Source organism: Vibrio zhugei (genome assembly GCF_003716875.1).
GTDB lineage: Bacteria > Pseudomonadota > Gammaproteobacteria > Enterobacterales > Vibrionaceae > Vibrio > Vibrio zhugei.
The window spans coordinates 2,018,503-2,076,173 of record NZ_CP033078.1 but is presented as its reverse complement, the minus strand read 5'-3'; the positions used below and the strand labels follow the sequence as shown (position 1 = coordinate 2,076,173).

Below are 57,671 nucleotides of genomic sequence, written 5' to 3'. Positions count from 1 at the left end.
TCATACAATTGGTCTTGTTTTTGGGTCAGTTGTTTTTTGATCTCGAGTTTTTTCACCACTAATCCGTCGAGTTTATCGATTTTTTTCTGAAAAAGAGCGAATTGTGAGTGATGGTAAGCGTGTTGAGCTGCAGAGAGTTCACGCTCATAGGAATACTGCATTTGAGATTCAATCCCTTTTAGGGCAATACGTCGCATGGCATTTGAGTTTGACATTGCCAGTCTATCGGTCTGATTTTGCAATAAATTCATATGTGCATACAGATTACTCGCCACAATAATACTAGGAAGAGATTGATGACGGATAGACTCAATGGTTTTCTCAAACGTTTTTAACTTTGCGTAGGTAGTGAGCGCTAAAATCAGCATTGAGCAGATGAACATCAGTATGCCAACATTGATGATACTGGCTAAGGAATAGTGTTTGGACGGTGTGTTGAGATTAATTTTTGAGATCAACCTGTTAATCATGATGCTCTCCATTTGACAACACAATTCGCAGATCACGTTTAACGGATAACGTGGGTTTACCATTTAAGTGGCTGATCACAATATCCGAAATAAGGGGGGTGACTTGCTGACTAAACCCGATTTCTAACGCGCTGAGGAGCGGACGGTATCCATCCCCACCGTGATATAAAAAGGTGGTGGTGGCGAGCGTATATTCTTTATTTTTTTCAATAGGATGATTATTGATCGTTAAATCTTCGATACGCGCGCCCGGCGGTTTCGACTGATCCACATGAAAGTGCATGCCTGATACTTGAGGAAAACTTCCAGACGACGGGGAAATCACACTCACCCCCACTTCTAAACTGTCTTTGATTTGCTGTCCTGTCACTTTTAGGACTTTAATTTTATCGCGAAACGGTAGGGCGGCCATAACATCGCCATTGGTTAAGGTATGTCCAGCGGGAAAATAGGCGTTACTACGGATCGCACCACTATTAATGATGGCGATGTCGGCATTGCTTTCGATACGCATGGCATCAGCCACTAGATTACCAAAAGCGTTTTCAGTGGTTCTCAACACCGAATAATGAAGATCGATTGGGGTAGTGAGTACCGTGATTTTGTGATCAAATAAGGTTGAAAAACGCTGAGTATAGATATTCGTATACTGCTTGATTCTAGGCTCTTCCGGTAAGCTCGATAGCGGAATAAATTGCGTGGTAAAGTCCGTTATTGTGTGCGTACCTGTTGGCCAACTGAGCGTAATCACGGCCGCACTCCCATGTTTTTTTAGATAAATCTCATGGTTGTTTTTCGCATAAACCTGCGCTGTGGATGGCGCATCGAGATACGGATTGGAGCGCAACGCTAAATTGATAATGGATTGCTCTAAAAGGGCTTGAGTGTATTGCACACCGTGGGATGCCATGAGAATAACAAAGTCCGCGCCTTGTTGGCGAAGCTTTTTCGCTTGCATCGCAATGTGTGCCATCGAGTCATCGATGTGTAAGCGGGACAGCTTATAACCCATGATACTGTGATAATCCATCACCGATAGCAGCCCAATGTTCATGCCTTGCTTGTTGATGATTAACTGTGCGTCGATGTCATCGATGTGATTTCCCGTTAAGGTATCGGTGGCATTACTTAAAATCATAGGGAAAGCGGCTTCATGGGCCCGCAAAGAGAGTTCATCAATCGAGTAGATCAATTCTCTGCCTGAAATGGCCATCGCATCAGGCTGCAAGTTGTTGAGAATGTCTATGATATGAGCCCCTCGGTCGAGAGAAGACATTAAACTCGGAGCTAAACTCGCCCCACCGAATAGAAAGAGTGTGGAGTGATGCTGACGTTGCTGTTTGAGTAACGTACCAAGCTGAGCATAACTGCCCGATGAGGCCTGTAGATGAGGAAGGTAACCAGTATACACAATGCTTAAGTGTTGCAAGCCTGCATTGACAGGGAGGCTAAAAAGCAAACACATGATACTAAAGAACTTAGGCAAACCAAGCATGGTGAATTTCCTTCCGATAGCGTAGAGACATTGTCGTATTCAGACAGGATGCACAGGCTGAGAACTAGGGACATGGGGCCATTTCTGCGACTCTATCCGCTAACTTACTATACGTTTTTGCTTACATGCCTGCCATTATAGCTAACTGTGGGAGGATGCACTAACCCTTAAAAGAGGTAAATTATGACTGGGTTGAGCAGGTAATGGCGTCGTGAATTTCCCCACATTTTGCGAGTGAATTACACGAGTTTTTTCTATTTTTACTTTATTATCGTTTAACCAAGCAGTAACGGTTGCCGTTTGTGATGCGTTACGGCGACTGCCAAAAAATGACGCCGCGATGTCATCGTGATGATTGAGCGTCACCAACCTCAACATCACCGTGCGAGCCTTTGTTCCTGACCAAATGGTAGCAGCGTTGATCGTTATCAATAAAACGGTTCATTCTCGGAAACTTTCGATGTGCATAAGACATCAAATTGTTAGCATGAGCCCATCTAGGGCCTTGGTAAGGAAGCAGGTATGACCACATGCGTTAATCCAATCTTGCTCAATATTGCGTTAAATTTAAGTTCGAATCGTTCTCATGATGAGCAATATCAGTATCTTATTGATGGCGTCGCCGAGGTATTTCCTTGTGATGCCAGTTGCTTGTTTATTTTTGATGAAGCGGGGTTTCTTACGCCTGTGGCGCTGAAAGGCTTATCCACTTCGGTGTTAGGGCGGCGCTATTTTCCGAAAAATCATCCACGGCTTGAGGCCATCATGGCGAGTCGCAAACCGGTCCGCTTTGCCGCCGATTGTCCCTTACCCGATCCGTTTGATGGCGCGCTGTTAAATACAGAGCATTGCATTGATGTGCATGATTGTATGGGCGTGAGTTTGTATGTGGAAGAGCAACTAGTCGGCGCATTAACCATCGATGCGTTAGCGGTGGGCGCGTTTGATAAGATTGATCCCATGGAGATTGAAACCTTCGCGGCGCTCACCGCCGCCATGCTACGCAATATTTCTCAATTAAAAGCGCTCAAAGCGCAAAATCAGCAACAACAAAGCGTGACTCAAACACTGATCCAGCAAGCCCGTTCTCAGCATGGTGACATGGTCGGCGTCAGCCCCGAAATGCAGCAACTGCGTAATAATATTGCCACGGTTGCTCAGTCTGATTTTTCGGTATTAATCACTGGCGAAACCGGCACCGGCAAAGAATTGGTCACTCACGCCGTGCATGCGCAATCTCACCGCTGTGATAAGCCGATGATTTATGTCAACTGTGCCGCGCTACCAGAGGGCCTTGCCGAAAGTGAATTATTTGGGCATGTTAAAGGCGCATTTACCGGGGCGAACAGCTCACGAGCGGGCAAATTTGAACTGGCCGATGGCGGCACGATTTTTCTTGATGAAGTTGGCGAACTGCCACTCATGTTACAAGCCAAATTGCTGCGTGTGATCCAGCAAGGCGAGCTGCAACGGGTGGGAAGCGATCAGCATTTACTTGTCAATGTGCGCATTATTGCGGCCACCAACCGTCAGTTAGAACATGAAGTGGCAGCAGGGCGATTTCGCGTGGATCTGTTCCATCGCTTAAACGTGTTCCCCATTCAAGTGCCGCCGCTACGCGAACGTAAGGGCGACATTCCCGTATTAACCGGCTATTTATTAGAAAAAGTACGCCAGCAATTTAATGCGCCCAATCTACATGTGCATCCTAAGGTATTACATCAAATTGAATGTTTACCTTGGTATGGGAATGTTCGCGAGCTTGAGCATACCTTAACCCGAGCCGCGTTACGCGCCATTCGCCAGGGGGAACATACCATTATGTTAAGTCATTTTGATGCATCGCTTGTGACCGATGATGTGAAAAAGACATCACGTTATTTGCCAGACGAAAGCCAAGCGCTGCGTGAGCTGGTGGAGAGCTATCAACGCGAGTTAATAGAACATGCGCTCACTAAAACCGGCGGCGTTTGGGCCAAAGCGGCGCTATTTTTGCAAATGGATCGGGGCAATTTGTACCGCATGGGGAAAAAGCTGGGGCTCACTAAGTAATACCACCCTACCACTGATGTCTTAATCACATCGGTCGTGATGTGATTAAGACATCCAACTCACAGTGGGTTTTCAATAAAATCCTTATTATTCAGTTGTTTAATTATTGGCATGCATTCTGCTTTGAGTGATTAACATCATACGATGAACACAATCACTGGAGAAGCCAATATGTTCTGTATTCAATGTGAACAAACGATTCAAACCCCAAAAGTTAAAGGGTGCTCTTTTGCACAAGGTATGTGTGGTAAAACAGCTGAAGTGTCTGATTTACAAGATGTATTGGTGTATACGCTCCAAGGCGTATCATTTTGGGCACACCAAGCCCGTCGTTTTGAGATCGTGGATGAGCCAATCGACCAATGGGCGCCCAAAGCCTTTTTTGCCACATTAACCAATGTGAACTTTGACCCAGAGCGTATCCTTGAACTGGCCTCGCAAGCCGCGGCCTATAAACAGCGGTTAAAAAATCAGGTAATGAGCGCCGCAACCCTGACTAACACCCCGTTAGACTCGCTGCCTGATGTCGCGCATTTTGAGTTACCGCACAGCGCGGCAGAGATCCTCGCCTTGGCGCCGCAAGTGGCGGTTAATCGCGGTAAAGAATCTGTGCATGAAGATGTAATCGGCCTGCGTTTACTTTGCCTGTATGGCTTAAAAGGTGCGGCGGCGTATATGGAGCATGCACGCGTGCTAGGGCAGACCAATCGCGACATTTATACGCAATATCATGAGATTATGGCCTGGCTTGGCACCAATCCAGATGACCTCAATGCGCTATTGGACTGCGCCATGCAAATCGGGTTGATGAACTATACCGTGATGGCCATGCTCGATTGCGGCGAAACCGCCACCTTTGGTGATCCTGAGCCGACCTCGGTGAATGTGAAGCCGGTTAAAGGCCAGTGTATTTTGGTCTCTGGGCATGATTTGCATGATCTCGAGAAAATTTTGCAACAAACGCAGGGCACTGGCATTAACGTGTATACCAATGGGGAAATGCTCCCGGCGCACGGCTACCCAGAGCTTAAACGCTACTCACACCTTGTGGGTAACTATGGCAGCGCGTGGCAAAACCAACAACAAGAGTTTGCCAACTTTCCGGGCGCGATTGTGATGACCTCAAATTGCTTGCTCAATCCCAATGTTGGCCAATATGCGGATCGCTTGTTTACGCGCAGCATTGTGGGGTGGCCGGGCGTGCAACATATCGAAGGCGATGATTTTAGTGCGGTGATTGCCTGTGCCCAGCAACAAGCCGGTTTTCCATACGATGAAATAGAACAGCATATTACGGTCGGCTTTGGGCGCAATGCGCTAATGAATGCGGCGCCGGCGGTGATCGAACAAGTGAAACAAGGCAATATCCGCCACTTTTTCCTCGTCGGTGGGTGTGATGGCGATAAATCTGAGCGCAGTTACTACACCGATTTTACCGCGCAAGCGCCAGAGGATACGCTGATTCTCACCTTGGCGTGTGGCAAATATCGGTTTAATAAAAATAATTTTGGGGAGATTAATGGCATTCCGCGTCTTTTGGATGTGGGGCAGTGCAATGATGCCTATTCGGCCATTCAACTTGCGCTCGCGTTAGCCAAAGAGTTTGATTGTGATATTAACGACCTGCCGCTGACCTTGGTGCTGTCTTGGTTCGAACAAAAAGCCATCGTGATTTTGTTAACGCTGTTTGCCTTAGGCGTGAAAGGCATTTACACCGGCCCGACTGCGCCCGCCTTTTTAACCCCCAACTTGCTTGCCATTCTGCAAGAAAAATTTGCTATGCGCAGCATTGGTAATGTGCACGACGATCTCAACACCATTCTGGCAGCCTAAGCCCATGCTAAGCGGTGCCTTCTTCTGGAGGGCACCGCCGCCGAGAGATTGTATGAAAGCTTAACAAGGAGAGCGTATGTTTTTTGAATGGCACGGCCAGCAACCACAGACGCTGCGCTGCATTGATAAATACTTTGAAACCGATGATAGCGTGAGCATTAGATTGGCCGATTGCCGCGAGCCCCGCCAATTTCAATTTAAACCCGGCCAGTTTGTGAACGTGGGCGTGCCTATTGACGGTCACATGGTATATCGCGCTTATTCCATCAGTTCGCCATCCCATGAGACTTACCTACAACTGACGATCAAACGCGTGCGTGGCGGAACAGTCTCGAATTATCTGCTCGATACTCTGCAAGTTGACGATACAGTGCAGGTGCTGCCGCCGACCGGAAACTTCAACTGCATTGACAACCCACCACAGTCTCATCAAGGGCAAGCACAGGTGTTGTTGCTCAGTGCTGGCTGCGGGATCACCCCGGTCTTTGCCATGGCGCAGCACTGGTTAAACCAAACCACGCCCGATGAGTGGCCTGCCGATATTGTGTTTGTGCACAGTGCACGCAGCCCAGAAGCGACCATTTATTATGATCAGTTAGAAACGCTGGATGCGGTTTACGATCATTTTCATCTGCAATTGGTCCTGAAAAATCGCGATGGCACCGCGCATACCCAAGGGCGTTTGAGCGAGTCTTTACTAAAGAGATTAGTGCCCGATGTACGCCAACGCACGGTGTATTTGTGCGGGCCCAGCCAATATATGCAAGATACCGTTACCTACTTGCACGCGCTGGGCTGCGATATGGCTAACGTCTATCAAGAAAGTTTTACCCCGACCCGTCACAGTCACGCTAAGGCAGAGCGCGCCTTACCAAACGTGCAGGTTGCGGTGCCTAAGTATGCGCAAACCATCCATGCGCAACCCGGCCAACTGCTCGCTGATGTACTCGAAGAGGCCGGCTTACCATTAGTCACCGCGTGCCGCAGTGGGATTTGCGGCTCTTGTAAATGCCGCGTGACGCGCGGTGAAGTAGTCACAACAAGCCAAGATACCTTAACGGATGAAGAGATTGCCAAGGGCTATGTATTGGCATGCTCGGCAAGCATTAACACGGATGTAGACGTGGAGATCGGGTAGGGGGCAGACAACAAGCGACGGCTTAAGATTAACCTAAGCCGCCACGGTATCTCTGCTTACCGTTGGAGGCTGAGTTATTGAATATTATCTAAGCGAAACAGCTGGTTATCACGATTGGCGACGCAGCGACTTTGCATTAAATTGGCGCCATTTTGAGCCGAATTATCGGCAACGGTCAAGCATTTATCACTGTGTAAATTAATGATGCGCCATAATCCGGTGCCTGCGCTTTTAAAACGAAATAATTGCCCAGTACCGCCCCAGTAATCCCAAAGCATCGCATTCGCGCCATCGTTATTGCTCATCCCCTCAATATCAATGGCGCTTGCTGGGCTGACAACCGGCGAAATGCGGTGCCACATACCGCTAACTGGCGATATGGTAAAGTGTTGGCAGTTATTATCTAGCCATGCCCATTGCGAGAGATTCGTGCCATTTGCCGTGTCGCAGTTGTTGACATCTACTGCCATATTACTGTGAGCAGGCGTGAGGCGATAAGTACCCGAAATCACACTGTTGTTTCCATAGCTGGGTTGCCGACCGATAGCGTTGCACCCGTTCACATGAATACTGGAATCCGTGGTACGCACTAGCTGGCAGTTAGGACGATTGATGCTGTTGGTGACCGTGCCTGCTAACACATGTGTGTTGGTCGCATCTTCTAAAAAAATGCCTTGTTCGGTGGCTTGATCAATATCGACATAGTCAATCGTTGTGCCATGACTGCGTGACACGCTAAAGAAGCCTCGCCCAGATTGGCGAGAATAGACGCTTTTCACATGGATATTGGGGCCATTATCATTGGCGACACGGAACGTTGCATAGCCACCATCAATGTTATTGCGCTCGCCCCACACGTTGCCAATTTCGGCATTGCGCGAGTCATTAAGAATCAATCCACATCCACCGTTATTGGTCACGGTCACATCGCCGATGTTGATGCCATCAATGCCATAGGTTTCAATGCCATGTCCTGTCGCCCCGGTAATATTGATGTTGCCTGAAATCGTTAAATTGTGGGCATTGCGTGTTGAGGAGTCGACTCGGATCCCAAGGCCCACTGGATTTTGCCCATTTAAAGCCATGGTGATGTTTTCCAAGGTGACATTCGAACACCCCCGAAACCACACGCCATAACGAGGGGCGCCTTCGACATGTAAATTACGAACGGTAATATTATCGCGGCGATCACAATAGACGGGCACGACAAGATCGCCGCCATTCGCCGTGACAGTATGACCATGAAAATCAAGCGTTTGCCCCGGTTGTGGCCGCATGCCGTAGACGTTACCCCCATCACTGCCACTCACGCCGGAGTTGCGAATGTGGATAGTGCCACTTGTTAACGTGTTGGCGGCGGCATTCACCGCATCAAACATACGTGCGCCGCGGTAAACAACGCGACCATCCACCGCAGCCTGCCACGTATTGCCACTTTTCGTAATTTCCGCATCCGCCCATGTTGCTTGAGCGTATAAACTCAAACAGGCAAGCAGTGCCAATTGTCGTAAGAATTGGGTTATTTTTTCCATATATTGCATTCCTTATGCGTTGGTGTGAAGCGTTATGCATACTAAATCATAATGAATTTTTATAACCTCTGAGCGTGGATGATTATTTTTTGAAGCAAGCGTTTAATTTTAGAATGGTTACCTGTGTATGCGGGGCCGCAATCAGCGCAGCGCCTACCTAAAATTTCTAGTTACACAAGACGTGGCGAAGGTTATTTTGGGGAGTGATGTGGGGAAGGCAAGTTGAATATTGTCCTAATCAGGCAGATCGTATGCCTGCTGATTCAGAGCATCGTATTTACACATTTTGATTATGCTTTTCATGATTCATTGTAATAAACCAATACTGGCATCTATTTGAGTATGGGGGATTGATAATGGGAGAGCGGTTTGAACTGAGAATAATTTAGCTTAAACCGAAACGGACAGTCACCGATTAAAAACGGATAATGGTCAGGGCAAGTCCAAGTTTGACAAGTTATAACGAACTTTGTTGCTTTCCTCACTGTTTGCCTTATAAGCAGTGGGTATCATAATTTTATCCGTGATATTAGAAAGGAGCGTCGCGTGAATTGTAGTTGTTGTCATCAGTCTTTGAACGTCGGGATGATACATAAGATTGATTCCCATACAGGCCAAAAATTTAAGTCTTGCCCTCATTGTTCCGATGCCAATGGAAAGGAGCACGTTTTTCACCCATATCCATCGTCCTTTGGCAAAACTTCTGCTAGAGTATCCGCTCGAAACCCTGAAGGATATCAGAGTTACTGTATAGCTTGTCGCCGCCTGGATAAAGGAGTGCAATCTCAATCCTATATGCATGGGAAAGTATGCAGTAATCTCGTCGAATAGAGCTCTATGAACTTATTTCAAGATGATGCTGTTAAATGGTTGTCAACGCTCGATCCAGAGAGTGTGGATTTATTGATAACCGACCCGCCTTATGAATCGTTAGAAAAACACCGAAAAATTGGTACGACGACGCGGCTTAAGGTTAGTAAAGCGTCCAGTAATCAATGGTTTGAGATTTTCCCTAACGATAGATTTGAAGCGTTACTTGGTGAAATTTATCGAGTGCTTAAAAAACACGCCCATTTTTACCTGTTCTGTGATCAAGAAACGATGTTTGTCATTAAGCCGATAGCGGAGACAATCGGCTTCAAATTCTGGAAACCTATTGTATGGGACAAAGTGAGCATTGGTATGGGCTACCATTACCGTGCTCGACATGAATATATCTTATTTTTTGAAAAGGGTAAGAGGAAGCTCAATGATTTGAGCATACCTGACATACTGAGTCATAAACGGGTCTATAGAGGATATCCAACTGAAAAACCTGTTAGTCTCTTAGAAGTTTTGGTCGCTCAAAGTAGTAGAGAAGGCGAGCTAGTGGTTGACCCGTTTTTTGGCTCTGGTTCGACCTTGGTTGCAGCTAAGAACTTACAACGTCAGTTTAAAGGGAATGATATTTCTTCTTCTGCCCACGAGCATATTTGTCAGCGTTCGGATTTTGGAACCTAAAGGCTAATATAGTTAACGATCACCTGAAGGTCGCCGAGAAGCAATGCTAAATTTGCTATTCTGCAGGCTTTCCAAGCGAGGATAGAGGGCACCCTGGCACTTGAGGGAATTGTTCTATAAGGCTATTGACGTCATCCAACCAGCAAGAACTTGGGCCTATTTGTTCAATTAAAAACCACATGATACGGATCACGCCGTATAGGCGGGATCGTGTATTCCTATTTTGCTTGATGTCTTCGAAAGCGTCGTGAGATGTTAATTTTAAGATCCTAGAGGATTGTTGATTCCAGATCCGAGTATGGTGAGCGCATCGATTACGTAAAATGTTCATTTCCATAAGCCAGGCTTGTAATACATCGGTTTCAGTTTTATTTTCGATCCCTAATCGTGAACAGATACGCTGACGATACTGATCTTTGAGCATGCCGTAATACTTCGACATCGTTCCAAAATCCCAAGCTTCGATAACAACCCAAAAAGGCATTTCTTTCTCATTTTTTCTGTGCCAAACAATACAGTCTTCTTGGCTTCTTTCAATGAGTTTGCTGTGCTTGTTTTGCCATTCTTCCCAAAAGCTTGGTCTGTGTCCTCGTTTCTTGAGGAACTTGCCATTGATATAATCGGAATCTTTCCATGCTAACGGTTCAGGAATATCTGCCCCCGTACCTGACTGCTTCTTTTTACCTCGGCCTAATTCATGTGCGATGACTGAACGGACAAATATCTCTATGCGTTCAAGCCCATCAAGCATTGTTAAGCGGAGTCTCTTATCAAAGACGTAAAGGTTAAACACTTGGTCAAATTCGGTGCTTGGTTGAAACTGGTTGAGTCGCTTTGGTCGTTTTAAGTATTCACACAGGATAGCTTGGTGTGACTCGTCACGTTCAATAACTCGTGCTGGATACCAAAAACCACTAAGTCGGTAATATCCCACTTGTGCGAGTTTTCTTATCGCTCTTTCACGATTGCCTATTACCATACCTCTTTCGATAAGAATATCGATGAGCTCCTCATAGTGTTTAAACGGCTTAGGCGGGGTGAGTGGCATCCTGTGTCCTTGATTTTCCTTGCTGTAAAAACGAGAACGCCCAGCCTTGATTCCAAAGTGATCTTGAAAGATAACTTCATAAACAGGGGACTGGGCACTATTGCGACGAAGTATTGTCTATCTGAGGTGCAGAGTCAATATAAAACAGGTTGTATTAATATCCCGTAAAGGTAATATTTCGGCCTAAAAATACAATATATATGTTCTATAATCTTTTAATTACTATATGTAGTGTATTTGGCAATTCTTAATTTGTGACGAAAATCGTATCCAAATAGATAAATTCCGTCTCTAAGTCACGATCTAACAAGACACCCATAATAATCACTCTAGAGCAGATGTCCCCCTTTCGCATGATGAAGATGACTACGATAAACCTTCTATCTATCAGAAAGGGCGCGTTGGTATGAACTCAAAGATTTAAAACACGATATCAGTACGCCACTCAATAAAACATCGGCAAGGCACCTTTTTCGTGATGTGTCGCTGCGACTACTTAAGATGTAAGGTATAATCAGCCTAATTTCCGACTGGTTGACTATAAATTTTAATATGACTAACAACAACTTTTCCCAAACCGCTGCCTTCATCTGGTCGGTAGCTGACCTGCTTCGCGGTGACTTCAAACAATCTCAATATGGCCGTGTGATCTTGCCGTTTACCCTGCTTCGTCGTCTGGAGTGTGTGCTGGAGCCAAGCAAAGATGCGGTGGTTACTGAACATGAACGCATCAAAGCGATGAAATTACCAGAAGAGGCGCAGGAAAAGTTTTTGCTGCGTGCAACGCAATCACCAGCGCAACCTGATGGCTTGTCATTCTTCAACACTTCGCCAATGAACCTTGGCAAGATGGGGCAAAGCAACATCAAGGCCAACCTTGCCAAGTACGTGCAGTCATTCTCCAAAGATGCGCGTGAAATCTTTGAGCATTTTAAATTTGATGAATTTGTCGGTTTGCTGGCCGATGCCAACTTGCTTTACAAAGTGGTGAAGAAGTTCGCCACCACCGACCTGAGCCCAAGCAAGATTTCTAACTATGAAATGGGGTTGGTATTTGAAGAGTTGATCCGCCGCTTTGCAGAAAGCTCCAATGAAACCGCTGGTGAACATTTTACCCCGCGTGATATCGTGCGTTTAACCACGTCTTTGGTGTTTATGGCCGACGATGAGGCGCTCAGCCAAGATGGGATTATTCGTACTATTTACGACCCAACCGCGGGGACGGGCGGTTTCTTGTCTTCAGGCATGGAGTACGTGGCGGAGATGAACCCTAAAGCGGTGATGCGCGCGTTTGGTCAAGAGTTAAACCCTGAGTCTTACGCGATTTGTAAAGCCGATATGCTGATCAAAGGGCAAGACGTTGACCGTATCAAACTCGGTAATACCTTATCCAATGATCAACTGCCTGCCGATAAATTTGATTATATGTTATCCAACCCACCGTTTGGGGTAGATTGGAAAAAAATTGAAAGTAACATCAAAGATGAGCACCAACTCAAGGGCTTTGATGGGCGCTTTGGTGCAGGCTTGCCGCGAGTCTCTGATGGCTCGCTGCTGTTTTTGATGCACCTTATCAGCAAAATGCGCGATACCCACAACGGCGATGGCAGTGTGTCTGATGGCGGTCGTATTGGTATTATCCTCAATGGCTCGCCGCTGTTCACGGGTGGGGCGGGCAGCGGTGAGAGTGAAATACGCCGCTACATTCTAGAAGCGGATCTACTTGAAGCGATTGTCGCGCTGCCGACCGATATGTTCTACAACACCGGTATTGCGACTTATGTGTGGGTACTGACTAACAAGAAAGCCCTAGAGCGCAAAGGTAAAGTACAACTGATTAACGGCGCTAATTTAAGCACGAAAATGCGCAAGTCGTTAGGCTCGAAACGTCACTATTTAACCGATGAAGAAATTCGCACCATCACGAAGAACTTTGGTGACTTTGAAGAAATCGATACCTTGACTCAAGATGGCGTGACGAACACTCAAAAACACTTCGCCAGCAAAATTTTTGATACGCACGCATTTGGCTACCGCCGCCTGACTATCGAGCGCCCGCTGCGCCTGTCTGCACAAATCACCGATGCAGCGGTGGAGTCACTGCGCTTTGCCCCTAAACCATTTAACGCCGTGATGCAGGCTATCTTTGAGCAGTTTGGCACAAAATGGACGGAATACGACTCCGGTTTACAACAATATGGCTCACTCACGGACGTAGAAAAAGAAGTGCGCATCATGATTAAAGCGGACTTCCCCGAGCTAAAAGAAAAGCAAATCAAAGATGTGCTGGACAGCAAACTGTGGCTCAATCAAAAAGCTCTGATGGATGCAGCGAAAGCCCTGCAAATTGCCGTTGGCGACAACCTTGGCGGAAAAGCGCAACAGTCTGACGACTTCAACCAGTTTGAGCTGACCCTCAAAGGTGCGTTCAAGGCGACTGGCATCAAGTTCGATGCCAAGCAGAAGAAACAATTGATTGATGCGGTAACGTGGAAGAACCAAGACGCTGAACCTGTGATCAAGAAAGTGCTGAAAGAAGACGCTCAACCGCTATACGGTGCTTTTGACTATAAAGGTAAGGTGGTTGAGTTCCAACAAGATGGCGACCTGCGTGATAACGAGAACGTACCACTTGACCCAAGCGTGACTACATCAACCCTGATTGAAAGTTACTTCAAACGCGAAGTGCAGCCTCACGTTGCCGATGCGTGGATCAACGCAGATAAGCGTGATGACAAAGACAATGAGATTGGCGTAGTGGGTTATGAAATCCCATTTAACCGCCATTTCTATGTCTACCAACCGCCGCGTGATTTGGCTGAAATTGATGCCGATTTGGACGATGTAAGTAAAGACATTATGAAGCTACTGCATGAGGTGCATTCGTAATGACAGCCTTGAGCGAAACAAAAAAATATCAGGCTTATCCAGAGTATAAGGATTCTGGAGTCGAATGGGTGGGTGACATTCCGGTTAAATGGGAAATGTGGAAACTATCTCATGCTTATCGTGAAATAGGCTCAGGAACTACCCCTCCAACTACATCAGATGAATGGTTTGGTGGTGATATTCCATGGGTGACTACTGGAGAGTTGCGAGAAACAGTAATCAACGGAACCAAGAAAAATGTATCCAAAAAAACAATTGATACATTTTCTGCTCTAAGAATTTACCCTGCGGGTTCTGTCGCTATGGCAATGTATGGAGCCACTATTGGTAGGCTTGGCATATTTGGGGTAGACGCCACCACAAATCAGGCATGTTGCGTTATGACCGCGTCAGATGTGATTGACAACAAGTATCTTTTCTATTGGTTATGGGCATTTCGACAGGACATTATCAACTTATCTTCCGGCGGTGGACAGCCAAATATTAACCAAGAAAAAGTTGCGTCTTTAAAAATTTCTGCGCCGATAATTGACGAACAAACCCAAATTGCCAATTTCCTCGATCACGAAACCGCCAAAATCGACACCTTGATCGAGAAGCAGCAGCAACTGATTAAGCTGCTGAAAGAAAAGCGCCAAGCAGTGATCAGCCATGCGGTGACCAAAGGCTTGAACCCGCAAGCCCCCATGAAAGATTCAGGTGTGGAGTGGTTGGGAGAAGTGCCGGAGCATTGGGATGTTATGTTTATTAAACACTTATCTCAGGTAAAACGAGGGGCAAGTCCTAGACCAATAGATGATCCAAAGTATTTCGATGATAATGGGGAATATGCTTGGACTCGAATTGCAGATGTTTCAAGTGCAGGAATGTATCTTACTACTACAACACAACGCCTTTCATCTTTAGGAGCTTCGTTAAGTGTGCGATTGGAAGCTAATGAGTTATTTTTAAGTATTGCAGGGACAGTAGGTAAGCCTTGTATAACAGTCTCAAAGGCGTGTATACATGATGGATTTGTATATTTTCCAACCTTGGATATCAATAATAAGTTCCTATACTATATTTTCGATGCTGGTCAAGCTTATTTAGGCTTGGGAAAGATGGGGACTCAATTAAATCTCAATACTGATACTGTCGGTGGTATAAAAATTGGTTTGCCTCCTAGGAATGAAATTGAACAAATAATTAAATATATAGAACATCAGAATGTTAAGCATGACAAGTTAATTGAACGTGCAGTTGATTCTATTCATTTAATGCAAGAACGTCGCACCGCACTGATTTCCGCAGTAGTCACAGGCAAGATTGACGTGCGTAACTGGCAAGCGCCAACATCTCAAGAGCAAGCGTTGGAACAAACTGCCTAAGCTATGCGCCGCTTCCTAAAGGTAGTGGCTTTTTCAGTTTGGTTGGCTAACAAGAATTAGAAGAATTGAATATGGACACAACACAAGAACGGGTATTTCAGGATGACATCATCTGCCAGATGGTGGCGAATGGCTGGGTGCAAGGCACGGGCGAAGGCTACAACCGCGAATCGGCGCTTTTCGAGGCGGATGTGCTGACCTTTATCAAACAGACGCAGCCGAAAGAGTGGGAGAAGTTCTGCAAAGTCTTCCCGACCGACTCAGAACGCCACTTTCTTGATGCCTTGGTTACGCAGCTTAAAAAAGCTGACGAGAACGCTACGGATCGTGCGTCACGCACCTTTGGTACTTTGGGCGTGTTGCGTCATGGTTTGAAAATCCGCAATGCCCGTTTTGAATTGTGTCAGTTTAAGCCCGAGCATCACCTCAACCCAGAAACCTTGGCGCGTTACCAGCACAACATCTGCCGGATTGTGCCAGAGCTGGTTTATAGCCCGTATGCCACGCAAGCGGAATTTGAAGTAACCGGCAAGCAAGCAAAACGCTGGCGCATTGACTTGGTGCTGTTCGTTAACGGTTTGCCTGTTGCGACTCTTGAATTGAAGTCCGAGTTCAAACAAGCAGTCGAAAATGCCATTGCGCAGTACAAACTGACCCGCTTACCGAAAGATCCTGCCACCAAAAAGCCAGAGCCGCTTTTGAGCTTTAAACGTGGTGCGTTAGTGCATTTCGCGGTCAGCCAGTATGAAGTGTACATGGCAACCAAGCTCGCGGGCACCGATACCTTCTTCCTGCCGTTTAACAAAGGCACGCATGATGGCGGTAAGGGTAATGACATTCCCGATCTTTCTATTCCAGAACAAGTAAATCGCTACGCCACCGATTACCTGTGGAATGAAGTATTAACCCCAGACAACCTGCTCAATATTATTGGGCGCTTTATCCATCTTCAAATCGAAGAAAAGGAAGACTGGGAAGGGCGTAAAACCAAGAAAGAGACTCTGATCTTCCCGCGTTACCATCAGTGGGATGTAGTCACCAAGCTGGTTAATGCCGCGATTATTGAGGGCACAGGTAATAAATATTTGATCCAGCACAGTGCGGGCTCGGGTAAGTCCAACTCGATTGCATGGACAGCCCATCAACTCTCGACCTTACATGATGAAAAGGGTAATAAGCAGTTTGATTCGGTGATTGTGGTGACGGACCGCACCGTATTGGATGATCAGCTCCAAGACACCATCTATCAGTTTGAACATGCTGATGGCGTGGTAGGGCGCATTAGCCGTAAAGAGGGGGATGGCTCGAAATCCGAGAAGTTGGCATCGGCACTGGAAACCTCGCAGCCGATCATCATCGTGACCATTCAAACCTTCCCCCATGTGTTAAAAGCGATTGAGAACTCAACATCATTGAAAACCCGCCGCTATGCGGTGATTGCCGATGAAGCGCATTCGTCACAAACAGGGGCAACCGCTCGCCAGCTTAAAGAAGTGTTGATGACCGATGAAGTGGACGATGATACGGAGCTGTCATCAGAAGACATTCTTGATGCCACCGTTGCAGCGCGTCGCGGCAGTGCCAACTTGAGCTATTACGCCTTTACCGCCACACCTAAGCCAAAGACGCTGGAGTTATTTGGTCGCAGGCCGGATCCCGAGCAGCCAGCGTCGAAACGTAATTTACCCGTGGCTTACCATATCTATTCCATGCGTCAGGCGATTGAGGAAGGCTTTATTCTTGATGTGCTGAAGAACTACACCAACTACAAGGTGATCTATCAGCTCAAGCAAAAACTGGAAGCGGAAGACAAAGAGGTCGATGCAGGCAAAGCCAAGGTGAAACTCAATAATTGGGTTCGCCTACATGACCACAATATTTCGCAGAAAGTGAAAGTGATTATAGAGCATTTTAAAAAGAACGTGATGGGCTTGTTAGGTGGTCAAGCTAAGGCCATGGTAGTGACCAGCTCGCGTAAAGAAGCGGTGCGCTACAAGCTGGCATTTGATAAGTATGTCTCTGAACATGGTTACGCGGGCATTCGCGCCATGGTCGCCTTTTCAGGTGAAGTGGAGTTTAACGCTGCTGACCCAGACAGCACGGCGTTTATGGAGCAAAAGTTCACGGAGCTCAACATGAACCCTGACCTTAAAGGGCGTGAAATGCGTAAAGCCTTTAACTCAGACGACTATCAGGTAATGCTGGTGGCCAATAAATTTCAGACGGGCTTTGACCAACCTAAACTCTGCGCCATGTATGTTGATAAAAAGCTCGCGGGTGTTGAGTGTGTGCAAACGCTTTCTCGGCTTAACCGAACTTATCCGGGTAAAGCCGAAGGCGGTACTTTCGTGCTCGATTTCTACAACGATCCGCAAGATATTCTTGATGCGTTCCAGCCTTATTATCAAGTAGCAGAGCTTGAGGATGTTACCGATCCTGACAAAATTTTCGATCTATCCGAGAAGCTGCGTGCCAGTGGTATTTTCCTATGGTCGGAGGTTGAGCAATTCGTTGAGACCTTCTTTACCAAGAACAAATCTAATGCGGCCATTAGTAATATCTGTAAGCCTGCGATTGATCGCTGGCGCAAGCGTTATACTTCTGCGGTAGAAGCATACATTCAGGCTAAGAACGTATTTGAGCGCACCAAGCAAACAGGCGATGCGGTGTTAATCGCTAATGCGGAGAACACCTTTAAAGAGTGCAAGCAGGAGAAAGACCGCCTAGAGATTTTCAAAAAGGATTTGGGCAGCTTTGTGCGCTTCTATGAGTTTATGTCGCAGATTGTGGATTACGACGATAAAGAGCTAGAGAAGTTGAGCCTGTATGCGCGTCACCTGCGCCCAATGCTGCGCGAAAAAGTCATTGAAGACGATGAGTTAGATCTGGGCAATGTGGTAATGAGTCATTACCGTTTGTCGAAGATCCGTCAACAGGACATTCAATTAAAGGAAAATACGCCTGAGTACAAGTTGCACCCAAGCAGCGATGTCGGCACAGCCAAACCAAAAGACAAGAAAGAAGAATTCCTGTCTCATATTATTGAGCGCTTGAACGAGGTGTTTGTCACCGACAACCTGACTGATAAAGACATGATCAATTATGCTTTTACGGTACGTGACAAGCTCACAGAGAACGCAACAGTTATGAGCCAAATCGCCAACAACACGCGCGAACAAGCCATGTTAGGCGACTTCCCGCGCGCCATTGATGATGCCATATTAAATAGCAATGAAGCACATCAAGATCAGATGATGCAATTGTTGTCTGACCCAAATAAAACCAAACAATTTGCGCGGGTTATCTTTGATATGTTGAGCGGTATAAAGTCATCCTAGAAAAAGTTTCAATATGAAGTTCAAGATATAAAGAGAAAAAGGGCGATAATTCATTGATTGTCGTTCCTTTTTACTTCAAATCATGACAATAAATTCAAAGGAAACCACTCATCGTGATGTAAATATGGAATGACTCACGCTTTTTTACTATTTTCTAGCGCTATTTTTAGCCTGCTCTTTTACACTACTGCCGTCATTCATTTTGCAACTAGGACTCTTTATAAGGTTGTTAGATGATTTAAAAGTAATCATTTTTAAGTTAGTTAGGTATAAAAATTATATCCTATCTGTAATCACCCCCTAAAATAGCGGCATACCATTTTAGAGTTCTTCAGCATACACTGAGTGAATCAGGGAGAACTTGCTATGAAAAAATCACGCTATACCGAAACACAGATCGTGAAAATTTTGAAAGAAGTCGAAGGTGGTCGCCTTATTAAGGAAGTCTGCCGAGAATACGGAAGATCTGATGCCACTTAATGACAACTGGAAATCTAAATATGCGGCATGGAAGCATCAGACGTCAACGTTATTGGAGAGAGCGCCGCCGCTTGCTTAATAGTTTACCCTTGGCGTATGAAGATTGGAGTTATTGATTCTATATTGTTTCGTTATGACGAGAATTATCCCGTAATTTGTTATGGAACGCATCCAATGAATGACCAAGACATTATCACTAAGGCAATTACTGAAGCTAAAAAAATGAAAAAGGCTCTGGCCAAGAAAATGGTGGATCATTTGCCACAGGAAGAGTCTGCCGTGTCAGTTTTTATGGCGGGTTCTCCGGGAGCAGGAAAAACCGAAACAGCACGTAATATGTTGAGCATTTTTAAAGCTCAAAGTGGCATGTCGCTCGTTCATATTGAAAATGATGAGCTTCGTAAAGAGTTCGCCGATTATCATGGTGATAATTCACCATTGTTCCAAAGAGCTGCTACTCTTCTGGTAGAGGCGATTCACGATCGTGCGTTACATAAGGACGTCAGCTTTATCCTAGATTCAACATTGTCTAGCTTTGAGAAAGCCAAAGATAATATCGAACGTTCTTTAAGGCGTGGGCGGTTTGTGCAAATTATTTTTGTCTATCAGGAGCCAGAACAAGCATGGCGCTTGGTTAAAGCTCGAGAGAGGGTGGAAGGGCGAAGAGTTCCAGAAGAAGTCTTCGTGACTCAGTTTATGCAATCACAACAAGTGGTTAGTGAATTAAAGCAAATATTTGGCTCTGATATCGACATTATGTTCATTGAAAAAAATATTGACGGTAAGAATGAAAGGCCTCATTTTAATGTAAGTGATATTGACGCATTGTTACGTAAAAAGTACAATCGCGAATCTCTAGAAACCATCGTCGGATTAAAACATTCATAAGGAGGAAAGGATGATCGGTACTAAACGTGAAAAGGTTAAATCCACACCTTTCTCTGATTTTATTCGTCATGCTTCATCAAGCGAGAAACGTAAACTCTTCGATAAAGTGGTAAGAAAAACGATTAAAGAACAGCAAGACATGATCGCAAAAGCAGATCAAAGCGTTTGCCGTTAAAAACCTAGCATAGAGTCTGATAAAAGCCGCATTAAGCGGCTTTTTTGTTTTATAGCATCAAGTAATTGTATTATGGTGCTCGAGATAATAAAAAAGCCACCCGAAGGTGTAATGCCGATCAGTTAAGACTAAAATGATCGGTTGAAGGATCCATCTAACGTGTCAAAATCCGAGTGTATTCATGCACTCGGATTTTTTTATGTTTTTAAGACAAGCACTTAACCAAGTACACAAATTTTCTGCTGAACAACTTTCGGGGTTATCTGACCTACTTTCCCCTGAACTCATTTCGCAATGTTTAGAAGATACCGGAATTACCACAGTTCGTAGACGAAGATTGCCTATGGAGATGATGGTATGGAGTGTCGTTGGGATGTCTTTATATCGTCACTTGTCTATGGAGAAAGTTGTGTCGAAACTGGATATCCTCCTTCCAGGTAAGAAGCCATTTGTTGCTCCAAGTGCCGTCATCCAAGCCAGACAACGGTTGGGCTCCGATGTCATGAAATCCGTTTTTACTCAAACACAGAAGATTTGGCATGATAAAACGCCTCATCCAGACTGGCATGGACTCACGCTTCATGCTGTCGACGGCGTCGTCTGGCGAACGCCAGATACGAAAGAAAACGGTGAGACATTCAGTCGGACTCGGAATCAAAAGTGCTCGTCCGAATATCCTCAAGTGCGCATGGTCTGCCACATGGAACTGACTAGTCATCTTCTAAATAGCGCTTCGTTCGATTCCACATCAACAAGTGAAGTGGACCTAACAACGGAGCTCATAGAGCAATCACCAGATAATAGCCTGACTATCTTCGATAGAGGTTTTTATGCGCTAGGGCTTTTACACCGTTGGCAGACAACAGGGACAGAAAGACATTGGCTAATTCCCATGCGTAAAGGGGCGCAATACACGACACTTCGCCAATTAGGACGTGGTCAAGAGCTGGTTGAGTTAACGCTATCCCCACAAGCGAAGAAGAAGTGGCACGATGCACCAGAAACACTCGAGGCTCGATTAATCACCAAGACGATAAAGGGGAAGGAAGTTCGGTTATTAACCTCAATGACAGATCCCTTGCGTTACCCAGGGCAAGACATAGCCGAGCTATATAGCCATCGGTGGGAAATCGAACTTGGTTATCGAGAAATGAAGCAATATATGCTGCAAAACACCCTAACCCTAAGAAGTAAAAAGCCTGAGCTAGTAGAACAAGAATTATGGGGCATGCTGCTGGCTTACAACTTACTTAGGTTCTTGATGTGCCAAATGGCTTACGATCAAAACAAGGTCATGCCTTACCAGATAGGGTTCAAACAAGCTTCGTTGTTCTTAATAGGGCAATTACAGCAACTGCCGTCAGTGGCACCGGGAAGGGTCCCGGAGGTGATGAATTACATCTTAGATATGGCTGAGAGTTTTACGCTGCCAGAAAGGAGAGAACGAAGCTATCCAAGAGCAGTAAAAAGAAGGCCCAGTCGCTATGCGACCAGGCCTTCTAAAAGATGTTAAATGCCTCTTAACTTACAAGCATTACACCCGAAGGTGGCTTTTTTAATGATTTGGTGGGCTGGCGGGAGTTGAAATGGTTTCTCACTTTTCATAAATTCAGTAACTTATAACGATGTTACCAATTTGGTGTTGCATCAAATGTTACATCAATTTCCTGCTTCAAAAGGAACTGAACCCGCGTCCATGTATTACTAAATCATTTAAAAATGCTAGCTTGTTATAGCAATTTAATCTAAAGCAAGAGCGCTGATACTGAGTATTTTACCCAGCCTCACCATCTATTAGTAGCGATTTTAACACATCGGGAGAAGACGGTAGCATTCCGACTTTTAAGCCAAATGGTTTGAATACCTTGTTGAGAATCTCTGTATTGTAGCTGCCCCGATCATTCTCTATATCTGAGAGTGTTTTTCTTGAGACATCGACAAGTCTTGCGAACACATCCTGTTTGAGTCCCAGTATATTAATGCGTAAACTTTTCAACGCTTGGCCTTGTGTTAGCTCTCCAAGCAATAAGTGTTTGATGATTTTGTTTGCCTCTGTTTTGCGTTCTGCTGCACTTACTGCTTTGGCGTTTTTTGAGGTTTTCGATCTAGTCGGAGTATTAAGTTGCGATCGTTCTTTGGTCGAATGAGTTGTATCCGTCCCAGTCTTGGGCTGATGTTGATTTCGCTTTGCTCTTAGACGAGCAACGGTATCTTGTACGGACTCTTTATTGCTTGGCTTATTCATAGTAGCCCCCATTTAGTGAGCTTTTCTGATATATGATTAAGTCCAACGGCTGGCATCTCTAAGATTTGTTCTGGTACTCCTCGTAATGCTAGTCTCTGCTTTAAATCAAGGCATTTACTTGCAGTAACCTCTAGTTCTTGTAATAACACTTCTTTTGGCACGAGATCAGATAAGGTGTCCGCTATTCCTACGAAGTCGTAAGTTCCGCCAACCTCTAGTGGGGCTTTCCATTTTGTTGTTCTTGGAATACCTTCAGGATCAGCTTTCATTGGTGCGAAGTCGTAAACGGGAGCAAGCTTTATGACTCCATCACCTTTTAAGAATGAAGTGTTTCTGCCATGGTTATCACTATTACCAAACAAGATGTTGAGTAGATCTCTCTTCACCCATTCAATGACGAAAGCTTGGGTATCAAACCTATACCCTTGGTGTTTAACCATATTGCTTTCAGTAATTTTTTCTATGAGAGTTCGGATTGTTGTTTCGTGATCAAGAGTGACCCCAGCGCCTTTGTTCAAAATGGAATACACAGATTCCATGCCAAATCTCTCTATTTGTTGCTCATTAATTTGAACGTCAAATCGAGGAAGCCACAAGGAAGGGTAGTTTAATCCTTCCTCCAAGCGCATACCGTCGGTGGAGATCGTTTCAACTCCCATTTCAGTTAGCTCGTGGTAGAAGTAGAACTCAGCTCTTAGAATATTACAGTCGATGGTGCTTCTTGAGCCTCTAGGGTACTTTACTAAGTAATGTAAGTCGTGGTTACTATTGTCATCTTGGTATGGATCAATCCATATTTTTTCGCTGCCAGATCCATGATCGAAACCACATCGGAGGATCAGCTTTGGCGCCTCACCTCCTGCCCCTGTTGCACCACCTGCGGCTGCCCCTCTTTGCTGTGCATAGTCGAGGAAATCACCTGCTCGATTTTTAACATCATCAACAGAGAAGTAGAGGTTGTCTGCTACTTCGTAGCGCTCAGGAAGAGAGTCTTTTATTCTTAAGTTACCAATAGGCGACATTGTGCCAAACTTGAGCAAAACATAGTCTTGTTCATCAGAACTAAGGTCTTCAATATCTAGGTGTTTGACCCAGTATCGTCTACTAGCGCCACTAGGCATAATATCGTCTAGAAACTTTAACCATCCAGGTTTACCCATGTCATCAAAAAAGAATGAGACAGGGTGGTTTAGTGACACCGCGTGAAAGTCATCTTTATCGTGATGTTCTAGCGCATAGTCGCTGAGGTAGTTGAGTTCAGTCACTCGGAAATTATGTTGGCTACTTTTAGGGAATGAGATGATACCAATATCTATCCATTCACCTCTGATAAAAGCTTGTACGGTTAGTTCTTCCATCGACAACACCTCTACTTATAAATGAGTAAAACTTTACTCTTAAAGTCATTTTTTTTCAAGTTATGAGTAAAAGTTTACACATTTATGTGTGGCGAGGTTCTTTATGAGTAAATGATTACGCATAGCTTGTAAGTCAAAATTGTTGATGAGCAGAATGGATTATTTTAGCTACGAAAGCTACGAAAGCTGCGATAGGGAGTGGGGAGTTAATTATTTGTTCAGTTATGCAGGTTGTTCATAATAAATGAACAGTTGCCTTAAATGAACAAAGTGAATGAGGAGATTAAGAATGGCTGCTACATACAAAAATACAGTTAATACACTTTAATGCGCGTAAAAGTGTTTGAACGTTACTTTTTAATGCGCGTAAAAGTGTTGTTTGCTGTGCAGATAGATGATGAACCTGTACATAATTCCTAGGGTCTTATTCACAAGGTGAGCAATTAGTGAAGTGAGAAAGCCCTAGCGGACTTTCAGATGCCGAAGTTTATTGCTGGCTAGCTCTTATAGGTAATGAGCTTTATTAGTAAGTAATCCACTGGCTAAGCGAACTGAACCCTTGGGGTTACAAATAAATGTGGTCCTACCGTCCGCAATGACTTTCTCTACTGCATCATGTTGATGTCCTGCCACCCAATACCTAGCTCTTGAGATCAACGCATTACTCAACCCTGCATGGTAGTAAGGAGCATAAACACTGTTGGCATTTGCTTCTACGGCGAAAGCTTCTTTGGAAGGAAGATGATGTGAAACAACAAGATCAACTTTTTCTGGGAGGTTATTAACGAACGCTTTGTACTGCTCTTCAATCATTTGATGGCTGATGTACTTTGTATCATTCATCAGTTCTGAGTACGCATCAATCAGTGCAGACGAGTATGTGTGGATAGGAAACCAAAGAGTTCCTCCATAAATGCGACATCCATCTAAATCTATTGACTCATTATCCAGAAAAAACAAATTCTTAGTTGTGTCACTATGCACCTTAAGCTTTGCTATTGGGGACGATCTACTGTCTGTGGAGCTTATTGAATCTTGTTTGTGCAGATAGCCAGAACGGTAAGATTTACTTTTACTGCTGTACCACTCGTGATTTCCTGCAACGAGGACAACGGCTCTAAAGTAAGAGCAAATAACATTTTTTACATACGCAATGCCATTGAGCGCATTGGCGGTATCACCTGCAATAATCAAGACAGCGTCATTATCGAAGTTATGCCAGAAGCTTCGATGGATGCCGTGTAAATCTAAGTGCAAATCAGATACCGCGTAAAATTTCAATTTATCCACCTAATAGGGGGTTGTAGAAGCCGAAGCCTCGGTTTCGAATAGTATATCTTGAGAAGATGCAGAATTGGCAAGCAGTTCATTTTGGAATAGCAAAAACTGCCCACTATTGCTTTTCTCCATTAGCTATGTGAATGCTATTTAACTTGAGCCATGCTTTCTTCAGGAAGATAGGTACAAGCGAAAGTACAGATGAACATCACAGGCGTGGGTGATTAAAACTAGCAAAATCACGCAATCTTAATTAATCTGATCTCATAATTGTTAGATTTTGAGATGAAAATCATGTCAGGTAAGTATTTATCACCGCCAGAGTGTCCGTTTAGGACGATTGGTGACGTTTTGTTTGAGATTGGTAATCAAGGGCTTAACCCTAATGACTATGCAGATTTCATCAATCCATTATCTGATGATTACCATTCATTTAATGAGTTTAGGCGTAGGGTAAAGTCTGGCTTGGAAGTCAAGTATTGTTGGTGGCTAACTCGTTTGTCCCGAGATAGAACTTTGATTGAGCTAACACCATTAGAAGACAAGCCATTGCCTCCTGGCTTACCTGAACAAGTGATTCAAGCACTATTAAACTCTCCTGACTATATACAGCATTGCAGATACAATAACTTGCACGAGTTTGGTCGCGTGTTATCACAGATTGATCGACATACTACGCATAGCGCTATGCTGGGTATCCTAGAGCAAATTGGTGAGCGGGCGCATTTTGAGCATTTAGCGAATAACCTTGTGGATGATGAAGCGATATCGAGTAGTCAATTGGAGGGCGCTGCTACGACGACAATCCTTGCGAAAGAAATGATTAGAAAAAAAAGGAAGCCTCGTACTGACGATGAACGAATGATTTTTGGAAATTTTGACTTAATGCAAATCGCTTGGGAGCTTAGGGATGAACCGTTCAGCATTGAGTTAATCAGAAATTTACACAGCGCTGGAACAAAAACGCTAGAGCAAGAAAAATATACCTCAGGCTTATTTAGAGCGACGGATGATGTTGCGGTTGTTGATGCTGAAGGGGAGGTTGTTCATCAACCACCTAAACACGATGACATTGAAAGGTTGCTCACTCGGGTCGTGAATTGGTTAAATGCTAATGGCAGCGGTGTTCATCCTGTTATTCAAGCCATCACACTTCACTTTGTCATCGGTTATGTTCACCCGTTTCGAGATGGTAACGGGAGAGTCGCTAGGGCTTTGTTTTACTGGTATATGTTTAAATCTGGTTATACAGGCTTCCGTTATATTGCGATATCTGCATTGCTTAAAAAAGCTCCAATTCAATATGGTATGAGCTATCTAGATACGGAGCACGATAACTTAGACCTAACGTACTTTATTAAATATCAGCTGAAAGTTATCAGTCGCGCCATTGATGAGTTTGTTTCCGTTTATGAACGAGCGGCACATCGAATGCAGGAGTTGGAAGAGCGATATTCTGGTTTAGAAGATATTGAGAGAAAGATCATCGGGTTTGTGTCTGGTGAGCCTCGTTACCGTAAAAAGCCAACGGTAACAGCGAGGGAAGTCGAAAGTTTACTAGGTATTAGCTACAACAGCGCGAAGCAAAAACTTGACGGTATGGCTACAGCAGGAATTCTAAAATCTGAGAAAATTGGTAAATCCACAGAATATTTCTTAGCGTGAAAATTGAAATTTGAACAAGGCACCGTGTTCGTTTGAATTGCCACTAAGATTTAGACACTAACTTTTAGTGTCTAAATCTTAGTGGTTTGTAACTGTCTGAAATTAACTGTTTTTCTTGTAAAGAATTAAGATTTTTACTGAAGAAACTTCTAAGAGGCTGGCGAGAGTGTAATTGTGCTACAGCTGTGTGTACGGCAGGCATTTTTATGAGCGAGGCTGATAGGAAAAACGAGGCTAAGGCTACAAGAAGTGATAACGAGCAAGCTGAATCAAAGGATAGTGAGGTTGCGCTAAATGGATTTCTTGGCTTGCTTGATCACGCTATCTCTACCAATACTGATAAGCTGGTTGAAGTAACTGAAGTCCTCAAAATAGAACTGGAAGAGAGCGTCGGTGACTACCAATTTGGCCTAGACGGGAAGTATTAAGAACAATCACCATTCGAGTCTGCACAGCATAAAGCTGTGCTAAGTAAGCGGCATGCGCCGCAGAAACGAGTGGTGGACATCATGCACAATAGCTTTCTTGCAGTGTATTCTCTAATTCTTTGCCGAGAATAATCTCAAAGTCAGTAAATACAGCAATAGGGAGGCAAGCGCTGCCTTTTTCCACGAACTGGATGAATCCTTTTGATGATAAGTCATCGAGTGTTCGTGAGAGTTCGCGGATATGATGACCGCTAATCTCTGCAAGCTCAGCTAGATTTTCAGGCTTTTCTCTACTGATCAGAAGCATTAATTCGATATTCTCATTACATAGTAGCTTTGAAGCTTCATTTAGTGACGTGAACCAAAAAGTGGGGAGATTCTTGCTATAGTTAATGTTGCCTGCGGCCAAATTAATCATATGCCTACGAATGAGATCTTCCGATGCAACCCCAATGCGAGCTTTCATGAGTATCCTTCTCAGAACGAAGTAATAGAACCCTAGTGTATACGACGCTGTTCTGAAAGAAAAAGTGGATAGTTATAATTGCTATGCGAATGGATGCCACTTTCATGATCGAGAGGTCAAGAGAAACAACGATGTCCAATTCTCATCGAACCCCTTTCGATTCAGCGACCTAAGGTCTACGAGCGATCTCTAAAAGCAAATTTCTATGGTCTAGGAGTGATCCTCTCCTGATGGATGCGACCATAACCTATTGTATTTAAGTTATTATTTCTTAAAAAGGATCTTGGTCTACGTGCGATATCAAGAAGCAATTTTCTGTGGTCTACGAGCGATCGTATCCATAAAAGCCGAGGTGCAGGAGCGAGCAGAACGAGATACGTGAGTGGTTAGAGAGAATAGAAGAACAACTATACCAAAGTACTATAAATACTCATTAACTCACTGATAATAATAGAAATTATAATATTTTACGATCACGTAACCTTTGATCGATCATAAACATCGTTGGGTAACGATTCAAAAATATATCTTAGAGGTCAAGGAAAACAACGATACCAGAGGACGCCACTTTCATGATCGAGAGGTCAAGAGAAACAACGATGTCCTATTCTCATCGACCCCCTTGCGATTCAGCGACCTAAGGTCTACGAGCGATCTCTAAAAGCAAATTTCTATGGTCTAGGAGTGATCCTCTTCTAGATAGGTATGTCTTTAAGTTATTGTATTTGATTTATTATTTCTTTAAAGGATCTTGGTCTACGTGCGATCTCAAGAAACAATTTTCTGTGGTCTATGAGCGATCCTCTCCATAAAAGCCCAGGTGCAGGAGCGAGCAGAACGAGATACGTGAGTGGTTAGATAGAATAGAAGAACAACGATGCCAAAGTACTGCACATGGTCATTAACTGACTGATAGTAATGGGAATTGTGATATGTTGCGATGACGTAACCTTTGACCGATCATAAACATCGTTGGGTAACGATTCAAAAATCTATCTTAGAGGTCAAGGAAAACAACGATACCAGTGAATGCCACTTTCATGATCGAGAGGTCAAGAGAAACAACGATGTCCTATTCTCATCGAACCCCTTTCGATTCAGCGACCTAAGGTCTACGAGCGATCTCTAAAAGCAGATTTCTATGGTCTAGGAGTGATCCTCTTCTAGATGGGTGTGTCTGTAAGCTATTGTATTTAATTTATTATTTCTTTAAAGGCTCTTGGTGTGCGTGCGATCTCAAGAAACAATTTTCTGTGGTCTACGAGCGATCGTATCCATAAAAGCCAAGGTGCAGGAGCGAGCAGAACGAGATACGTGAGTGGTTAGATAGAATAGAAGAACAACGATGCCAAAGTACTGCAAATGGTCATTAAATCACTGATAGTAATGGAAAATGTGACATTTTTCGATCACGTAACCTTTGACCGATCATAAACATCGTTGGGGAAGGTTCAAAAATCTATCTTAGAGGCCAAGGAAAACAACAATACCAGACGACGCCGCTTTCATGATCGAGAAGTCAAGTGAAACAACGATATCTGAATAGCCACCGATTTTATAGACATGCTTCGGTTAGACTCGTTTCTGCCCCAAAGTTTGTCAGAGCTTGTTTCTTAAATAATGCCGCCAGTCGCTCTTCAGCTTACTTTTCCTAATGTCATAATGATCTTTGATGAGTTGTAAATGAGACTCATAAATTCGTTCACAATGGGTGAAACAGCACATTGGTATGTTCCGCCTGGTTGCATATCGTGGGCTAATTATTAAACTAAGCTACTTAAAATGCAGCTTACACTAAACGAGCGACTACACATGCAGTCCAAAAAACAGAATCTTATTAGCAAAGCGTTGAAGCTCAGTATTATTGGGTATGGTTGCGTATTGCTTGTTTGTTCTCTACTTATCCTTTCTTACTTTCTTGAGTTGGAATGGATTTATCGTCCAGTCGCTAATGGTCCCGCGACTCATCCCTTGACCACTATAATGCTACTAGTGTTGTCACTAGCTGGTGTTTTAATAAGAACATCGACTAAGTGGGCTGGATTTTTATTAGTCTTTGCTGGTATTTGTTTGGTTACACGTCTTCAGCAAGAATTGACGGGAAATAACATTGTCGATGAAATCCTTAGCCTGAATGCTACTTTTTCCCACTTACTAAACATGTCTGCACCGATGAAAATGGGTAGTAACACCACATACATGCTTAGCTCCATCTTCATTGCATTGGTTTTCATGTTAAGGCAACGGTTTTGCTACCTCACACAAGTGATAGCGATTTGCTCCATTTTTTTACCACTACTATCGGTGATCGGATACCTCTACAACGTTGATAATTTTTATGGCCAAATGTCTCCTACAACGACTGTATTAGGAATGGTGCTGAGTATTTCAACCATATGCTTAGAGTCTAACAAAGGCATTGTACACGCATTGCTTGCTCCTACTTTTGGTGCCCGTATTGTTCGTTGGCAATTGATTATAGGTGGGGGGATATTCTTAGTTGGTGGGTACACAATCACTCATATACAAGAACAAGAAAAGGCGATTGCTCTATATGTCGTTTCAGTATGTTTTTGTTTCATTCTCATTATGTTAGTAAGTGCGGTGTCATATGAGCAGTATGACAAGCAACGGAGAGCATTAGAAGAAGAGCTTTCTGTTAGCGCTATTACGGATAAGCTAACGAATGTAAATAATAGAATGGCCTTAGATAAAGATATGAGCCTTCTTGTAAACAAACGTCCAGAACAAAAAAAGGAAATTTCAGTTTTATTGATAGATGTCGATCATTTTAAGACATTTAATGACACATATGGGCATTTAGTTGGTGATAACGTGCTTAAAACGGTTGCTCAGACCTTAAAGGCTAATATACGTAATACAGATTCTGTATATCGCTACGGTGGTGAGGAGTTTGTTGTAGTGTTATTGCAGTGCGAACTACATGAAGCTGCCCAGATAGCGGAGAAGCTTAGAAAGAAAGTATGTGAAAAAAATTTAAGTCCTATCTTGGAAGTAACTTCACACACACACATTTCGGTATCAATTGGTTGTTCTAGTTTATCTCAAGCTAATAGTGCTGATGAGGTTTTCAAACTAGCTGACAAGGCTTTGTATACAGCAAAAGAAAATGGTCGCAATCAAGTCTGTATTGGAGAAATAATCAATAAATGCCAATTTGGAACGTGATGCATCCCAGTTTTTATAATCTAGTCACGTTGAATACTATTTTGCAATTGGACACAGTTAATGCTCCAAATGCTAACTTAGCAAATCATCAACCCCGTTTTGTCCAGCCCCTTCACAGTGCACAAGCACTAGTAGGGCCGCGCAACTCAAATTTGCCCCAAACCTTGCTAGCAATGATGATTCGTTCAATCTCATCATGGAAGTTTGAACTAGATTTTGTTATCCAAGTGATGCCTCAAGGTATGGGTTTTGTTAGTTTGACTAATGAGTTAGTATGAGATAAATTGTTAAATTAAGGCTGGATGGAAGCCTGCTCACTCCAATAAGGCAAACTCTTTCGAGAACCATAACCCTAAATTATATATTTTTTTCTTATTTATTTCGGCGGGAAGAAGAAAATTAGGAGTGGATTTACTTAGCTTTTCGTCTAGGTATATAAGATCATGAATATTACTCAATCTTTCATTTCAAATGTCAAGAAATTAGCTAAAAAGATTCAAGTTGAACTAGGTGTTAAGCACACCCAAGCACTTGAATTAGCAGCACGAGAAGTTGGCTTCCCTAACTACCATTCACTATTACAGCATTCGAAAAAAGCTAACAATCATAGAGCTAATATAGTTAATGCAAATAAAGGTATGGATGGGGTTAATCAAGAGTTCGCTATGGCTCAGGGGAATAGAGGTAAACAGCTTAATCCAAATCAAAACAGCTCTCTATTGGTTATATTTGATGATGATTTGATGGTAAATGAGCTAGAGTATGAAGGCACCACTCCCAAACTTATTAGACGTAACTTTAAGGCCGAGTATCTCGATAAAGGCTTTGCAACCGATATAGGTGCAAGGATACTAAGTTTCGCTGAAGTTAAACACCGTGACTTGGATATAGGCTATGGTTCGCAATTACACCAGTGGGGATACATCTGTGTTGAGTTCTTACGAAACAGAAACAATCCTTGGACTATTGAAGACGCTAATGAAATTGCGAAAGAGCGCATAGGTTCGAAATTTGGCTCTTGCTACCGTGAATTCTTTTTCATCGATGGAGAATATGTAAATAACCATGTCTATGATGAAAGAACTACAGCATTAGACCTCGAAAACGATAGACAGTACCATCCAGCAATCGATGGCTATCATGACAACTATAGCTAAGTGTTAACTTAACTAGTCCACTTTGAGTCAGTTGTTCTTCCTAGCTGACTCATCATTGCCCCATTTCTTGTTACCACTATCCCTTTCTAAGTTGTAAGAAAGTCATTTTCAATACTTGAACTTATGAAAGGCAAGACCAGAACTCATCGCTTGTCCTTTTTCCTACACTGACAGAACTGTTAGTAACCGAATGAAATATATTGTTTTAGTTGGATTTTGGATATGTATCACTGAAATTGTCCATATGCTGGCTATGGTTGAGATAGTTGGAAAATCAACCATATGCGGATAGACACGAATGATTAATGGTATCAGTAAGATAAAGAGCCTTCGTTCGTTTGGAATCTACGAGAACCATACGAATGTTGGGTGTGATGAGTTTGTGAGGTTTAATCTTATTTATGGATGGAACGGCTCTGGAAAGTCAACGCTTTCAAGATTGTTTAGAAGTATTGAGAATAAGTCTTTGAATAGCTTGTCGTATGAAACTCCGTCTTTTGATATTGAGTACAGTACTGACGGAACGAATGTAAATACTTTGACACAAGCTAATATCGAGACCAATCCACTCAACGTTCGAACGTTTAATAATGACTTTATTCAAGAAAACATTGATTGGAGCGGTACGGTTAAGAGCATACTTCTAGTTGATAAACAGAAAATCTCAGAGCGTAAGCAACTTGACCAAAAGAAAAATGAGTTGAAGCAAAAACGAGAGGAGTCGAAGAGTGCCACCAAGACCGCCAGTGATTTAGAAGCCGAAATTAATAAGTTCCTCTCAGATACGGCGAAGAGCATCAAGATAAGCTTGAAAGTGATTGGAACAGATGACCGTAAGTATTTGAACTACAACAAAACGTCACTTGAGAAATTAATCACTTCCGACCCAACGGGGGTTAGTGACACAGACTCAGTACTTTCAGAGGAAGACATTGTTCATCATACGAAATCTGCCTCTCCTGTTGAAAAACCAAAAATTTCTTTGTCGATTTCACCTATACAAACAGACTTTTTTGAAAGTGATTTTAATGCACTGAAAGCATTAATGCAGAAGACCGCTGTAAATGAGGTAATAGATTTTTTAAAAGAAAACCCTGATGTCCAAACGTGGGTGTCTACTGGTATAAGTTTGCACGAAAAGCATGAATCAAATGAGTGTCACTTTTGTGGAAGTACGCTAACTGAGTCTAGGTTGACTTCGTTGAATAATCACTTTAGCGAGGCCTTTAAACTGTTAAAGGAAGAAATTGCGCAAGCTGACAAGTACTGCAAGTCGTTACCAGAAATCGATCTTCCAGCTGTAGATTCTTTTTTCGAAGAGTTTCAAGCTGCTTATAAAAAAGCTATAGCTCCACTCGACGAAATTAGAAGAAAAGTTTCAGACATTGTAAAGGGCTGGGAAGATTGCCTCGTCCAGAAAACAAATGACCCTTTTGATGTTTCTATGGTAGTTGTAAATGTCCCTCAGAGTCTTATTGATGAATACAACAATGCTGTTGAAAGTATCAATGCTTGTGTGAAAGAGCATAATGACAAGTCAGGTAATTTCCAAGCTGTGACAGCGACACACAAACAAGCTCTTGAGCTACATTATGCTGCGGAGAAAGTTATTGATTTCGACTATGACATGAAGAAAAAGGCGTTAAAAGCGGAGCAGGATAAAGCTAAGAAAGTAAGTGATGAAATTACAGCTATCAATACAGAGGTAGTAAGGCTTGAGGCTGAGCTGTCAAATGAATCTATTGCGGTAGACCCTTTCAATGATGAGCTTGCTAAGTTCTTGGGGCGTACAGAACTTAAGCTAGAGTTTGATGCTAAAGAGAAAGGGTACAAAATATCTCGTAATGGCACTGGTAAGCTGGCTAATAACTTGAGTGAAGGTGAGAAAACAGCAATAGCATTCGTGTATTTTGTGACAAAACTTAAAGAGCATGATAACGATATCAAAGAAACTATAGTGGTTGTTGATGACCCAGTATCTAGCTTTGATTCAAACCACTTGTTCCATTCGTATTCATTTTTGAAAAAGCACTGCGAGAACGCTAAACAGCTATTTGTAATGACACATAACTTCTCGTACTTCAAGTTAGTCAGAGATTGGGTACTCAAGAAGAATAAATTCCCCAAGGGTAAAGACCCAATAATTAAATCAAGAGCATATACAATTGAAAGTACGTGTGACGGTGTTCGAAAATCTAAAATTGTAAGTGCTGGCGGTACGTTGACGGAGTACAACTCTGAGTATCACTACTTATTCTCAAAGCTGTATTCATTCAAAGACAAAGCGAATTTGGATCTTGATGAAGTATACCTGTGCGCAAACTTATCGAGAAAACTACTCGAATCATTCTTGTGCTTCAAGCTCCCTAAGAAGAGAAGTAACTTTAGGCAGTTGGTAGATGATGGTACGCGAGGGTATTCAGATATCAAGTCAGAGGATGTTGAAAAAGTATATCGCTTTATAAACAAGTACTCGCATAACCAAGAGATAGAACTGGAAGATAATGCAGATAACTTGTTAGGTGAATCACCCGCTATTTTGAACACAATCCTAGACATGGTTAAGACAATAGATGAGCACCATTACAATGAAATGGAAGCGGTAGTAACAGCTTAAGGTTGGTTGATTGCGTTGTTCACGTCTTGATGCAACGTTATACCCTCCAGTGAATTACGAGGAATTATGGCAAGAATTTGGTTTTCTCCTGGTGACCTTGCCGATCATCTCCATGAGATAATAGGTTACAAAGCAGGTTTAGCTAGTTCAATTGAACAGATGTGCGATTTACTGTCAGGTACTGGATATGCTGATGATATATTGAGATCTGAAGGTAATGGGCTTGCTATTCGCTCTGAAGATTACGAGGATTTATATTACCAACTTTTATATAAGGTTGGTGTTACTGATACCCCAAGACAAGGATTGTTTACACAATCACAGTTCTTCATAAGAGCAATGAAAGAAAAAGGTTTAGATTACATTACTGATCTTCAAAATATTTACAGTAAACATTATAGACTGGGTGTAGAACTAGCAGTAAAAAACGGTCAAAGCTCTGTTGATCCTATGCCAATGCTAGCTGAAGCAATGGAAAGGTACGGAAAAACTGGAGCGAGTGACCTTATTGAATTGATGAAAATGTACGACGCTCATTTTCAGAATAGCCCTCATACTGCAGGGAGGTGGGAAGAATGGAAAGATATAGTCGATCTAAATGATTTATTCGAGAAACATCAACCTGTAGTTTCACATGGCACTTTCTTAGATCAACGCTTCATCAATTACCTGTCGAATAACTTGGCTAAATTGGGTGAAATCCACTGGCGAAAATTCGAAGAATTAATTAGTGAGTGTTTTAGTCAATCAGGATATAAAGTTGAACTTGGACCTGGTACCAATGATGACGGTGTTGATGTTCGTGTTTGGAATGATTCTGCTCAAATACACCCTGAATTTATCATTCAATGCAAACGGTATAAGTCGAAGATCGATAAAGTAACAATAAAAGGCTTATATGCAGACGTTTTAGAAGCGAAAGCAACAACGGGCTTACTAGTTACCACATCAGAATTTAGTCCAGGGGCTAGGACTACTATTTCAGCTCGAAGCTACCCAATTAAGGAAGTTAATGGGGAAAAGGTTTCTGAATGGATAAAAGCGCTGAGAACTCCAGGTTCAGGAGTTATCAGGATATAACATACAACTATAGCTTCAACATACTTTTTCTAATCTGACAGAAACGGATTGGAGTTATACATCTAACTCGTTTCTGTCCAAAAGTGAGTTGTGTGGTTTTTGGGAGTACCAGCATCTGCCTACTTGTGATTCGTCACTATTAAGTGCGTGTTTCTTCCAACCCTTTTCAAATCTCGAATCGCAGCTTCTTTTTTCGCAATTCGCAGAGGCCGATCTGAAGTTATAGTATTGTTGATAATATCAATAGCATCACGCTTCGTATGTGTGAACTCGATAACGCCGTAAGGTGTCTTAAACTCTCCCTTGCGTCCAGTCGTCATGATCGTAATTCGATCAAGCATTACTTGGGAAATAACACTGTATTCTGAGAGTGCCGATTCTAGAGAGATGTAGTTGTACTCTCCTCGTCGCAAGCATTTAGCAATGTATTCAATGGTATAACCGTCCTTATGACGACTGTATGAGAATACATAAACCCCGTTGCACACCCGCTCTAGTACTCCAGCTTTCACCAAACGAGGTAAACTTTGCTGGAATGCTGTAAGTGAATCATCAAAAAATAACCTCCTGAGGTCACTTTTTCGATAAACGTGTATGCCTCGCTTGTCAAACTTATACAGACGCTCCAAAGCGGTCTTAATCTTCACTTCAATACTTATAAGTAGTCATAAAAAGTAATTTTAGCATATATTTTTGTCTACTTGTGATTGAGGCTAAAGCACATCGGTAGTCGCTGATAGCCTAGTGATTCCTGACTTGTTTTTCCGAGTTAGGATCCTAACTCGGAATTTTTGGGATGAATATGGTTACTTTGAGACTAGGGGAAATAGCTGTACTAAGCGCAGCCAGATTCCGATATTCATTCTTGGTTAGGATCCTAACGTGGAATACGTAGTGATGAATGTGGTTGCTGTGAGGCTAGGGAAACCGAAGCACTAATCGTAGCCAGATTCCGATGTGTATTTTCGGTTAGGATCCTAACTCGGAATTTGTAGTGATGAATGCGGTTGCTATGAGGCTTGGGAAATAGAATCACTAATCGCGGCCAGACTCCGATGCTCATTCTCGGTTAGGATCCTAACCGAGAATTCATAGTGATGAATATGTGGTTCTTTGAGGAGAGAAATCGCAACACTAATAGCCCAGAATCTGATCTTTTTCATTTTTAGGTAGAAGTTTAACTAATTATTATTTTTCTAATTTAATAATTAAAAAAACAAACGGTTTTTATTTAATAATTAAATGTTAATGTGATTTTTAAAATAGTGATTAAAGGTCCTTTACAAAGAGAATATTACTTGATAAATATAATAGTCATTGAATTTATCTATATATATCAAGAGGGTTGTCGATATGTCTCAAGTTTTGGTTTATTCTAAACGTAATCGTGAAATGAGTTATCTATCTGCAAGAGAAGAACGTGAAACTAAGCCAAATAGATTTCAAGTCGTTTATAATGATATTTCGGATGAAGAAGCATTACGTAGAGCAAACTCTATTAATTTAGATGAAAAGAACAATGTTCCTCAAGTTCGTTTAAAAAGACAACCTATTAAGGAAGAGAAAGAATGCCGAGTGCCTGGCTTATATGGTTGTAACCGTTATAAGTCAAGAAAAAATGAGACATTCAACGTGTTCTAACGTTGTTCTTTTTTTGCACAACGTTAAAGCCTATGGACTTGTATCAGGCAAGTGATAAAAGCCTTAAAAATTCCGTCATTAAAGCAGGTGGCAAGAGAATTTGCCAAGATTGGCAATCAATGTGCCAATGCTGGCATTGAAAGTGTCAGTAGTGGCAGAAGAACTTTTTCAATAATTTAATCTTTCTTCGTCATAAACTTCCTTTTTTAAAAGGTCAACCTTATATTAGAATTATAACTTTATAATAGTTATAACAGTTATAATAGTTATATCATAAAAAATTAAATAAATAAAATTTAATTTTTTATGTTGGATTTTAATGTCAAGGTGTTTTTAAACTGAATTTGTTTTTAATTATATATAAATAACTTTAGAGTAATGATATTTGCCTATGCGTATTAATTTATTTACTCGATTTTTATTAAGGCAAAGGTGGTTTGCCAAAATTATTGACTAGTCAACTTTAGCGAGATGTAAACACCCCTGTAGTATCAACAAACATCCGTTTTCTGATACCAGACGGGAATGAAGTGTTTGCGGTCTCATAAAGTAGGGTTCGGATTTTTATGATACCCAACCGATTGATGATACCAATTGTGATGCCAAAAGGAGTGAATAGTATGGGACGGACATTCGCTTATTGTCGTGTATCGACTAGCGAGCAAACTGTGTCAAATCAGATCTTAGCTATCAGAAATGCTGGCTACGATGTTCAAGAACACCGAATTGTACATGAAACAGTTTCTGGTAGTGTGCCAGCAACAGAACGACGTGAGTTCAAAATGTTGATTGAGCATAAACTAGAGCCAGGGGACAAACTAGTTGTACTTAAGCTTGATCGACTTGGAAGAGATAACATCGATGTTCAGCATACGATCAGTATGCTGTTAGAAAAAGGTGTTACGCCAATTTCTCTGGATCTGCCGACCGCTGATCTAAGCTCGGCGGAGGGACGATTGATGCTGCAAATGTTCTCAGCATTTGCTGAATTTGAGCGAAACCGTATTCGAGAGCGGACGCTAGAGGGGCAGGCTAGGGCTAAGTCTGAAGGTAAGCGTATTGGTAGACCAGAAGCACTAACCACAACTCAAAAAGTCCAAGAATGTAGGGCAAGAGGGCTGAGCCAATCCAAAACAGCTCATGCTCTAGGCATCTCCGTCCCTACGGTCAAGCGGCATTGGAACAAGCGGTTAACTGAAAGTATTCAATGAAGAACAATGTTCTATGATACCGAGAGGCGGAGATCTACCAGTAGTAGTTATTAGCTAAGAGGTTTTAACGATATTGCAAGAACCTTGTTCTTGCTTAGAGCAAGGCTACTAAGATATCCCGCTGATATTTGATACAAGAACATTGTTCTGACTGGAAAATCGGATAACCTCTCTGTTAGTAAACGACGCTGATAGAAAGGGATGCTTGTGAGCTTATTCATCAATACTCAAAAACTAACGGTAGCAAAAGAGGATCACTTAACTGAGTTCTTCGCTGCGGCGTTAGGGTCTTCAGAAAGTTTCAGTCGAGCGTTTGTTAGGTTGATTTTTGGAGACGAAGATAACAGATTGATCTGCAAGGTCGAAACCCAAGTTATCTATCCTGGATGCCGACCAGACATGCGTCTGATATTAAGTGATGGTTCAATTGTTCTTTGTGAAAATAAACTCGATGCTGCCGAAACGATCGGTAATGTTGAGAGTGGCAACCTTTTACAATTGGAGCGATATCTGCAATTGCCTGTGGATCATGTGATTTATATTCGCTCTGAGTTACTGCCGCCTTCATACCAAGTTACGAGCCATCCTAAGTATCTATCGCCGATAGAAAGGCCTCATTATTTGTGGCGTGATATTTACCCTTTGTTATGCGAAGACTCCAATCCAATCGCCAAAGAATTACGAGATGGTTTTAAGAGCATGGGATTTGTTCCTGCTCACCCAGTGATTGGCGATCTGACACGTAATGCGCCAAGAGAACAGAGAGAGAATTTCTCTAAGTTTTGGATGCCGACAACGACTGCGGCCATTCAACAAGGTTGGAAAGTAGCAATTGGAGATGTAGTAGAACGATACTTTTACCATGAAACAGCAGAGCTAGCTCGGGAGGTGTTCGTAAGTCCAATAAACCCTACCCGATTTCTGATTCGTTACACACCGCAAATATCTCAATGTGACGCTCTATTAAGTGCACTAGATACCGTTGAAAGTGAAGCCGAAGCACTAGTAGTGGTAACGAAAAAAACGGTACCACGAGCGAGTGGAATGGTCACTGTTATAGATGTTGAAACTCCTATGAACAATGTTCTACCAGCTCAACTAAAAACAGTGGAACAGATAGAGTCTAAGCTCAAAGCGTATGTATTGCCTTATCTCACGCTAGCTTTTAAGTAACACCTGTTTTGATTTTATGTGAATAACTATCTCGACAGTGAGATGATGTTTACTTGGAACAATGTTCTTATCGCAATCTTAAAATAGTAAAGATTGGGTATTTGATTAATCAATAAAAAACTGTGGAAGAACAATGTTCCGAATGATAAGTCAGAGAACCTTTCTTTTAATAAGAGAGGCTTCAGAGAGTAGTGCTTGTGGAGTTAATAATTAATACTCAATAACTAGCCTTCTAAAAATATAATTAATTAAAAGTCCTGAAGAGTAGTTTTGCAATTAATAATAAAAAGGCCGAGATAGACTCGACCTTTTTATCCAACGCTTAACCGCCAGTTGACGCGGAAGTAACTATCTATTAGCGGATAAAATAGTGATACATTTACTTGTATTAAAACTAATTTTTCTTTAAGCCACCAGTGAGGTGGAAGAAATTACTTTTACTTTTAAAGGTTAAGTAATATTAGTTTAAATATATCTTTAAGCCACTTTCTAGATAGAAGCTCTGCTTCTTGTTACGTGATTTAATATAAAAGATTGTTTTTTCTTAATCAAGAGTTTTTTCAACTTGACTCAAAAGTTTTTTATGTATAATAAAAACTATATTTTTCAAGTGGGTGGCTCGTAATTAATATGATTATACTATGAGCTTATTTAGCACAAAGTTGTATTGACTCAAGACTTTATTCAACCCCTGATTTTATAGATCACTATAGCAGTGAGATTCTCAACTCAGAACAATGTTCTCTGAGTCGCGAGTGTTACAAACGGTATTGGTGAGCTTGCTATTGATACTGCGAGAACACTGTTCTCGCTTAAATTATCAAAACCTAAAGATTGCGTATTTGATTAACAAATAAAAAATGCTTCGAGGAGAACGATGTTCTACTCAAAGCTTGTTACTCGCGACTTTGGGTAGCTGAATCAGTCTGCTTTTTCTACAACCATGCCACTTTGCTCTGCAAAGTGAATCAATCGAGTGATATTGCTGAGGCTCCACTGGTTGGTGATGGCTATCACCTCGTCGTTAGGCAGCGTAATCAGCGCGTCCTCATCGCTGTGGAAACGGCTAATTCTACCTTGAGGGATATCATCCGCTAGGATGGCAATGCGTCGTCTTACTGGTTCGTTAAATGCGTTGAGCACATCATTCAGGCTTTGCGGCTGATGCTTCTCGATCCAGTCCGTGACTAACGCTAGCGCGAGGTGACGCTTTTTATAGGTATGGCCGTTATAGCGATACTCTGAGTAATCTTTATCGCCTTTTTGAACGCTTGTGCGCTGCTCGGCACGCTTCTCGCGGAACTTCACCTGGTACTCTTCTACCTCGGGTACAGGGATGATCTGTTCGGCATTGATCAGTACATCTTCTTTGTAGCGATAGGGCGTGAGGCGCACACAACTGATATCGATGCCTTTGTCACGCAGCCACAATACAGAAGTGGTGAGTTCTTTACCGAAATCTGCTGAGGCTAAAACGATTCGAACATCGTTACCAAAGTCATCCAAGCTGTTTTCATCAAGATCGACAAACTCCAGAATGGCTTCGCGGGCATCAATCTTTTGGCCTTCTTTCTTCAGGTACTGGGCATAGTAGTCACATGCTTTATCGAACGTTATGGTAGAGATCATTGCTGCATAGCGTAGCGCTTGCAGCTCCATATGCGCACCGATTTCATCCCGTTTAAGCTCAATGACCACTAAGTTGGCATTTTTATCGATGGCTAACAGGTCAATACGGCGACGGCTGTCTTCCCAGTCTGAAAACTCTTCTGATATCACCAAACAATCAGGTGCGATGGAATCAATACAGCCTTTCAGCGCTTCTTGTAAATCGTGCCGTTCTTGCAGCCCTTCGGCTGCAAAAGTGGTTGGTGTCAGTGCGGTGAGGTTTTTATTGGCGATATTGTATAGGCTCATGGTTATACTGCTTGTTCGACAATAGTATTCGTTAGCAATAGTTGATTTGAAGTATGTTCACTGAAACTTTGCTTTAAAAAGTCGCACATAGCCATCAACTCATTTAATTTAGCAACAATACGCGCTTGCTCATTCAAAGGGGGTAATCCAACGACTATAGGATAAACTTTTCTTCCAGAAATTACAGGTTGAGCCGTTGCACTATCATTTTCATTCAGATTAGTGGCCTTCAACAACCAAAATAAAAATTCTAAGTTCAAGTTAGAATGAGAAAACTTTGTCACAAAAGCATTATCAGTTACCCATGCTTTTTTCGGTGTCAAGTGGACTGAACCACAGTAAAATCCAACACGACCTATAACAATAGTTGGTTCTGATACATTGTTTTCGCTGTGATAACCAGTAACACCGTTCCCTCCATAAACAGGAATCGTTCCATTGGAATCCATTTTTTTTGCGGTTAAGTTTTTACCCGAGGATATCTGGATAATCGACTCCAATCTTGTGAAAACCCAGCCAGTTGGTAGAGTCAATGGCTCTTCAGATTCAGATATGGGCTTAGTTAACCTTACTTTTTTAGGACTATCGCCATCTTCCGCAATTCTTTTCAGTAACTCAGAAGCTGGTTCATCGCTTGGATCTTGCGGAACCAACTTACCCATCACGGCAAGTTGTAGAATGGTTTGCTTAAGTTGGTCGATACTCTCTTCAGTCGTGAATAAGGTATCGAAATGCTCACTGATTCGCGCCCAGTTTTGCATTAACTCGTCAGCATCGGCAGAGTTGGTGAGTGTGTCCAACAGAGTCGTTACCAGCACTTGATGCGCTTCAATGCTGGCTTCGGTTTGTTGCTCAAGCTGGTCGCAAAGCGCCATTAGCTCATCGACTTTGGCGACGATTCGGTGTTGTTCTGCGGTAGATGGCAATGCGATAACTGTGTTAATGATCTTTTCTCTTGAGATGTTTGGCTGTGCTCCGCCTGCTCCCATGCCAATCAATCTAGCTTTATAAGCCTTAAGAAGAGTTAAAAGATATGTGTTACTTAAGCCAGTAAATGGTGTACAAGCACACACTGCTTGGTTTGTAGTAGCTCGAACGGAGAGTATTGCAGTCTTGCCAATTGTTGCTCCATACATTGCTACTAGAACATCACCAACATTGTTATATCTAACAGAAGTTTCTGACAAAGCCAGTTCGGTGATAGTTTCCTCTGATTCCGAAATATAATCCGCTTTTAACTCTCCAGATTTAAACCAAGGTATCCCTCCATCATAGTACCCACTATTGCTTCTTTTAGGTGTGGAGCCTGAACCCCATTCACCATATTCATTTAAGCGGATCCACGACCATCCATTTGGCAAGTCAAAAGGCTTTTCTTCATCGCTTATATTGGGGAGTTTCTTTGGCTTTTTAAGCTTCTTTTCTTTTACCAATTGAGCCTTTTCTTGCGCAATACGCTCAAGTAATACTGAAGCAGGCTCATCATTAGGATCTTGAGGAACGAGTTTGCCGCGAACTGCCAGTTCTAAAATCAGTTCACGCAGCTTTTTAACGCCATATAGCTCTAGCTTCTTACTGTTGCCACGTCCAGAGGACGATTTGGTTTTTACTGCTGAAGTCCAGATATCAATATGCTCGGTAATCAGGTTTTCGACTGCCATTATTACTCTCCACCTTGCATTTTACCTTGAGTGGTAGAGCTAAGCGCATCACCAAGAATGCCTTTCAGTTGGTCACGTAGTGCGTTAATTTCTTGCTGTTGTTGATGATAGCTCGCCAGTAACTCTTCAGGATCATGGCTGACTACTTCGTCCTGATACGGGTTTTTAATATCAAGGTTAAAATTGCGCTCGATAATATCCTCAATCGATACTTTCCAAGCTTGCTTGGTCTCGATGCGGCTAGAGAATCCATCGGCCTCGTTGCCCCACCAATCGATCTCTTGCTGGAACTCTTCAAACTTCATTGGTTTGGTTTTGCTGTAGTTCTTCACGCCTTTTGGATAAGGGTGCTCATAGAACCACACTTCTTTGGTCGGTTGGCCTTTGGTAAAGAACAGAATGTTGGTCTTAATACCAGTGTATGGGTTGAACACGCCATTAGGTAAGCGAACAATCGTGTGCAGGTTACACTCTTCTGTCAGCATCTTTTTGATTTTGGTTTTTACACCTTCACCAAACAAGGTGCCATCAGGCAGCACCACACCTGCGCGGCCATCTTTATCCAATACTTCCACAATAAGCTGCAAGAACAGATCGGCGGTTTCACGAGTTTGCATTTCGGCAGGGAAGTTCTTTTCAATCCCGTCCTCTTCTGTGCCGCCAAACGGTGGGTTAGTCGCAATCACATTGATATTGCTGTCCCAGTTTGAAAGCGGCTTGTTAAGCGTGTTGCCGTGCTTAATCTGCACAGGGACTTCGATGCCGTGGAGCATCATATTGGTGATACACAGCAAATGTGGCAGTTGTTTCTTCTCTACACCATGGATTTGCTTTTGCAGCGTTTGGTGGTCGGCTGTGCTGGTCACGTAGTTTTCTTTGACGTGATCGAAAGAGCAAGCCAGGAATCCACCCGTGCCGCAGGCGGGATCCATAATTTGCTCACCCAGTTTAGGGTCAAGACGATTGACGATAAAGCGAGTCACAGCGCGAGGGGTATAGAACTCACCCGCATTACCTGCGCTTTGTAGGTCGCGTAGGATTTGCTCGTAGATATCACCAAACAGGTGGCGTTCTTTAGAGTCAGTAAAGTCGATCTCGTTGAGCTTGTTAATCACCTGGCGCAGCAGTGTGCCATTTTTCATGTAGTTGAAGGCATCACTAAAAGCTTCTTTCACCACAAAACCGCGTGGGTTGGTGTCTTTCGGTGCGGTTAGGTTTTTTAACGTCGGGAATAGGTCATCATTGATGAATTCCAGCAGTTCATCACCCGTAATACCTTGGTTATCTGCCGCCCAGTTGCGCCATAGGTACTTGGCTGGGATGGGTTCGCGGTAATCATCTAACTCGAACTCTAGCTCTTCTTCTTGAGCATCAAACACTTTAAGGAATAAAAGCCACGACATTTGGCCTAGACGCTGCGCGTCACCATCAACACCCGCATCTTTACGCATGATGTCTTGAATAGACTTGATAACTGAACTGATTGACATGAAGTTCTACTACTAACTGACTGAAAAAATTGGGGCAGATTATAGCATTTCTACGTCAATGTGAGTACTGAAAAGGGGAGAGGTGATGCCCAATAACGGTGGAGGTTAGTGGGCGTTTATATCTATGATAAATATATAAATCAATGTCTTACTGGTTGTTGATTCATGCTCTCTTTGCTCCGTAAGGCAAGGTACAACACCCAAGTGATTAGCGCATCAGCAGTAATGCCCAAGCCGAACATTATGGCGATTCGTTCAAGCGTAGGTACAAAGATACCGATTTGATAAAGCACAAAAGCACAACCGTAAAACAAGGTGTTTACGATAAGTGATTGATACAGCATTAAATCCGTGCGTCCAATACCATAAAAGTAACTGTCTATGACATTGTTTAAACTGAAAATCACATAGAACCCAACCATTAGCCAAACTAGACTGGTGATTGATTCTGGGTTCTCTATCCCCATTACATTGGCTATAAAGCTGTTCCAAAGCGGTGTGGTGAGTATCCAAACAGCAATAATTCCTAACGTTATCCAAAGGTAGCCATTGACTCGCTCAGATGTTAATCCATTGTTTGTCGCAGCATCTTGCTTAACCAGTTGCCCTAATGTCAAAACGGGAAGTAGTAGCCAGCCCCAAATAAATTGATTAGCAACCCAGAATGTTCCCGCTTGTTGTACTTGGTTAATAAGCTGAAGAATCATGACAATAAAGGCAGTATTTCGCACGAGTGACTCAAGCCCTGACTTCCATCCAATCTTTGCCCATTCTTTGAGCCATTGCGATTGATCTCCTTCAGAAAACTTGAAGCTCAGAGTGATCCCTGATTTCGATAAATAAATCAGGGCAAATAGTGCGAGAAGACTATTGACTACGATATTACTCAGAGCAATACCATTCACTCCTAACTGAAGGGAGTAAGGTAGTTGACTGACGAAGACGCTGTCACAAAGGACAGTCATGAGCATTTGTACTATTAGGAGACCATACAGCGCCTTTCGTTCATTTCTTAGGACTAGAACCAAAGACAAAAAAGCATAGAAGCTAGAGAGCAAAATAGCGGCAGATTCCAATCGAATGTATTGGATCGTTTGGGCCAATAATTCAGCCTGTTGCTGCATAGCATCTACAAAGTTCGGGGCTAGCCACAATACCATTAAGGTCACCACAAAGTAGCAAATTAAGGTAACCAAAAGAGATAGACTGGCTCGTTCACGAAAAGCTTCATTACTATGAATAACTCTGCCTAGAATAAATGCTAGAGGGATAAGTAATGCTTCGCTGAGGACTTCATATCCTACATTTAGCCATGCAACTTGTGCTGCAATGCTAAAAGTCCATGGGCTAGGGATGCTGCCCAAGAAATGGATTCGTGTAGTTGAGTAGATTAATGGTATTAAGCTTGTCAGAATCAGCACTAGCCACAGTTGGTAGTTGATTGTTTTTATTTGATGATGTTTCAATTTTTAAGCCTTGTTATCTTCACTAGGGACCTCGTGGAGAAAGCGACTCTCCACAGAGAAATAGCCATTACTTTTAATCAGTTGTTTATTTCTAAGCCGTTCGAACAGTGTGATGAGGTACTGATAAAGCTCAGTATATTGCGCTGTACTGATATGAGTTGCTGAGCAGTTAAATACTTGCCATGGGAAATTAATCAATGTTGTAGCGGCATGTTTGGGAAGGTAGTTGTGTTTAAACTCACGTAGCAATAAATGTTCTAGCTGAACACAATAGTGCTGGATGATAGAGCAGTGAAAGTGGTACTTGTAACTGTCGTTGTTAGCGATAAGGTTCGGCAAGGAGCAAAATAAAAAGTAAACCTGAGCGGCCAACTCTTTGGCTTGCTTTCGCTCGCTTGTATGTGTTTTGGTAACGGCGTCTAATTGTTCTGCAAGGCCAAGATCACCCTTTAAAATAGTGAAGTGAACGTTGTAGATTTGTGACTCACGATAATAAAGAGAAATGTCAGACAGCGATTGGCCTACAACGATTTCTATAAGCAAACGGTCTTGTGTTCTAAGAGTGATTTTCGACCCCAAAATATCGGTATGAGCCAATTGTTCACCGAACAATCTGAGGAGTCTTTCATGCCAACCCTGAACCGAAATCGATGACTGAATAAATAAATCGATATCAGAGCGCTTTGTTAACTGATTAGCCCCCAAGCTTCCGTAAAGTAGAGCTGTAGGTACGCTTGTATCTGTGCTCAATACTTTATTCAGCTTACTGACCCAAGTGTGTTGAGATAATGGGAAGGCCGTCCAGAAGGCATCAAAGTTATCGGAGAAGTCAAAACAGTAAGACTGCCAAATTTGTCTTTGCCAGTGAGTTTCTAGTTCCGTCGGTATGGTTTTATCTTTCAAAAATCTAATAGTTTCATCAACAGCTTGCAGTTTTTTGTAGGATGATGGGTAAGGGATTTCTGAGTATTTCTCGTCATCAATTGCATTGATGCTCTGCACAATATCTCTAGTGCAACAGACTAATATGCCTGTTTTCCTATCTAATTGATTGGTAAGAAGGCTAGCCGTTTGACCGTATCCTATAAATTCAACAATCGCGTTTTCCTGTTGTTTAACCGCAGCAAGGAAATGCTCACAAGCGAGTTGCTCACCTTGCTCGGTTCCATCGCCAAAGCGAATTCGATACTCATCTAATGATAAATAAATGAAATCAGGCAAACGTCCTTGTATTTGTTTGCTTAAGGTTGTTTTGCCTGAATTTAGGTTACCAAAAATATAGATATGCATTGTGACGTGAGGTCGTTAACCAAGCTAAAGAAACTCTAGCTTGGTTTAAATGGTGATTAGGCTGATTGATAAATCTCAGCTTCCAATTCAGAAATCGCTTCTAAGTATTGCTCTTTTCCGCCAAAGCACTTTTTGACGATTTCAGCAGGGCGTCCCATCTCGTCAAAAGGCTTAACTTTGAGTACATGAATATTCTCAATCTCTTGAACGCCTTCGTCTGCGTACTTGTCCAGTAAGTTGCTCAACACCTGCTGAGCCGTTTCACCGTACTTAGTGAAGTAGTTGCGTTTTTTGACGTTGTCAGCGCGTTCTTTTCTGGTGAGTGCTGGTTGGTCATACACGACATGACAAATCATGTCGAATGGGTCGAGATCTTTGCCGACTTCCAGCTCTAATGCTTCCCAGATGATGCCTTCTTCTGCCAGTTCATCGATGATTGCTTGCTTTTTATCGGCATCTTGCCAGCGCTTAACAAAGTCATCCATCGACGTGAACTGTTTTGCCATCGTCTTGCGGGTATAGTCTTTGAACGATTCGGTTACGAGTTTTCCGTCGGCATCGTAGTATTGAACACGTTCGGCAATGGCCTTAACCGTTACATCGTTGACATGGAACTTTCTAACTCGGTTTTCATCCTGCCAATCATCATCGGCATCACTACCGTCAGAAGGAGATGAACCTGAGTCGTATGGAGTTTCTGGTTCTTGGATGCTTTCAGGGTCGATATCTTCCCCTTCAAATGGATCATCTTGTTCAAGTTCATCCTCACCATCGATAATCTCATCGAGTCCATTATCGGTATCGAAGTCTTCTGGTTTTGTCTCTTTAACTCGCTCAGGGACACCATCAAAGCGCTCATCAGCGAACAGTTCAGTCGCTTTTTTAAAGTCGAGGATAGTAAACCATAGCTTTCCGTAACGATCATCAATACGAGTACCACGACCGATGATCTGCTTAAACTTAGTCATCGACTGAATGCCTTGGTCAAGAACAACCAGTTTGCAAGTTTTTGCATCGACACCTGTTGTCATGAGTTCTGAGGTGGTCGCGATAACAGGGTAATCCTTTTTGGGGTTGATGAAGTTATCAAGCTGAGCTTTACCGATTTCATCATCACCAGTAATTTTCATTACGTATTTTTCATTTTTAGCAACTTGCTCAGGGTTGCAGTTGATTAGTGCTCGGCGCATACGTTCCGCATGGTCAATGTCATTACAGAACACAATGGTTTTAGCCATCGGATCGGTGCGCTTTAGGTAGCTGGTGATGGTCTGTGCAACAAGTTCTGTGCGCTCATCAATGACCATAGTTCTGTCGAAGTCTTTCTGGTTATAGATCCTGTCTTCGATAACTTCACCATGTTTATCGACTTGCCCTTTGGTTGGTCGCCAACCTTGTAAATCTACATCGATATCCACACGCACAACTTTGTATGGGGCTAAGAAACCGTCTTCAATTCCTTGTTTTAGAGAGTAGGTATAAATGGCATCGCCAAAGTACTCGGTGTTAGACACGATATCGGTTTCTTTTGGTGTCGCGGTTAGCCCTATTTGAGTCGCAGAACCGAAATACTCAAGAATCTCGCGCCATGCGCTGTCCTCAGCGGCACTGCCACGATGGCACTCGTCAACGACAATAAGGTCAAAGAAATCAGGATCGACCTGTTTGTATGCTTTTTGGTGCTCTTCTGGGCCAGTTAGAGCTTGATACAAAGCTAGATGGATTTCGTAAGCGGGATCGACTGTTCGACCAGTGACTTTGGTCATAGCGGTGCCAAACGGCTGGAAGTCGTTGGTCTTAGTTTGATCGACCAGAATGTTTCTGTCCGCTAGAAATAGGATGCGTTTTTTGGCTCGGGACTTCCATAGTCGCCAAATAATCTGGAAAGCAGTGTAAGTTTTGCCCGTACCTGTTGCCATAACCAAGAGTACACGGTTTTGTCCTGCTGCGACCGCTTCCACGGTTTTGTTTATCGCTTGTAGCTGATAGTAGCGCGGAGACTTTCCGCTACCGTCATCATGGTAATCTTGAGTAATGACTGGAAGGTGCTCGGCTTTGTATCCTTTCCAAACGCAGTACTTGTCCCATAGTTGCTGAGGTGTCGGAAAATCTTCAAGTCGAATTTCAGTTTCGAGTTGAGCTGGGTTGGTTTTGTCGTGGAAGATAAAACCGTCGCCATTTGAGGCAAAGACAAAAGGGACTTCAAGTAGGCTGGCGTAATCTAGACCTTGTTGCATACCTTTGCCGATTTCATGCTTATTCGCTTTTGCTTCGACAACGGCTAGAGGCATGCTCGGTTTATGGTAAAGGACGATGTCCGCAGACTTAACCTTTTTCCTCGCCGCTGCCTGACCACGAACAATGACCTTACCGTCACGCAGTTTAACTTCTTGACGGATTTGAGACATATCATCCCATCCTGCATCTTTGATAGCAGGAAGAATGAATTTCGTGATGATGTCGGTTTCAGATAGCTTTGATTTATTGATTGTCGATTCCATGCGATTAGCCAGCTCAGTACAAATGCATTTCATGACTATACCAAAGGATGCATAAAAGCAGAAAAGATACTGACTTATCAGTGAAGTGGGTAACGGTATGCATGAAATACCAGATGCTATTCGTGGAAATAGTTATCCCGTTATGCAATAGCATAACGGGAAGTCAGTTAAGCAACGATATCTAGAGACTCGGTACTTAATCTAGTGTAGCTACGCGCCCTTTGAGTCAGAGAGATTTTCGCTTTATTTGTTGTTCCGCTAAATCTACCGATTTCAAAACCCAGAGACTTCATGAGTTGCCCAAAATACAGCATCTTTTTATTTGTCGTGCTGTTTTCGTTGAGTGATAGTGGGATGTGAGTATCTTTGTGCAGTGTCCAATTGACTAATTCCCGATTTTCGATCATCAGATTAACAAACCCCAAAATCTGCTCCCTATGGATCATGATAGAAGGTGATTGAGAATTAAGCTGGTGTCCGTTGAACAGACCCTCATTGATTAAATTCGCCAAGCGGCGATATGTTGAGTACTTGCTGTTATCTTCGTTTGGCGCTGGAACAGAAAATAGCTTGTCGAAGAGCTTTCTGTTCTTAGAAAACAGGAAATGAAATTCGACATCTTCTTTTGTGACTTCAGTCAAATGATAGTAGCTTTTAATTGTATGCTTCGAGATGGCTGCGTTGTCACTGGCTGTGCGCTTATCAGCCATCATAAGCCGCTTCACGTCATGCTGGGTTAAATCGACAGATTGCATAATGGCGTTGACCAACGCCTCTCTGTAAGCTTTTAAATATTGCTTGTTCGTTTTAGACCCACAGCTCTGTGAGTACACTGAGGATGGTAGCGGATCAACATGAAAGCCGAGTTCCTTCAATGTTAGCCATAGATGTAGCCCCAGAGGTGCGGTGAACTGTGATTTCACGTTACCGAATGCAATCTCTAGGTGGTCTGTTGGCGCTGAGTGAATATTCGCATTGTAGACTCTTGCCCTTGTCGGGCGGCAGAAGAAGTCTTGATGGGCATCTACGGTGAAACAAATCTCCTTTGCTTTACGGAATCGACGTGCGAAGTTAACTAGTTCAAATGGATTTAGTGTTTTGTCACAGAATACGACAACTCTATTGGCAAAGTTTTTGACGATTGAGAAGCCTGACCCTAGACAGGGAGAAGCGATAATCGCTTTGTATTTGGAGATTTCTTCATTCGGGTTAGCCAGAAAAGCACGTTGTGCGTCCATTCCTTTATTCTCCCCGTGAATGACTAGCACACCGTCGTTTAGAGCCGCAGTCTCACTATCTAAACCTTGTTTGTCCTCATAACCAAGTTGTTTAACTACTCCTCGAAGTGTCACTAGCGAGTCAAAGAGAAACACCTTGTCCTCCAACAATTTAGACTTGAGTTCATCCTGACTATAAAGATACTGATTTTTATCTGTGATAACTGCTTCAATTCCCAGATATGGATTTTTGTCGCACTGGATTAAAGTCACGTCACCTCGTAAATCCTTCAAGAAGCCTAAACTAATATCGGAAAGATCAGCATCGCCCACAATGACTTGTGGAATGGAGCGAATAATCTCAGACAAGCAATGAAAGACGCGTTGTTTAGGCATTTGTAGTGAATGCTCCGAACACACGACAGTTGAAATTACTTTCTCAAACTCATCAATAATCAAGGTATCAGCATTGTGGCAATATGCTTGGATATGTGCTTTCCACACACTATTGACGACTAATCCCATCGCTTTCGACTGTTCAAGCTGAGTTAAGTTTTGAGTGGTATAGCTGACCGCATGATTTTGAATGCAGTATTGTTCTACTAAAGCCATCAGGTGAGAAAGATATACCACGGATTTATTGTTTTGCTCAGCTAGCTGAGTAATAGGGCCAAAGACGTGTTTCGTTTTACCAGTCCCTGTTGCAGATTTAATCGCAAGGGTTCGCTCATTGGCTAGCGCTTCACACACTTCTGGACAGTCGAGAGTTGAAGTACGGATTGTTTTCGTCGGCGTTCTAAGCTTCATAAAATCTTGAACTGATGAATGATAGTGGTGTAGCTGTAGTTCAAGGCAATCTAAAACTTTACTAAGGAAATTATTGTCTTTGTGAAGATAGAAACGGTAAGTTCTCAAGCATGATTTAGCATCGGAACAGATCAGAGGAATTGTACGGACTAGTTTTTTAGCTAGCCAGTCAATGATTTCGTCACCCCGCATGCCGCAATTCGTCAACTGATAGCAAAGAGATAGATACTGGATTGTATCGTTGTAGTCTTTCAGACTGTAGAGTCGCTTTGATGCTAAATCATAAAGATCACACCTAGCGTCGCGATAATTAATCATCATGAAATCTACAGCTTGAGCAGGGAGCTTTTTTGAATCAATGATTAACTTGATGTTATTGAAGCCAGCATCACGGTAATAGCGGATAACTTCAGCCAGGTTGTTTTTGTCGTTGCGAACAGCAACGACCCTGTACTTGTCATGATCGAAGCTTAGAGACTCGCCGTTAAGAATGGCGACTGAGCAGGACTCTGTTGAACGAACCAGTGTATGTTCTGAGGCTTGAGATTGCGCGATAACGTTCATTTATTCTTATTCCTAGTAGAACGTAAAAGTGCAAAGTTTCTAAGTAATATATATAACTAAAGAACTCTGCACTTTTACCAGCATGCTAAAGCATGCAGTAAACAATTGATTTATTTGTGCTTAGTGAGAGTTTTTAGTTATGCGGCTAATGCATAGAGACTGTTGTCGAAAAGAGACTGTCTTTGCTCAACAAGATGAGAAACAGTTTGCTGTAGATCTTTGCCTAGTGCCATGGCTGCGATAATTGCATCGACCTCATGAGACAAGAAACCAACAGAGTTTGCACCAAGGGGAATTGAAGGTGGGAATGTTCCATCGTTAATTTTGCGGTGGAGAGTCGCTCTTGAGAAGGGTACGCGTTGTAGAACGTCAGATTTACGTACGATTTTGATTTGTTGTTCAGTCATAACTAACACCTTTGTTATTTTTTAATTTTTCGTTTGTGTTAAAGACCGCTGGCCAGCGACGAAATTGAAGTTATGACAAGTTACTGGTCAAAAACAGAGGGGGGTTTTGACCAGTTGTTGATTTAGAGAGTGTTTCTACTTATCTATTTGATTTTAAAGGTTTTGCTGATGAAAAGAAGTTGGAAAATACGGCTTCCGCTTCAAGATCATCAGAATATGACAAACTAGGCAGTTTGTTTATGGACTGAGATGAGTAGTACTTCCGTAGGTTATCTCTGTAACGTTTAAACTCATTATCTCTTTCAAAAGAAACGATATCTGATAATCTATCTATCCATGGGTAATCGGATTTTTTGTATAATTTCAGATGGTTATCAAAATTCATTAAAGATTGTATCGAACTTGGTGTTTCTTTTGATGGGAAACCTGAGTAATGAAGATGGGAATGTTCAACTACCTCATCAAAGCACGAAACCATGTCAAGGAAAAATTCCTTGTAAGATGATAAAAATGTAATGTCAAACTCGAAAATTCTTATCATGTTTTGATGGACCTCCCTTTTTGATTTGTTTCGCGCTTTGTAAAGAGTTAGCTCTGTTTGTTCTTTGTTCAGTTGGATAAAAGAGTAGTATTTTTTCTTGACTTGGCTTTTAGAAAGCTTAGTGATCTTTGTCACATTTGCGATTTTTTCATAGATCTTTTCTAAAGATTTTTCAGGAAAAATTTCTTTACCTAGCAAAACCATCCGATAAATATCCTCATCATCAATCTTTTTAGGCTTTTTGCTCTTTGTTAAGCCTAACTGATCTGAGTAGTCTCGCATTATTTGGTTAATTTCTTCGGCGTTTTCTGAACATAAAATATCTAGGGCAGCTGCAAATGTGTCATCGATTAAATACTGCAATTCTGTATAAACTCTTTCACTAGGCGCAGATTCGATTAGGCTAAATCCAAGATAGAGAAGAAAGAGAGCTGTATTTTCAGGAGTTTTTGTCCTGTCTTTAAGAATTCGTTCCCTGTGTTTATGTACAAATTTGTAGAGTGCAGAATCTTTATACGAGAGGTCATCATATACTTGACTCATTGCTTTATCCCTTTTTCTTAGCAATGGTATTGGTGTTTTTAGAAGCATCAAGTATGAAGTTGCTCCACCATTCCATTATCTTACGACGCTCCTGAAGGTACTCAGCATTGTTGTAGATGTCACGAATCGTGTTCTTGTCTACGTGTGCTAGACACAGCTCAATAGCATCTTTGTTGAAGCCCTGTTCGTTGAGCGCTGTACTGCCAATGGAACGCATACCGTGACTTACTAGCTTTCCTTTCATTCCTGCACGTTTTAGAGCTGCGTTGACGCTCTGACTGTTCATGTGCTGGTCTACTGACTTTGAACTGGGGAATACATAGCGTTGTCCGTAGGAGATGGGCTTCATAAAGTTTAAAAGTTGAATCGAAGCGTCTGAAAGAGGGATTTTGTGGTCGCGCTTCATTTTCATTTTATCTTTGCTAATGACCCAAAGTTTGTTTTCGAAATCAATTTCACTCCATTCAGCGGCAGCACACTCAACAGGACGGGTCAGGGTGTGGAGTTGGAATTCAAAAGCGCAGCGGGTGGCAAGCTTGATATTGGCTAACGACATCGCTTGCATAAGAGTATGAAGTTCGTCTGGGCTGATAGTACTCATGTGATCAGCTTTCGACTTTTTAAATGCATGCTTTATCCCGAATAATGGGTTGGACTGAATTTTTCCGCAATTCACCGCGTAGTTCATTACTTCATTTACTCGCTGACATACTCGTTTAACTGTCTCTAATGCGCCCTTTGCTTCTACAGGTCGTAAGACTTGAATTACAATTGGGGCAGTTAGCTCACTTATCGGCATGTTACCGAGGTTGGGAAAGATATGTAGCTCCAGAGATCGCCAGATATCGTTGGCATAGTCTTCCGAAACGTCATGCTTTTTTACTTCAAACCATTCTTCGGCAACTGATTTAAGAGTTGATGACTGAGCTATCTGTGCGGTAATGAGTTGGTTATCCCTGTGAGTTTTTGGATCAATACCTTCAGCGACCTGTTGGCGCATCTCTCTTGTTTTTTCTCTCGCGGACGCGAGAGTTATGTCGGGAAATGCACCAAGGCTGATGTTCTTACGTTTTTTAGTTGTTGGGTGGATGTAGTTGAAAATCCAAAGTTTTGCGCCATTGGGCTTTATACGTAAGTACAGACCGTTGCCATCGGCAAGCGAATATTCTTTCTCTAAGGGCTTAGCTTTGGTTACTTGAGTTGGTGATAAAGGCTTGATTTGCTTAGCCATTTTAATAGTTCCTTTCTGATGTAACACCACTTTGTGTTGTTATTGGTTAGTGTTACGCAGAATGTTACTAAATGACTGAGATTAAGTGAATCTTGATGAGACGGCCTGAACCACTTAAAGCTAGATGGGACAAGGGATTAGAAAAGAAAACGGGACGTCCTGAGACGTCCCGTTACTAGTGATTGGTGGAGCTGGCGGGAGTTGAACCCGCGTCCGAAAATCATTCATCTTTGGTACTACATGCTTAGTCGATCTTTAATTTCGCCACCCACCTGCGAACCGACACGCGAATGAATGACTAACCTGAATTATATCTCGCGATTCATCCCTCAGGTGGGGGAATCCACGCCAGCTTGTTTTGGTTTGATCTTTTGAACTCCCCGTCCTACAAGCAGAGGCTAGGGCAAAAGAGCTCTCAGCAGGTTATTAAGCTGCTAGTGCGTAGTTTTCGTCGTTTGCGACTATTTTTTTGCGGTTTGTTAACGAGGCCTACCGCACCTCGGCATGCACCTCAGACTGCAAAATTCCCGTCGAATCCTGAATCAGCCCCAAGTGTTAGGATGATAGTAACAGATTTTTTGAGTCTGTCTACCATCTATTATTCAAGTGGTTACTATTAACGCATTCCACTCTTCATAATTCGTGCTTTCTGGCGTTGCCAGTCTTGTTCTTTCAATGTTTCGCGTTTGTCGTGCAGTTTTTTGCCTCGTGCCACGCCCACTTTAATCTTCGCCCAAGAGCGAGACCAGTAGAGTGACAGTGCAATCAGCGTCATGCCTTCACGGTTAACGCGGCCGAACAAATTATCAATTTCACGGCGTGATAGCAATAGCTTGCGCACGCGCGTTGGGTTGGCGACCACGTGAGTCGAGGCTTGCTGTAGCGGGATAAGGCTCATACCTGAGATAAACGCCTCTCCGTCTCGCAAAAAGACGTAACTTTCTGCGATATTCGCTTTGCCTTGACGAAGTGATTTCACTTCCCAGCCTTGTAGCTCCAGCCCTGCTTCTACTTCATCTTCGATAAAGTATTCATGGCGAGCTTTTTTGTTAAGCGCGATGGTATTGCTACCCGCTTTATCTTTTGATTTTTTCTTTACCATAGTGGGCGCATTATACGGATTAGTTGAAGTTATGAAAATGCTTTTCTTTCGAAATAAGCTCCGATGTAGCATACGGGCATGAGCGCGTAGAAACAAGCACTTGTACGACATGAGACGTTATTTACGTCACATCATGATTGTTTAGAGAGATGAGGGCATTGGCCGCGCTTTTCAAGTGTTGCTGAGAATGGGAGTTGGATACTTGAGCCTGAGCGGGGTAGGCAGTACAATCTCTCTTTGCCGGAATATTCTGAGGAGAAAAGATGAATCAAGTAAGTCGTTCTGCGTTAGTCTCGTTTAGTGCAGAGCAGATGCTTCATCTGGTTAATGATGTCGAACGTTATCCAGAGTTTTTACCTGGATGTTCAGGCGCGCGCGTGGTCGAGTCTACCGACGAGATGATGGTCGGTGCTGTTGATATATCAAAAGCAGGCATCAAGAAGACTTTTACCACCCGCAATGATTTAACCCATGAGAATACCATTCTTTTAGAGTTGGTCGATGGGCCATTTAAGTCGTTGAAAGGGGGATGGTATTTTACCCCGCTTGATGAGCATGCATGCAAAGTAGAGTTACGTTTAGAGTTCGAATTTTCCAGTAAGATGATTGAAATGGTATTTGGAAAAATCTTTAATGAATTGACCAATAATATGGTTGATGCGTTTACCTTACGTGCGAAGCAGGTTTACCCATCATGAGTCAAGATAACGCGATGATACACGTGGAAGTGGTGTATGCACTTCCTCATGAGCAACGTGTGATTAATGTCATGGCGAAGCAGGATATGACGGCAGAACAGATCATCGAACAGTCCGGTGTGCTTGATATGTACCCAGAGATTGATCTTGATAAGAACAGTATTGGTGTGTTTTCACGTAATATTAAACGAGATTCGACGGTACGCGATGGTGACCGCATTGAAATTTATCGGCCTTTGCTGGCGGATCCCAAAGAAATTCGGCGTAAACGTGCAGAGCAAGCCAAGAAAAAAGCATAACGCTGGGTATCACCGCTCAATGTCATGGGCATTGCTCTATGTGGTGCGGTTATCCGGCCATGGCCTCCGGTAGAATAGGGCTGGCGAATGAACACAAAAAAGCTCGTTGATGAACGAGCTTTTTTACTTATTAGGCATCAGAGATTAATTCATCCCTTCATAAAAGTTTTGGCTGACATGATAGTCACCAGAAACGTTAACGAGCTTATCGTTCTCATTAAATT

42 protein-coding genes, 1 other RNA gene and 1 pseudogene (2 of these 44 only partly in view) are annotated in these 57,671 nt (G+C 42.8%); 22 read left to right on the top strand and 22 right to left on the bottom strand.

The features are described from left to right. Both EAE30_RS14860 and EAE30_RS14855 read right to left on the bottom strand, forming a co-directional pair. Window positions 1–470, bottom strand: partial view of a sensor domain-containing diguanylate cyclase gene (locus EAE30_RS14860; RefSeq protein WP_164711874.1) — the beginning only. 1,198 nt of this gene lie to the left of the window's left edge; the window shows 470 of its 1,668 coding nt (coding positions 1–470); its start codon is at window positions 468–470; its stop codon lies off the left edge, out of view. After that, complete coding sequence (locus EAE30_RS14855) at window positions 463–1,965, bottom strand: bifunctional metallophosphatase/5'-nucleotidase (RefSeq protein WP_123016615.1); 1,503 nt, start codon at window positions 1,963–1,965, stop codon at window positions 463–465. Before EAE30_RS14855 ends, EAE30_RS14860 begins: the two co-directional genes overlap by 8 nt. A gap of 522 nt (window positions 1,966–2,487) precedes the next feature. On the opposite strand from EAE30_RS14855, the gene norR reads away from it, so the two are divergent. The 3 genes from norR to EAE30_RS14835 all read left to right on the top strand — a co-directional run bounded on the left by norR (window position 2,488) and on the right by EAE30_RS14835 (window position 6,988). Then, window positions 2,488–4,017, top strand: coding sequence for a nitric oxide reductase transcriptional regulator NorR (gene norR / locus EAE30_RS14845; RefSeq protein WP_123016613.1), 1,530 nt, complete (start codon window positions 2,488–2,490; stop codon window positions 4,015–4,017). A 171-nt stretch (window positions 4,018–4,188) separates the two neighbouring features. Then, on the top strand, window positions 4,189–5,850 hold the full coding sequence (gene hcp / locus EAE30_RS14840) for a hydroxylamine reductase (RefSeq protein ID WP_123016612.1): 1,662 nt from the start codon (window positions 4,189–4,191) through the stop codon (window positions 5,848–5,850). 76 nt (window positions 5,851–5,926) lie between these two features. Continuing rightward, window positions 5,927–6,988, top strand: coding sequence for an FAD-binding oxidoreductase (locus EAE30_RS14835; RefSeq protein WP_123016611.1), 1,062 nt, complete (start codon window positions 5,927–5,929; stop codon window positions 6,986–6,988). A 74-nt stretch (window positions 6,989–7,062) separates the two neighbouring features. Here the strand turns inward: EAE30_RS14835 and EAE30_RS14830 are convergent, their stop codons facing one another. After that, window positions 7,063–8,520 carry an RICIN domain-containing protein gene (locus tag EAE30_RS14830; protein WP_164711873.1) on the bottom strand — a complete coding sequence of 486 codons (1,458 nt, stop codon included), beginning with the start codon at window positions 8,518–8,520 and terminating at the stop codon, window positions 7,063–7,065. Between the two features lie 837 nt (window positions 8,521–9,357). On the opposite strand from EAE30_RS14830, the gene EAE30_RS14820 reads away from it, so the two are divergent. Next, window positions 9,358–10,020 (top strand): DNA-methyltransferase, encoded by a 663-nt coding sequence (locus tag EAE30_RS14820; protein WP_123016608.1) that lies wholly within the window; start codon window positions 9,358–9,360, stop codon window positions 10,018–10,020. A gap of 55 nt (window positions 10,021–10,075) precedes the next feature. On the opposite strand, the gene EAE30_RS14815 is transcribed toward EAE30_RS14820, so the two are convergent. Beyond that, complete coding sequence (locus tag EAE30_RS14815; RefSeq protein ID WP_123016607.1) at window positions 10,076–11,068, bottom strand: Abi family protein; 993 nt, start codon at window positions 11,066–11,068, stop codon at window positions 10,076–10,078. A 552-nt stretch (window positions 11,069–11,620) separates the two neighbouring features. Between EAE30_RS14815 and EAE30_RS14810 the strand changes: the two genes are divergently transcribed. The 7 genes and pseudogenes from EAE30_RS14810 (at window position 11,621) to EAE30_RS14785 (ending at window position 21,718) form a co-directional block, all read left to right on the top strand. Then, complete coding sequence (locus tag EAE30_RS14810; RefSeq protein ID WP_123016606.1) at window positions 11,621–13,957, top strand: type I restriction-modification system subunit M; 2,337 nt, start codon at window positions 11,621–11,623, stop codon at window positions 13,955–13,957. Continuing rightward, entirely contained in the window at window positions 13,957–15,324 is a 1,368-nt protein-coding gene (locus tag EAE30_RS14805) for a restriction endonuclease subunit S (RefSeq protein WP_199287058.1), read from the top strand. The genes EAE30_RS14810 and EAE30_RS14805 overlap by 1 nt, the downstream gene beginning before the upstream one ends. 71 nt (window positions 15,325–15,395) lie before the next feature. Beyond that, the gene (locus EAE30_RS14800; RefSeq protein WP_199287057.1) at window positions 15,396–18,662 is read left to right on the top strand and encodes a type I restriction endonuclease subunit R; all 3,267 of its coding nucleotides are present in this window, start codon (window positions 15,396–15,398) and stop codon (window positions 18,660–18,662) included. A gap of 366 nt (window positions 18,663–19,028) precedes the next feature. Then, window positions 19,029–19,187 (top strand): annotated as a pseudogene (locus tag EAE30_RS14795) (transposase); the annotation flags it as partial. Next, window positions 19,170–20,030: a zeta toxin family protein gene (locus tag EAE30_RS14790; RefSeq protein WP_241967670.1), complete on the top strand. Its 861-nt coding sequence runs from the start codon at window positions 19,170–19,172 to the stop codon at window positions 20,028–20,030. The pseudogene EAE30_RS14795 and the gene EAE30_RS14790, both read left to right, overlap by 18 nt. A gap of 10 nt (window positions 20,031–20,040) precedes the next feature. Next, window positions 20,041–20,205: a hypothetical protein gene (locus EAE30_RS18790; RefSeq protein ID WP_164711872.1), complete on the top strand. Its 165-nt coding sequence runs from the start codon at window positions 20,041–20,043 to the stop codon at window positions 20,203–20,205. Window positions 20,206–20,404: 199 nt separating this feature from the next. Continuing rightward, window positions 20,405–21,718, top strand: a complete 1,314-nt coding sequence (locus tag EAE30_RS14785; RefSeq protein ID WP_123017299.1) for an IS4 family transposase — start codon at window positions 20,405–20,407, stop codon at window positions 21,716–21,718. A gap of 261 nt (window positions 21,719–21,979) precedes the next feature. Here EAE30_RS14785 and EAE30_RS14780 read toward each other — a convergent pair whose 3' ends face one another. From EAE30_RS14780 to EAE30_RS14765, 3 genes are all read right to left on the bottom strand, one after another. Continuing rightward, window positions 21,980–22,462, bottom strand: coding sequence for a helix-turn-helix transcriptional regulator (locus tag EAE30_RS14780; protein ID WP_114793718.1), 483 nt, complete (start codon window positions 22,460–22,462; stop codon window positions 21,980–21,982). Further along, window positions 22,447–23,808: a type II toxin-antitoxin system HipA family toxin gene (locus EAE30_RS14775; RefSeq protein WP_162808813.1), complete on the bottom strand. Its 1,362-nt coding sequence runs from the start codon at window positions 23,806–23,808 to the stop codon at window positions 22,447–22,449. The genes EAE30_RS14780 and EAE30_RS14775 overlap by 16 nt, the downstream gene beginning before the upstream one ends. A 504-nt stretch (window positions 23,809–24,312) precedes the next feature. Continuing rightward, on the bottom strand, window positions 24,313–25,089 hold the full coding sequence (locus tag EAE30_RS14765) for a metallophosphoesterase (RefSeq protein ID WP_114793720.1): 777 nt from the start codon (window positions 25,087–25,089) through the stop codon (window positions 24,313–24,315). Window positions 25,090–25,380: 291 nt separating this feature from the next. On the opposite strand from EAE30_RS14765, the gene EAE30_RS14760 reads away from it, so the two are divergent. Together EAE30_RS14760 and EAE30_RS14755 are read left to right on the top strand one after the other, a co-directional pair. Then, window positions 25,381–26,751, top strand: a complete 1,371-nt coding sequence (locus EAE30_RS14760) for a Fic family protein (RefSeq protein ID WP_114793723.1) — start codon at window positions 25,381–25,383, stop codon at window positions 26,749–26,751. Between the two features lie 206 nt (window positions 26,752–26,957). Continuing rightward, window positions 26,958–27,179: a hypothetical protein gene (locus EAE30_RS14755; protein WP_114793721.1), complete on the top strand. Its 222-nt coding sequence runs from the start codon at window positions 26,958–26,960 to the stop codon at window positions 27,177–27,179. Between the two features lie 79 nt (window positions 27,180–27,258). Here the strand turns inward: EAE30_RS14755 and EAE30_RS14750 are convergent, their stop codons facing one another. Next, entirely contained in the window at window positions 27,259–27,645 is a 387-nt protein-coding gene (locus tag EAE30_RS14750) for an HVO_A0114 family putative DNA-binding protein (RefSeq protein WP_030000950.1), read from the bottom strand. Window positions 27,646–29,457: 1,812 nt separating this feature from the next. Here EAE30_RS14750 and EAE30_RS14745 point away from each other — a divergent pair. The 4 genes from EAE30_RS14745 to EAE30_RS14725 all read left to right on the top strand — a co-directional run bounded on the left by EAE30_RS14745 (window position 29,458) and on the right by EAE30_RS14725 (window position 35,688). Then, window positions 29,458–30,834, top strand: coding sequence for a GGDEF domain-containing protein (locus EAE30_RS14745; RefSeq protein ID WP_164711871.1), 1,377 nt, complete (start codon window positions 29,458–29,460; stop codon window positions 30,832–30,834). A 443-nt stretch (window positions 30,835–31,277) separates the two neighbouring features. Next, complete coding sequence (locus EAE30_RS14735; protein ID WP_025607893.1) at window positions 31,278–31,991, top strand: hypothetical protein; 714 nt, start codon at window positions 31,278–31,280, stop codon at window positions 31,989–31,991. 298 nt (window positions 31,992–32,289) lie between these two features. Further along, complete coding sequence (locus tag EAE30_RS14730; RefSeq protein ID WP_123016601.1) at window positions 32,290–34,608, top strand: AAA family ATPase; 2,319 nt, start codon at window positions 32,290–32,292, stop codon at window positions 34,606–34,608. A 66-nt stretch (window positions 34,609–34,674) separates the two neighbouring features. Next, window positions 34,675–35,688 (top strand): restriction endonuclease, encoded by a 1,014-nt coding sequence (locus EAE30_RS14725; protein ID WP_025501041.1) that lies wholly within the window; start codon window positions 34,675–34,677, stop codon window positions 35,686–35,688. A 119-nt stretch (window positions 35,689–35,807) separates the two neighbouring features. Here EAE30_RS14725 and abiEi read toward each other — a convergent pair whose 3' ends face one another. Further along, window positions 35,808–36,335 (bottom strand): type IV toxin-antitoxin system AbiEi family antitoxin, encoded by a 528-nt coding sequence (gene abiEi / locus EAE30_RS14720; protein ID WP_162808942.1) that lies wholly within the window; start codon window positions 36,333–36,335, stop codon window positions 35,808–35,810. Between the two features lie 706 nt (window positions 36,336–37,041). Here abiEi and EAE30_RS14715 point away from each other — a divergent pair. The 3 genes from EAE30_RS14715 to EAE30_RS14705 all read left to right on the top strand — a co-directional run bounded on the left by EAE30_RS14715 (window position 37,042) and on the right by EAE30_RS14705 (window position 39,713). Further along, a complete protein-coding gene (locus tag EAE30_RS14715; RefSeq protein ID WP_030000947.1) occupies window positions 37,042–37,329 on the top strand; it encodes a hypothetical protein in 288 nt (95 codons plus the stop codon). 620 nt (window positions 37,330–37,949) lie between these two features. Beyond that, window positions 37,950–38,540, top strand: a complete 591-nt coding sequence (locus EAE30_RS14710) for a recombinase family protein (RefSeq protein WP_123016600.1) — start codon at window positions 37,950–37,952, stop codon at window positions 38,538–38,540. Between the two features lie 201 nt (window positions 38,541–38,741). Continuing rightward, window positions 38,742–39,713 (top strand): hypothetical protein, encoded by a 972-nt coding sequence (locus tag EAE30_RS14705; protein WP_123016599.1) that lies wholly within the window; start codon window positions 38,742–38,744, stop codon window positions 39,711–39,713. A 921-nt stretch (window positions 39,714–40,634) separates the two neighbouring features. Here the strand turns inward: EAE30_RS14705 and EAE30_RS14700 are convergent. From EAE30_RS14700 to smpB, 12 genes are all read right to left on the bottom strand, one after another. Beyond that, window positions 40,635–41,630 carry a PDDEXK family nuclease gene (locus EAE30_RS14700; RefSeq protein ID WP_123016598.1) on the bottom strand — a complete coding sequence of 332 codons (996 nt, stop codon included), beginning with the start codon at window positions 41,628–41,630 and terminating at the stop codon, window positions 40,635–40,637. Window positions 41,631–41,632: 2 nt separating this feature from the next. Next, the gene (locus tag EAE30_RS14695; RefSeq protein ID WP_123016597.1) at window positions 41,633–43,291 is read right to left on the bottom strand and encodes a restriction endonuclease subunit S; all 1,659 of its coding nucleotides are present in this window, start codon (window positions 43,289–43,291) and stop codon (window positions 41,633–41,635) included. Window positions 43,292–43,293: 2 nt separating this feature from the next. Beyond that, window positions 43,294–44,781 (bottom strand): N-6 DNA methylase, encoded by a 1,488-nt coding sequence (locus tag EAE30_RS14690; RefSeq protein ID WP_123016596.1) that lies wholly within the window; start codon window positions 44,779–44,781, stop codon window positions 43,294–43,296. Between the two features lie 140 nt (window positions 44,782–44,921). Then, window positions 44,922–46,247, bottom strand: a complete 1,326-nt coding sequence (locus EAE30_RS14685; RefSeq protein ID WP_123016595.1) for an MATE family Na+-driven efflux transporter — start codon at window positions 46,245–46,247, stop codon at window positions 44,922–44,924. A gap of 3 nt (window positions 46,248–46,250) precedes the next feature. Further along, a complete protein-coding gene (locus EAE30_RS14680) occupies window positions 46,251–47,537 on the bottom strand; it encodes a nucleotidyltransferase domain-containing protein (protein ID WP_123016594.1) in 1,287 nt (428 codons plus the stop codon). A gap of 56 nt (window positions 47,538–47,593) precedes the next feature. Continuing rightward, window positions 47,594–50,038 (bottom strand): EcoAI/FtnUII family type I restriction enzme subunit R, encoded by a 2,445-nt coding sequence (hsdR, locus tag EAE30_RS14675; protein ID WP_123017392.1) that lies wholly within the window; start codon window positions 50,036–50,038, stop codon window positions 47,594–47,596. Between the two features lie 167 nt (window positions 50,039–50,205). Further along, window positions 50,206–52,626: a DEAD/DEAH box helicase gene (locus EAE30_RS14670; protein WP_123016593.1), complete on the bottom strand. Its 2,421-nt coding sequence runs from the start codon at window positions 52,624–52,626 to the stop codon at window positions 50,206–50,208. 137 nt (window positions 52,627–52,763) lie between these two features. Continuing rightward, window positions 52,764–53,033, bottom strand: coding sequence for a helix-turn-helix transcriptional regulator (locus tag EAE30_RS14665; protein ID WP_020431431.1), 270 nt, complete (start codon window positions 53,031–53,033; stop codon window positions 52,764–52,766). Between the two features lie 139 nt (window positions 53,034–53,172). Continuing rightward, complete coding sequence (locus EAE30_RS14660; protein WP_123016592.1) at window positions 53,173–54,117, bottom strand: hypothetical protein; 945 nt, start codon at window positions 54,115–54,117, stop codon at window positions 53,173–53,175. Between the two features lie 4 nt (window positions 54,118–54,121). Next, window positions 54,122–55,348, bottom strand: coding sequence for an integrase domain-containing protein (locus EAE30_RS14655; RefSeq protein WP_123016591.1), 1,227 nt, complete (start codon window positions 55,346–55,348; stop codon window positions 54,122–54,124). A 183-nt stretch (window positions 55,349–55,531) separates the two neighbouring features. Further along, window positions 55,532–55,898: a transfer-messenger RNA gene (gene ssrA / locus EAE30_RS14650) on the bottom strand. Between the two features lie 66 nt (window positions 55,899–55,964). After that, window positions 55,965–56,450 (bottom strand): SsrA-binding protein SmpB, encoded by a 486-nt coding sequence (smpB, locus tag EAE30_RS14645; protein ID WP_123016590.1) that lies wholly within the window; start codon window positions 56,448–56,450, stop codon window positions 55,965–55,967. 263 nt (window positions 56,451–56,713) lie between these two features. Here smpB and EAE30_RS14640 point away from each other — a divergent pair, with 263 nt between their 5' ends. Together EAE30_RS14640 and EAE30_RS14635 are read left to right on the top strand one after the other, a co-directional pair. Continuing rightward, window positions 56,714–57,148: an SRPBCC family protein gene (locus tag EAE30_RS14640; protein ID WP_123016589.1), complete on the top strand. Its 435-nt coding sequence runs from the start codon at window positions 56,714–56,716 to the stop codon at window positions 57,146–57,148. Beyond that, a complete protein-coding gene (locus EAE30_RS14635) occupies window positions 57,145–57,447 on the top strand; it encodes an RnfH family protein (protein WP_123016588.1) in 303 nt (100 codons plus the stop codon). Before EAE30_RS14640 ends, EAE30_RS14635 begins: the two co-directional genes overlap by 4 nt. Before the next feature lie 144 nt (window positions 57,448–57,591). Here the strand turns inward: EAE30_RS14635 and bamE are convergent, their stop codons facing one another. Then, a protein-coding gene (gene bamE / locus EAE30_RS14630; RefSeq protein WP_123016587.1) for an outer membrane protein assembly factor BamE crosses the window boundary here: on the bottom strand, window positions 57,592–57,671 show its 3' end. Its footprint extends 280 nt past the window's final position; 80 of the gene's 360 nt are visible here — the last part of the coding sequence; its start codon lies off the right edge, out of view; its stop codon occupies window positions 57,592–57,594.

What these genes read in the sequence shown, in the direction of transcription:
- EAE30_RS14745 (WP_164711871.1), top strand. Translation starts at nt 29,458, where the DNA reads ATGCAGTCCAAAAAACAGAATCTTATTAGCAAAGCGTTGAAGCTCAGT.
- EAE30_RS14680 (WP_123016594.1), bottom strand. Translation starts at nt 47,537, where the DNA reads ATGCATATCTATATTTTTGGTAACCTAAATTCAGGCAAAACAACCTTA.
- EAE30_RS14755 (WP_114793721.1), top strand. Translation starts at nt 26,958, where the DNA reads ATGAGCGAGGCTGATAGGAAAAACGAGGCTAAGGCTACAAGAAGTGAT.
- smpB (WP_123016590.1), bottom strand. Translation starts at nt 56,450, where the DNA reads ATGGTAAAGAAAAAATCAAAAGATAAAGCGGGTAGCAATACCATCGCG.
- EAE30_RS14835 (WP_123016611.1), top strand. Translation starts at nt 5,927, where the DNA reads ATGTTTTTTGAATGGCACGGCCAGCAACCACAGACGCTGCGCTGCATT.
- EAE30_RS14710 (WP_123016600.1), top strand. Translation starts at nt 37,950, where the DNA reads ATGGGACGGACATTCGCTTATTGTCGTGTATCGACTAGCGAGCAAACT.
- EAE30_RS14730 (WP_123016601.1), top strand. Translation starts at nt 32,290, where the DNA reads ATGATTAATGGTATCAGTAAGATAAAGAGCCTTCGTTCGTTTGGAATC.
- EAE30_RS14820 (WP_123016608.1), top strand. Translation starts at nt 9,358, where the DNA reads ATGAACTTATTTCAAGATGATGCTGTTAAATGGTTGTCAACGCTCGAT.
- EAE30_RS14810 (WP_123016606.1), top strand. Translation starts at nt 11,621, where the DNA reads ATGACTAACAACAACTTTTCCCAAACCGCTGCCTTCATCTGGTCGGTA.
- EAE30_RS14775 (WP_162808813.1), bottom strand. Translation starts at nt 23,808, where the DNA reads ATGGAAGAACTAACCGTACAAGCTTTTATCAGAGGTGAATGGATAGAT.
- EAE30_RS14640 (WP_123016589.1), top strand. Translation starts at nt 56,714, where the DNA reads ATGAATCAAGTAAGTCGTTCTGCGTTAGTCTCGTTTAGTGCAGAGCAG.
- EAE30_RS14705 (WP_123016599.1), top strand. Translation starts at nt 38,742, where the DNA reads ATGCTTGTGAGCTTATTCATCAATACTCAAAAACTAACGGTAGCAAAA.
- EAE30_RS14635 (WP_123016588.1), top strand. Translation starts at nt 57,145, where the DNA reads ATGAGTCAAGATAACGCGATGATACACGTGGAAGTGGTGTATGCACTT.
- EAE30_RS14690 (WP_123016596.1), bottom strand. Translation starts at nt 44,781, where the DNA reads ATGTCAATCAGTTCAGTTATCAAGTCTATTCAAGACATCATGCGTAAA.
- hcp (WP_123016612.1), top strand. Translation starts at nt 4,189, where the DNA reads ATGTTCTGTATTCAATGTGAACAAACGATTCAAACCCCAAAAGTTAAA.
- hsdR (WP_123017392.1), bottom strand. Translation starts at nt 50,038, where the DNA reads ATGGAATCGACAATCAATAAATCAAAGCTATCTGAAACCGACATCATC.
- EAE30_RS14815 (WP_123016607.1), bottom strand. Translation starts at nt 11,068, where the DNA reads ATGCCACTCACCCCGCCTAAGCCGTTTAAACACTATGAGGAGCTCATC.
- EAE30_RS14790 (WP_241967670.1), top strand. Translation starts at nt 19,170, where the DNA reads ATGGAAGCATCAGACGTCAACGTTATTGGAGAGAGCGCCGCCGCTTGC.
- EAE30_RS14800 (WP_199287057.1), top strand. Translation starts at nt 15,396, where the DNA reads ATGGACACAACACAAGAACGGGTATTTCAGGATGACATCATCTGCCAG.
- EAE30_RS14750 (WP_030000950.1), bottom strand. Translation starts at nt 27,645, where the DNA reads ATGAAAGCTCGCATTGGGGTTGCATCGGAAGATCTCATTCGTAGGCAT.
- norR (WP_123016613.1), top strand. Translation starts at nt 2,488, where the DNA reads ATGACCACATGCGTTAATCCAATCTTGCTCAATATTGCGTTAAATTTA.
- EAE30_RS14760 (WP_114793723.1), top strand. Translation starts at nt 25,381, where the DNA reads ATGTCAGGTAAGTATTTATCACCGCCAGAGTGTCCGTTTAGGACGATT.
- EAE30_RS14715 (WP_030000947.1), top strand. Translation starts at nt 37,042, where the DNA reads ATGTCTCAAGTTTTGGTTTATTCTAAACGTAATCGTGAAATGAGTTAT.
- EAE30_RS14780 (WP_114793718.1), bottom strand. Translation starts at nt 22,462, where the DNA reads ATGGGGGCTACTATGAATAAGCCAAGCAATAAAGAGTCCGTACAAGAT.
- EAE30_RS14785 (WP_123017299.1), top strand. Translation starts at nt 20,405, where the DNA reads ATGTTTTTAAGACAAGCACTTAACCAAGTACACAAATTTTCTGCTGAA.
- EAE30_RS14855 (WP_123016615.1), bottom strand. Translation starts at nt 1,965, where the DNA reads ATGCTTGGTTTGCCTAAGTTCTTTAGTATCATGTGTTTGCTTTTTAGC.
- EAE30_RS14670 (WP_123016593.1), bottom strand. Translation starts at nt 52,626, where the DNA reads ATGAACGTTATCGCGCAATCTCAAGCCTCAGAACATACACTGGTTCGT.
- EAE30_RS14735 (WP_025607893.1), top strand. Translation starts at nt 31,278, where the DNA reads ATGAATATTACTCAATCTTTCATTTCAAATGTCAAGAAATTAGCTAAA.
- EAE30_RS14695 (WP_123016597.1), bottom strand. Translation starts at nt 43,291, where the DNA reads ATGGCAGTCGAAAACCTGATTACCGAGCATATTGATATCTGGACTTCA.
- EAE30_RS18790 (WP_164711872.1), top strand. Translation starts at nt 20,041, where the DNA reads ATGATCGGTACTAAACGTGAAAAGGTTAAATCCACACCTTTCTCTGAT.
- EAE30_RS14805 (WP_199287058.1), top strand. Translation starts at nt 13,957, where the DNA reads ATGACAGCCTTGAGCGAAACAAAAAAATATCAGGCTTATCCAGAGTAT.
- EAE30_RS14665 (WP_020431431.1), bottom strand. Translation starts at nt 53,033, where the DNA reads ATGACTGAACAACAAATCAAAATCGTACGTAAATCTGACGTTCTACAA.
- EAE30_RS14700 (WP_123016598.1), bottom strand. Translation starts at nt 41,630, where the DNA reads ATGAGCCTATACAATATCGCCAATAAAAACCTCACCGCACTGACACCA.
- EAE30_RS14725 (WP_025501041.1), top strand. Translation starts at nt 34,675, where the DNA reads ATGGCAAGAATTTGGTTTTCTCCTGGTGACCTTGCCGATCATCTCCAT.
- EAE30_RS14660 (WP_123016592.1), bottom strand. Translation starts at nt 54,117, where the DNA reads ATGAGTCAAGTATATGATGACCTCTCGTATAAAGATTCTGCACTCTAC.
- EAE30_RS14655 (WP_123016591.1), bottom strand. Translation starts at nt 55,348, where the DNA reads ATGGCTAAGCAAATCAAGCCTTTATCACCAACTCAAGTAACCAAAGCT.
- EAE30_RS14830 (WP_164711873.1), bottom strand. Translation starts at nt 8,520, where the DNA reads ATGGAAAAAATAACCCAATTCTTACGACAATTGGCACTGCTTGCCTGT.